Origin of the sequence: Flavobacterium algoritolerans (assembly GCF_030010385.1) — a bacterium.
In the GTDB taxonomy this organism is placed as follows: domain Bacteria; phylum Bacteroidota; class Bacteroidia; order Flavobacteriales; family Flavobacteriaceae; genus Flavobacterium; species Flavobacterium algoritolerans.
In genome coordinates, this window is sequence record NZ_JASCRZ010000001.1 from 346,029 (window position 1) to 403,699 (window position 57,671).

Consider the following 57,671-nt stretch of genomic DNA (forward strand, 5'->3'; position numbering starts at 1 on the left):
TTAACAGCAGTATGATTTTTGACTTTCGGCTTTCGACTAATAAGTAACGACGGTCTGATTAACTGTTCGTTTTTTGATTGATGATTGAAACTCCGGCTGATTACCGGAGTTTTATTTTTTAATCTGATTTCTTTTCACTTTTCACTTTTCACTTTTCACTTTTCACTTTTCACTTTTCACTTTTCACTAATATGGCGTAACCCTCCGTAAAAACTTCGGGTCAGGCTTTTGGCTATATCTCTCCGCTACGCTACGAGGATGTCGCCTCAAATGAAATTCACTGAACACATATAAAAATAAACCCCTAGTGAAGTAATCCCTTACGTAAATCGCAAGACAAATCACTACTTGAATCGATAAAAAACTTTCTCCAATTCGTGCAAAAAAACTACTTTTGCACAAACAACACAATCTGTAAAGATGCACTGCACTGCTTCTCTATAAAACAACTACACAATGAAGAATACACTTATTGCACCATCAGTACTTGCTGCCGATTTTGGGAACCTGCAACGCGACATCGAAATGATCAACAACAGTGAAGCCGATTGGTTTCATATTGACATCATGGATGGCGTTTTTGTTCCAAACATTTCTTATGGAATGCCAGTTCTGGAAGCCATCAACCGACATGCAAAAAAAACAATTGATGTTCACTTGATGATTATCGATCCAGACCGTTACATTAAAACTTTTGCTGAATTAGGCGCAAATATCCTAAGTGTACACTATGAAGCCTGCACACACCTTCACAGAACACTACAAGCCATCAAAGCCGAAGGAATGAAAGCTGGAGTAGCCATCAATCCACACACTAATATTGACGTATTAGAAGATGTAATCAATGATATTGATTTAGTTTGTATCATGAGTGTGAATCCAGGTTTTGGAGGACAATCGTTTATAGAAAACACCTATGCTAAAATTGAAAAGCTAAAAGCTTTAATCCTCAAAAAAGGAGCAACTACAATAATTGAAATTGACGGTGGTGTAACCAATAAAAACGCCAAACAATTAGTGGAAGCTGGAGCAGATGTTCTTGTAGCTGGAAGCTATGTTTTTAAAGCTAATGATCCTATTGCAACTATCGCTGATTTGAAAAAATTGACAACTATATAAAAGCAAAAAGTCCCTTAATTGGGACTTTCTCATTTAGCTCATGAGTAGTATTATATTAAATCATCATAAATTTTTTAATATCCTTTTCACTAATCATAGGATTAGCACCTTCTTGACCTGCTACTAATGCTCCTACCGCACAGGCATAATTTAATGCCTTTTGTGGCGATTTCCCTCTAAGTAATCGAATAAGAAGAGAAGCTAAAAAAGAATCTCCTGCACCTACTGTATCTACTACTTTTACAAAATAACCACTATTGTAATAAAATTTATCATTATAATATAAAACCGCACCAAATTCTCCTTTAGTTACACAAACCTGTTTTGTATTTGTTTTCTCAGCAATGAATTTAATATTTTGTTCAAATGAATTATATGGGGACCCCAATTCTCTACTTATTTCGCGCAATTCTTCATCATTCAACTTAATAAAATCAGCTTTTTGCATCATATTACTTAATACTTCTGTTGTATAGTATGGAGCTCTTAGATTGGCATCGAAAACTTTATATTTTGCCTTATCTAAAAGTGAAATCAAAGTTTCTCTAGAAACCTCATCTCTGGATGCTAAACTTCCAAACACAAAAACATCTGCTTCAGAAATCACTTTATCCATTATTTCAGTTTCTACAATTTTGTCCCAAGCAGAAGGATATAATATATCATAAGAGGCATTTCCCTTTTCGTTTATCATTACATGTACCGCGCCCGTTTTGTATTCTTTAGTTACTTGAATTAAATCAGTAGTGATTTCTTGACTGCTTAAAAAAGATAAAATATCTTCTCCGTTTTCATCCGCACCAACACGACTTATCATTGTAGTTTCTACCCCAAGGGAGTTCATGCGTAAAGCCACATTCAATGGAGCTCCTCCAATTTTTTTATGTGTTGGAAAAATATCCCATAAAACTTCCCCAAAACATACAGCACTTAAAGTGTATTTTGCATTCATAATAAAACTTATTAAAAAATTAAGAATAAGTACAAAACCAACCTATTCAATAAAACATTTAAAAGTTAAAGGCAAGAACATATCTTGCCTTTAACACAATTTAAACAAACACCAAAACAAATTTAATCCTTAATATCCAGGATTTTGTTTATATAAACCTCCTGTAAAATCAATTTCTCTTTGAGGTATCGGATAATACTCATCTCTACCTGCCGTAAACTTTGCATTAGAAAGAAAATCTCTTTTAGTTTTCTCAACATTAAGGTAGGCATTCAAAACGGGCTCAGCAATACCCCATCTTACTAAATCAAAGAATCTTGGTCCTTCCATACCAAACTCCAATCTCCTTTCAAACATTAACGCCTTCATTGCGTAGTCTTTTGATGGGAAAGCAACATAAGGTTGAACTTTATAAACATTTGAAGCTCCAGCCGCCAAAGTCATTGCAGTACTAGCTGCAGCTCTAGCTCTAATTTGATTAATCAAAGGTAACGCTTCTGCATATCTATTCAATTGAATTAATGCTTCTGCTTTGAATAATAAAACATCTGAGTATCTAATAAAATCAACGTTTTTAGAAGTACCTATGAATGGTCCGTTTTTCACATAGCAAGAACAGTCTGGAGATTGTTGCTCTTTCATATTTCCAAAGTATCCATAAACCCCTGGATCTCTAGCCCAACTCAATTTATAGACCATATCTCCTGAATTTTTTAGCGTGTTTTTATATTTAAATGGTCTTCCCGGAACACCAACAGTATGGTCAATTCTTGGGTCTAAAGTAACTCCAACTGCTAGTGGAGCATCACCATTGGTTATTGTATTAAAAATATCTGAATTATTGAAAGTGTCTAATAATGGTAAGCCATTAGCATCAGTTCTAAATGCATTCACCATATTTTGGCTTGCCACATGAAAGCCACAACATCCATACAAAGGTGTTCCATGAGGAGAGTTTAATCCTGTAACAAAACTTACTCTTCCTGTATTGGTTCCGTCATTTATAGAGAATTGTACAGCCCAAATAGATTCTGAACCATTATCATGGCCATCTAAAAAATTATTCCCAAAGTCAGGCTCTAAACTTCCTGTCACTTTATCAGCATAATCTATTACTTTTTGTAATTTTGTTGCATCTATACTAGTTACTTGATGCGCATCATTTTGCTTATATGCCTGATATAAACTTAATTTTGCAAGATAAGCAGCTGCAGCATTTTTATCAGCTCTACCAACCTGATCCTGACTTTGTTGTAAATTATCAAATGCAAATTGTAAATCAGCTGCAATTTTGTCCCATAAAGCATCACTTGACAAATCATTTGACGTTTTTAATATGTCTTCTTGAGTAAGCTCTTCTGTGATATAAGGAACTTTATTAAACAACAACTTTAGCATAAAATGAGAATGTGCTCTTAAAAAACGTAATTCTGCTTGTCTTACTTTTTTCAATGGATAATCTGCATCTGGAATTGCATTGATAACTGACAAGGCAAAATTAGCTCTAGAAATCGCTTTATAGTGATTTGTCCAAGTTCTAGGTAACATCCAGTCACCATAATCTGCAATAGTTGTATTGTATTGTTCATAACGGTCAATTGCATCAACATCCCCACGACCTCCACCTCCTTTATAGGCATCATCAGATCGTACACTTCCGTAAACCCATTGGTTTGTTATTGGACCAACCATTTCGTCATTTCCAATTGCAGCATAGGCCGCGTTTACAAGTGCTTCTGCATTTGCAGCTGTTGCCACATTTCCAGAAGACAATACTCCTGTTGGTTCATAATCTAAAAAATCGGAGCTACATGATGTCAAAAATAAAATTGACAAGCAAATGGTAACTATATTATTATATTTCTTCATGATAATTAATTAAAAATTAAAGTTTACACCTAATGAGAATGTAGTTGGTACTGGTATTCTATTAACATCTGTTCGTTCTGGATCGGAACCAATATATCCTTTTGGAGTAAACCAAAATAAATTTTCTCCTTGAGCATAGATTCTACAACTTGTGATGAATCCCGATTTTTGAACTAACTCATCTGAGAATGAATACCCAATTTGTATGTTTCTAACTTTGAAATAAGAATTATTTCTTAAGATATAATCTGACATCTGTGTGTCATTGTTTGCTAATGAAAGAGATGGCACCTCAGTATTTGTATTTGTTGGTGTCCAAGCATTCAATGTTCCAGGGCCAGCATTATCTCTTCCTTGAACAAAATTATTCCAAAAAATATACGGATCAACCCCAACTCTGCCGGCTACACCAGAACCAAAAATGGAGAAATCAATATTTTTATAAGCCAAACTAATATTAATACCGTATTCTAATTTTGGAAGAGTTGTACCAATAAAAGTTCTATCATCTGAATTAATCACATTATCCCCATTGATATCAACAAATTTAATACCTCCCAATCGAGAACCTACTTGAGTAGCATGTGCATCTATTTCAGCTTGATTTTGGAATAAACCCTCTGTTTTATATCCAAAAACTTCGAATTGTGAATGCCCAATTATTGAATTAGCTGCAGTTCCTGGATAAGCTGCTCTTACCTCTGCTGGCAAATCAGTAATTTCATTCTTGGTAGCACCAAAATTTGTGGTAATATTAAAAGACAATCCATTATCTAATTTATCTGCATATCCTACTGTAAGTTCCCAACCTTTATTTGCAGTTGAAGCACCATTTACAAAACGTTGCTGTCCTTCTCCAACAGCAGATGCAACTGGTGGTCTAATCAAAATTCCCTCTGTCTTTCTTGAGAAATAATCAAAGGATCCTGATAATTTATCTCCGAAAAAACCAAAATCCAAACCTACATTAACCTCTTTAGTAGTTTCCCATTTTAACCCTGAATTCGCAGCTTGTATGGATACAAAACCAGAAGGCAAGTTTCCGGTATTAGCTCCATTCAAATCATAAGCAGTACCTACGTTATAATAAATGTTGAAAAAATCTGGATTATAAACATTTTGATTTGGTCCGTATCTCGCTTCATATAAACCAAAACGAGCATTATCACCAATAGATTGATTTCCTACTTCTCCATAACCAGCACGTAGTTTCAAGTTTGAAACTGCTTTTACATTTTGAAAGAATTCTTCTTTATTTATCCTCCATCCTGCAGTAATCGCTGGAAAAATACCATATCTATTATCTTCACCAAATCTTGATGAACCATCTCTACGAATAGTGAATGAAGCTAAATATCGGTCAGAAAACGAATAATTAAATTTACCAAACTGAGAAAGTAGTCTACTACCAGTTGAAATTCCATTGTTTGTTCTAGCTCCAGTAGCTGCAGATAGTGTAAAATAAGATTCTGATTCAACCGCAAATCCCTCTGCACGTGCAAACAACGTATTCAAATCCGTTTTGGTTGATTCAGTTCCTATTAGGATTCCAAATTTATGCTCACCTACATTAAGGTTATAATTTAAAGTATTTGAAATTGTTAAACTAGTGTATTTATTGGTGTCAAAAGCTAAACTATTATTGTTTCGGTTGACAAATCCATTTCTCACGATCGGTTCAATGTCTTTTCTACTGAAATCATTAAAATCCATCCCAATACTATTTCTAAAGGTTAGCCCTTTTAAAATGTCAATTTCAGTAAAAACATTACCGTACAAAGCCATTTTTTTGCTATTATCCCATCTGTTCAAATATTGCATTAATAGTGGGTTATTTCTATCTGAATAACCGGAACCCAATGGGCCAGCATATTCGCCAGATGCAGTGTAAACTGGAATCGTTGGGGCAAGAGTTATAGCTAAACCTGGTGTTGGAGCGCCTCCAACGTCATTAGCGGCATTTCTTTCGCTTGATTGTGTAAATTGAGAATTCACACCAAATCTTACCTTATCGTTAAACAACTTGAAATTGGCATTAAGTCTTGCAGAATATCTCTCATAATTAGTGAATTTTAGCATCCCAGAATTATCTAAATATCCCATATTCAATACCGCATTTGCTTTATCAGATCCACCAGATACAGATAAATCATTATTGATAAGAAGTCCAGTTTTATAAACAGTATTCTGCCAATCAGTATCTCCTGAAAGAACATTAGTATCTCCACCTACATATGGTTTTACACTTACACTATTCAATATTGGATTACTGAAATCATTATTCCAATCAAAATCATAGATTTCTCCATATCCACCAGATGGGCTTGCGCCATCGTTAACAGATGCTTGCCATAACACTTTTCCTCTATCTAGAGCATTAAGCATTTTGTATCGTTGTTTTTTCTCGGAAAGTACAGAAACGTTTGTACTATATGATACTTTAGTCACACCCCCTTTTGCAGCATTTTTAGTGGTAACAATGATTACCCCATTGGCAGCTCTAGAACCATAAATAGAGGAAGCCGATGCATCTTTTAAGACTTGAATAGATGCAATAGCACTAGGACTCAAACTAGCAAAAACCTCAGGTCTAGTTGTAGGAACCCCATCGATAACATACAATGGATCTGTATTACCAAGTGTACTTACCCCTCTAATTAATATTCTACTATTTGCCCCACTTGGATCTCCTGATTTCTCTATATTCAAACCAGCAATCCTTCCTTGCAAAGCTTGCATAGCATTTCCAGAACTCATGGTTTGCCCAGTAATAGGTTTCAGTTCAACTACCGTAACGGCACCGGTTAAATCGGCTTTTTTCTCTTTACCGTAACCCGTTACAACAACCTCTTGTAGTTTTAAGGATTCTGCTTTCAAAGCAATATTTAAAATAGTTTGTCCATTAAGTTTAACAGACTGAGATTCATATCCAGTAAAACTAAATATTAAAGTTGCATTTTTGTCTACATTGTTTATCGAAAACTGACCGTCGAGATCCGTAGTTGTTCCGACTTTAGTTCCAGAAACCAGTACTGATGCACCAGGAAGAGACATTCCGTCTTCGGAGGAAGTTACCACTCCTTTAATTCCTATATTTTGGGCCGATACAGAAAAAAACGACCCCATCAGGATTAAGTAAAGAATAATTTTGTGTTTCATAATTTAGTTGGTTTAGTTAAAATTTAGTTGGTTAATAATTAAGTTTTCAATGGTATACTCCGTATTAGCTTTAGAAACTGAAAAATATTCCATTGGTTTATCTGGAAAAAATATTTCAGTCATAACAGTTTTTCCATTGTTATAAAAAATTTCTATTGATGTTTTATCAACAATTATTCTTACATCCATTTTATCAAAGTCACCCTTAAAAGGAGCCTTTGAAATGTTTTTTGCGAAAAGATTAGAAAAAGCCAATTTTCCAGATTTTGATCTATCAATAAAAAAGTAATTCTCCTTTTTATTGATGCCAAATTGAATTGTATTCTTAGCATCATTTGAAAATGAAAAGGTGTAAACATCCTTTTTAAGGTTCTTTAAAGAAAAGTGGATATCTAATTTTGATAAATCGACTACTGTCTTATCTACCAAAACTGTTTCCTTATCTATTTTAAGAGATTCTTTTTTAATAGTTTTAGCAATATAATTTTGTAATTCTTTTACTGGTTTAGAAGAAACTATATAATGACCGCTATCTTTAACAAGTACTAATTCTCTAGGTATAGTCATACTGCTTCTCCATGTTTCTGTTGGTACTTTTTGTGCATAATCCCAATTTGACATCCACCCAATAAATAATTTTCTACCATCAACCTCAGAAATATTAGCCCAAGTAACACCTGCATAATTATCTCTTCCATAGTCAATCCAAAGCCCCTTTTGTTGCTTTACATCTTTTGAAAAAGTTTCATCAATAGTGAATTTTTTTCCATCAAAATCACCTACAAAATATTGTGTAGCTGAACCTCCGTTAGGTCCTCCAGGATTAATGCTTGATAACATTACCCATTTATAATCATCAGTTCCGTCAACTAGCATAGGGAAAAAATCAGGACATTCCCAAACACCCCCATGAGCTCCAATCTCTTTCCCAAAATCTGAAAGCAGTGCCCATTCTTTTAAATTTTTAGAACCATAAAACATAGCTTTATCTCCTGCTGCCAGTATCATAATCCATTGTTGATGAATGGCATCCCAAGTCATTTTTGGGTCTCTAAAATCTTTAATATTTGGGTTTTTAATAATTGGATTGGCATCGTATTTCGTCCAGCTCAACCCTTCGTTTAATGAATAGGCTATTCCTTGTGACTGAAAATTAGTCTCACCTGCTTTTTCTTTTTTGATATCATGATAGGTAAACATAGCAACCATCGGAGGATTTTTTAAGCTCCCAAATCCTGAACTGTTTTTTACATCAACAACAACACTTCCTGAAAAAATATAACCTTTTTCATCCGGATAAAGTGCAATAGGTTTCTCTGTCCAGGTTATAAGATCGGTACTTATAGCATGTCCCCAATGCATAGGTCCCCATACATTTGAATCAGGATAATATTGATAAAAAAGATGGTAATACCCGTTGTAGTAAAACATCCCGTTAGGATCATTCATCCAACCCTTTTTAGGAGTGAAATGAAAATTAGGCCGATACAATTCTTCTTCAGTATATTTCTTGTCTGTTAAAGAACCCTCTTTACAACTAAATACCGTTGTAAAAATCATTATGCAACTTAACATTCCAACATATTTCATAATTTTTAACTTGTTCATAATTTTATTCTTTTATTAAATTTTTACTTAACTCCTCTAGAGAAATTCCTTTGGTTTCTGGCATCATAAATCGAACAAACAACAGTTGAAAAACCATCATCACTGCGAAAAATATAAATACTACTCCAGGCCCTACTGTAGAAAATAGATACGGAATTAATGATGGAATAATAGCTGCCAGAACCCAATGCGTAGTACTCCCGAAGGATTGCCCTGATGCTCTTAGATGATTTGGAAAAATTTCTGATATGAAAACCCAAATTACAGCACCTTGACCTATCGCATGTGCAGCAATAAACAAGAATAGGAAAACGGGAACAGCCATTCCTTCCCAGTGAAAAAAGAATGCCATTGCAACAAGTGAAAGTGATATAATATACCCCACAGAACCAATGTACATTAATATTTTACGCCCTAATTTGTCGATTAAGAAAACGCCCAATAGTGTAAAAAGTAAATTCACCACCCCTATTCCAATACTACTTAGTAAAGCGGTACTTTCACCTAGACCCGCCTCTTGAAATATTCTGCTGGAATAATATAAGAAAGCATTAATTCCTGATAATTGATTGAAAAAAGCCATTAAAAAGGCCAATACTAAAGGTGTTCTGTATTTCTTTAAAAATATAGTATCATTAGCTTTAGAAGCATCATTATTGTCTTTATCTAACTCTTCTTTTATTTTTTCATAGTCAGCTTCTTGCCCCATTAATTGCAAAACTTTTTTAGCTTCGTCATTCTTGAATTTAGATAATAACCATCTTGGACTTTCAGGAATCAAAATCATTAATAAAAGATAAATTACAGATGGAATTGCTTGTACTCCCATCATCCATCTCCAAGAATTTTCACCTACATCATTTAAAAGATAATTAGATAAAAAAGCCATAAGAATCCCTAAAACAATATTGAATTGATAAAAAGCAACCAACTTGCCTCTATCTTTTGCAGGAGCAATTTCTGATATATATGCAGGTGCTGCAATGGTCGATGCTCCAACACCCAAACCTCCAATAAATCTAAATGCGGCAAACACAAATGGATTATTTGCAAATGCAGATCCAATTGCAGAAAACAAAAATAAAATCCCTATCCACAATAAGGTATTTTTTCTTCCTATCTTATTAGTGGGAATCCCTCCAAATATTGCCCCAAGTACAGTTCCCCATAATGCCATTCCCATAACAACTGTCCCGTGAAATGCATCCGAAGAATTCCAAAGAACTTGAAGCTTTTTATCTGCTCCAGAAATAACAACAGTATCGAAACCAAATAGGAAGCCTGCTAATGACGCAATCAAAGCCCAAACAACAATTTTTTTCATTATCAAAAAATATTAAATTAGATTGCTAAGATATCCGCATAAATTTCGATTTTATTTTGAGGATGTTACAATTTCATTTAATACTGTTTCGAAATAACAAACAAACAACAAAATACTTATTATCAAATAGTTAGACATTGAAATAAACAAATAACTACTTCGCTGTAGTTCGATTATGTTACACGTGTTACAGTCATGTTACACGTATTTTTAAAAAAAATAGATATTCAGGAATAAAAAAAAGTCACTTGATAAATTTTATTCGATTAATAAAATTTTAAATTTATTTTTACAGGAAGTTTAAAAATAATCGATAAAAAAAATGAATTTATTAAGCAATTCTACATTATGAAGTATTCTTAAGCTTTTAAGAAAAATTACACAGATGAAATACAATGTGAACTCAAGATTCAGTAATGTTTTTATATCTGCGTATTGGAATTGCAACAAGAATAAGAAAACCTATATTAAAACAATTCCCAATGTATCTTAAGCTCTGTTTTATTAAGCAAAAGGCATTCGAGCCCAGATTCCCAATAGTTACATCCGGTGCGGAAAGCAGCAGAATTATTGCATTGAAATAAAGCCATAAAAAAACCATCAAAATTAGATTTTGATGGTTTTGATTTTAAGATTTCGCAGGTAAGAAAGTAAAAAATGAACAGAATTAATTTTAATTACTAAACCTGAACCTTTATAAAAACTAACGTTATAATAAAGATTAAAGTCATCCTTTTCTAAACTCGCTTTATTTAAAAATTTTTAAGTCTGAAAAAGTGACTTCACCATTATCAGCAAAAATAGCCCACGGATTCTGATTCATTTTATAGATACGGTTTGTAAAAGCGATTTCGTCATTAATATATATCACACATACAGAATTTTCAGAAATGATTGTAATATCAAACTCTTTATTTGCCGGGACATTTAGCGGAAGCTGTGTTAGATTTAAGGAGGACGCATTTTTTATAACCTTATCTAATCTTAATTGATTTTTGGCTAAATCGAATACAATGGCAAATACTTCATTTCGTGTTCCACAAGCTCCAAATTCAAAACCAAATTGAGTGGATGATGTCGCTTTTATATGTGTTTTAATTTTAAATGCTCCAGTTTCTCTGTCAAACACTGAAGATGCTTTTTCAGTGCCATTAACTTTCAACGTATAGGCCCAACCTTGTTTAACAGAACCAAAATCTATTACTGGATTCAGTAGTTTATTAATAATAAACTTGTTATTTACACCCTCAAGGATAGATACACCAAAAGTTCCATCAGCATGCTGAATAAGACGGTGCACTACAAGTGATCCTGCCCAATCAAATTTATTAGAATCAATATCTTTATTTTTCGTAGGACACCATCCTGTTATATATCGATTGGTACCGTCTGTAACTGTTTTTCCAGCATAAAAGGCAATACCATCTAACTTATTATTTATAGGAGTAATCCAAGTATTTGATGTTAATGGACGGTATTTATAGTGTACCATTCGATCATCAATACTTGAGTAAATCAAATACTGATAATCACCCATCGTGAACACATCAGGGCATTCAGTTAAAAAGGTAGTTGTATCCTCATAAAACGGCTTTTCCAAAGTCCAATCTCTCAAGTTGGAAGAACTGTATTGAGCGATTACTGCTCGCCATGGCACATTACTATTAGAAACTAAACCAACCTCAGAACGTGTTGCAATCAACATTTTATAAGTTCCCGAAATTTTATCTTTTATAACAATTGGATCTCTAAATTCATTACGATCGTATCCCCAAGAAGCCTGCAATAAAAAGGAAGGATCTTTGGTCCAATTTTTTAAATCCGTAGACGTTGCAAGCATAATTTTTTCTTTAGGATCAAGAACTCCGTTATGACCTGTATAGAAAGCGTAATAAATTCCATTCAATTTAAAAACGGATCCTGTACCCAATGCTCCATCCTGCTGATTCGCAGTTCCTGTAGGAATCATTTCGCTATTGTCTGCAAATGACGCAAAATCAGTTGTAGTTACTTTATACCAAGGATGAAACGTAGGCAAGGTGTTTCTGGCATCATACAAATAGAAAATATGGAATTTACCGTTTTCATAAAATGGCATAGGATCTCCTACCCAACCGGTAGTTGGTTTATAAAAAGTAGTATATTGATTTGCCGATTCAACAGTCGTCTGACAAGCTGACGCAGTTGTTTCGACACTCGGATTTTCAGCTCCTGGTTTATTATCGCTACTGCAATTATAAAATAATGCAACACAAAGTGGAAGACATAAAACCTTAAGATTTATTTTCATATTTTGTTGGTTTACGAGAACTATCAAATATCCAAAAGACACTCAATATCCCGAGATTAAATATTTTTTATAAAAATGATTAGTTAAAAAATCAAAAACCTCCGTATTATTTGATTAAATAATAATTAATCGTTCTCTGACTTTTTTACAGAGGTAATTTATAATCAATTAAAAAATTAAATTGAATTACTAATATATTCGTAAAAATTTAGCTTTTATCTCGAGAATGTTTCTTTTTCATTCAATGCTTCTAAAAATTATCAAAAAAAAACTAACCTTCTATATATAAGTAAATTATATAAAAAAATAAAAGCAACTACGCTGTTGTAGTTGCTTTTATGATACATGAATTATAATTATGTTACGCTATTTTTATTAGAAAGAAAATGATTCCATAGAAAAAATCTATTTTTTACTTTTATATTCTTTAGGTGTAACTCCAAATTTATTTTTAAAGGAAGTAGAAAAATAATTTGGTGATGAGAAACCAACTGCATAAGCAATTTCTGAAATATTTAAATCTGCCCTTTTCAGCAACTCTTTTGATTTATCCAATCGCATATTATTAATATGGTCGCTGACACTAATTCCTAACATAGCTTTAACTTTTCGATACAATTGTACTCGTGAAATAGTTAAACTTCGTGCAAGATCTTCAACGGTATAAGTAGAATTATCCAAGTTTTTTGCAATAAGATCATTCAAATTTCTCAGGAAATCCTGTTCAGAAACGCCAAAACCACCATCCTCAATATTTAAAATATTATTGGTATAATAAAACCGAAGTTTTTCTCTATTAAAAAGCAACCCTTTTATAGATTGAGATAAAATTTTTAAATTAAAAGGCTTTGTCAAAAATAAATCAGCACCACTCTCTAAAGATTTCAAATAAGAATCCGGATCATCTGAGGCGGTTAGAATCAAAACTGGAATATGTGACGTTCTAAGGTCTTTCTTTAAAATTTGACATATTTCAAAACCGTTTTTATCCGGCAAATTCAAATCACAAATAATAACATCTGGTATTATTTCCAAAGATTGTTCAATCGCATTAACTCCATTTGATGTATAAACATTATATTCTACAGACAGTTTATCTGAAACAAAATCAGATAAATCCTTATTATCTTCAATATATAAAACAGAATATTTATCCTCATTAGTTTTGGGTTCTGAACTTTGAATTACCTCTTCATCCAAATAATCTGTTTGATTAATTATTTCTAAAACCGGATTCTTTAGAATATTCTTTTCATCAAGATGTTCTTTCCCTAATGGTAATGTAATTATAAATTCTGTCCCATTTTTAGAAATAATTTCTATAGTTCCCTTATGCAAATCAATAAAACTTTTTGATAAATGCAACCCAACCCCTGAGCTATTTCTATAATTATTTGACCCTTGGTAAAAGGCATTAAAAACTTGTTTTAATTCGTTTTCCGGGATTCCTATTCCAGAATCTTTAAAAGATATTTTAACTACATTGTTAGTCTTATCTTCTCGTATTTTTATTGCTATTCTACCATTTTCAGGAGTGAATTTAAATGCATTTGACAATAAATTAAAATAGACTTTATCCATTAAATTACGATCTATATATACCTCAAGTTCAGGATTATTTGACACCAAGGAGAAATCAATATTAAGTTTCTTTGCTTCTCTTTCAAAATCTATAATAATACTTTTTGAAAAATCTAATAAATTAGTACTTGAAGCCCTTAGTATAAATTTTTTGTCTTCTACTTTTCTGTAATCCAATAATTGATTGATTAGCCGGAGCAACCTTCTGGAATTATTATACATCAAATTAATTTCTTTATTTACTGAACTGCCTTTGGTTTTGAGTTCAGCACCCAAAGATTCGACAGAACTTAAAATTAAAGTCAAAGGTGTTTTAAATTCATGAGACAATCCCATAAAAAAATTCAAACGAGCTTCGTTACTTTGTTTTAATTCTTCTGAATACTTTTTAATTTCATTTCTTTGGCTTTTAATTTTTTTATTTCTCTCTTCTAATTCTATCTTTTTACGGCTTATTGTTATTCGAGAATAAATACTGAAGAAAGCTAAACCTAGTGCCAATATAAATAAAGAAAACAAAAGCTTTAATAGATTACTCTGACTGGAGTATTTCTTTTCTTGATTTTTGATAACACTCTGTTGTTGCTCAATATCAGATTGTTGTACTGCTATCTTATCAAATTGATTGCTCATAATATCCGCATTTAAAGAGTCAATCAAAATGGTATTGAGCATGTTATTTTTAGGCACAATCTCTTTATTAACTATTTTTAATGCCAGCTTTATCGCTTCACTACCGCCTGTGGGATATAAAACCGTTGCCTCTAAAACTCTGTCTTTAACAAGCTGAATACCTCCGAACGGTCCATTAAGCCCATCGACCCCAATAAATTTAATTTTTTTATCTAAACCTTTATCCTTGGCGATTTTCCATCCGTTATACGCAATTAAATCATTAAAGGAATATACATAATCAATATTAGGTATGCTATCTAATACCTTTACAAAATTTGTTTTTGGATGTCCAAAGTCATCCGAGTCTACATCAAAAACTTTAATACCAGGATATTGTTTAACAATTTGTTTAAACCCCAAGCTTCTTTCTAAACCAGGCGATGAAGTTAAATCTCCATAAATTTGAATCACATTTGCATGACCATTAGACAATGAGACAATATGTTTCCCTGCAATTCGTCCTACTTCAATATTATCAGCACCTAAATATGCAGTATAATTAGATGTGTTTACTTTTCTATCAACTATAATGACTGGAATACCTTTGATATTTGCTTTTTCAATTACTGGTACAATCGAATCTGATTCAAAAGGTGAAATAATAATTACATCTACACCTTGCTCAATCATATTATCAATATCCTTAATCTGTTTTTTTGCTTTGCGATTTGCATTGTAAATAGTCAAATTAATTTCAGGATGAAGAGACGCTTCAACTTCCATAGCATGATCCATCGATTTTCTCCAAATGTCATTATTTATGCTTTGTGAAAATCCAATAAAAATTTTCTTTCTATCCCCATCTGATGAATTACAGGAATTCAGAAAACATACAAAACTTGCCAGTAGTATAAAACAGCCTCTTCTTGACATACGATTTATGGTTATAAAATTTTAGAGTAATTTCAGTTATTCTTGTAATTGATTTTCTAAAATCATGTCTATATAATATCCCTGATTACAGACTTCTTACCCTTACAAAAAATAATTTTTGATTATGACAATTCAAATAGTATAGTAATTGTTCTTTTTTCTAGAACTAATATCATTTCTTTTTGAGTATAAAATGATTTTTACAAATATATAAAAATAGGGTATTACTATTTCATTTTATAAACCAATTTCTTTTAGGAACTTACCACCTATTTTCATCAAAAAGAACTTATTATAAAATATAAAACCGAATTAAGCTGATAAAAATGATACTTGTATTATTCCTTATATTTTAACTATTCTTCTTTAAAATTAATCATTCTTGAAATGTGAGCATATAATTCAGGATGTTCCATTTTGAAAACATGAGGAGTTTCATAAAAATGCTCCAAAATAACTGATAAAAATTCAAATTGATTTTCATACGCATACAATCTAAAATAATCTGTTCGAGTTAACTCCTTATTCAAAGTTGGATCGCTGTAATATTTTATAACTTCATTGAATTCATCAAAAAAAATAATCGCACTTGGATCATTACTTCTTAAGCAATGAAAATGCAACACATGAGAGAACTCATGCAAACCCAGATTAACGTTGTCATTTGAGATTAAATGTCCTAACAAAAAATCTTCCCAAGAAAAAACTACAGCTTTCATTCTAGGATTAAATTCTCCTTTATGATACGCTTGATTCACGGTAGAAAAATAACTGGAAGGATAAATTATTATTTTATTGAATAGCGTAACTAGATACTTTCTCATCCCAAAAGTTAACATCACATATGTTCCCGCAATCAGCATTCTCATTTGTTCTGTAACAACAGTTTCCTTTCCTATAAATTCATATTTAGCAACAAACTCATTTATTCGATGCTCAAAATACACTTTCCTCTTAGAAGAAAGCCTATTATAAAACGGAAAATCATTTACTAAAATCTGACGTTGACTAGGTCCTAATTTTTTAGAGAAAGGATACCAGTGAATATAAAGTGGTTTATTGAACAGTAAAATATAAGCTGGCTCCACTACTCTAAAAATTAAAATCAGGAGAAATAATGTTCCAAAAAGTACCGAAATGAAAATTTGTAATGACATATTTTATAACCGCTTTAAAATAAAAAATGCTTCAAAATAATTTCAAGGAAACTTGATTTTTTGAAGCATTTCTATTTGTATTTGTGGCCGCGACAGGGTTCGAACCTGCAACCCTCAGAGTCGAAATCTGATATTCTATCCAGTTGAACTACGCAGCCATTTGATTTTAGATTGGTGATTAACGATTTTAGATTTATGATGTAAAATCGTTAATTAACAAACATAAAATTTATGTCAATAGTTTTTTAACTATTGTAGAAATTGTCTTTCCTTCAGCTGTTCCACCTAATTGAGCTGCTGCCAATCCCATCACTTTTCCCATTGAAGCAATTCCTGACGCACCAGTTTCTGCAATAATTTTAGCTATTACAGCTTCTACTTCAGCTTCGCTTAATTGTGCCGGTAAGAATTTTTCGATTACTGCAATTTGAGCCAATTCTGGTTCAGCTAAATCCAAACGGTTTTGCTCCGTAAAAATTCTGGCACTTTCCTTACGGGTTTTTACTAATCTTTGAAGCAATTTAACTTCATCATCTTCCGTTATTTCTTCCTTAGATCCTGTCGCTGTTTGCGCTAACAGAATTTCAGATTTAATTGCTCTTAAAGCTTCTAATGCAACTGTATCTTTGGCTCTCATGGCGGTTTTCATTTCGTCCATGATTTGTACTGATAAACTCATATTCTTTATTGTTAATTTGGTTAATCGATTATTTGTTTAATCGATTGTAAAATGCTAATTATGGAAACAATTCTTTTTTTGCCCCAGATGGAGTGGAAAGCCTTTTAGGAGAAAATGTATTTTTTCATGGACTTAAAAAGCGACTTTAGAAGCTCTTTTAAGTGCGTAGAAAAAAACATTTTTGACAAAAAGCTTGAAACGACAGCTGGATTAAGGCCCGACAAAATTAAAGAAATTTACTGTAATTAGCAATAGATTGCTTTGTTGCTCGAAACGACAAAAAAATAACCCGAAAATTAAATGAATTTTCGGGCTACCTCATTTTGGTTTGAGTTAGTTAATCTACGTTGTCATGTAAATACGAGTTGTTAGAACGCAACTGTAGATCGTTGTTGCTGTCTGTTCCCACAGAAATTCTCGAATTTGTATTATTGGCTTGATTGTTTGAAATATCTATCCCCAATCTTTTGTAAGCCGGTTCTTTTTCGTATTCATCAATTTTAGAAACATTGTTATGAAACTTATAATTGAATTCTTTTAATTTTTTTCTTCTTTCATCGGCTCTCATTCGCAATGATTCCTCGATGGTCATTTCCATTGGAGAAACAGCATCAAAGTCAACAGGTGTATTTACTGATGTATCTACTTGTTTCATTGTGATGTTTAATTCAGCAGGAACAACAACTTCCGGAGTTTTAGCAACTGGTTTCGCCATGAAATCGTGCTCTGGCTCCATATACTCTTCAAGAGAATATTTGATAATTCCGTTATCAGTCAATTCTGTTACGGGAACAAATTGAACCGCTTCGTTTACTTTGATATCACGAGTTTCATTTGTCAATTCAAACATTACTTTGCTTTCTTCAACTTGCGCTACCGGTTCTGCTTTGAAAAGTGGTAAATCAAATGAGAAAGTAGTTTGTTCTTGTCTTTCGATAACTTTTGGCTGTACTGCTTTTACTTCTGCTACTGGAGATGAAATTGTAAAATCAATGTCAGTAATAGGAGAAACAATTTCGAAAGTCACGTCTAAATTTTTAATAAATTCAGACATTACCATCAATTCTTCTTTATTGATAGCTGGCGCCGCTACAACTGGCTCAGGAGCAACAACAGTATCTTCCAACAAATCAAAAACTATTCTTTCGTTTGAGTTAGAAGCTGGAGATTCTGTATTTAAATCAAAAGCTGCAACCGTTTTATTACTTAGATTATGAACACTTCTTTGTTCATCCTCTAATGTGTGTATAATTTTTTTTGGCTCCGTATTTACAATTTCGTTTTGTTGTTCAATATCAAAACCTGTAGCAATAATGGTAACAGCAATAGCATCACCTAGTGATTCGTCTTCACCAACCCCCATGATAATATTTGCATTGTGACCTGCTTCAGCTTGAATATGATCATTGATTTCTCCAATTTCGTCAATTGTAATTTCATTAGTTCCAGAAACGATAAGCAACAATACGTTTTTGGCACCAGTAATTTTATTATCATTTAACAACGGAGAATCTAATGCTGCGACAATTGCCTCCTTAGCTCTATTCTCACCTGAAGAAACAGAAGATCCCATAATAGCCGTTCCGCTATTATACAATACTGTTTTAGCATCTCTTAAATCGATATTTTGAGTATAATGATGCGTAATTACTTCAGCAATACCTCTTGAGGCTGTTGCCAAAACTTCATCCGCTTTTGAAAATCCAGCTTTGAATCCAAGATTCCCATATACTTCTCTTAATTTATTGTTATTGATAACAATTAAAGAGTCGACTTGCTTTCGTAATTTTTCTATACCAATTAAGGCTTGTTCCTGACGCACTTTTCCTTCAAATAAGAACGGCAATGTCACAATTCCTACAGTAAGAATATCTCTTTCTTTAGCCAATTGTGCAATAACCGGTGCAGCTCCAGTTCCTGTACCACCACCCATTCCGGCAGTGATGAATACCATTTTAGTATTTCTATCCAACATTTTTTCAATCTCGGAAATACTTTCAATAGCAGATTGCTGTCCTACATCTGGGTTTGCTCCAGCTCCAAGTCCTTCCGTTAAATGTACTCCTAACTGAATTTTGTTAGGCACAGAACTACTTTGTAAGGCTTGAGAGTCCGTATTACATACGATGAAATCTACGCCTTTAATTCCTTGTTTAAACATGTGGTTTATGGCGTTACTTCCGCCTCCACCTACACCAATAACTTTTATTACATTTGATTGGTTCTTTGGTAAATCAAATGAAATACTTCCAAATTCTGAGTTGCTCATCATTTTATTTGGTTTTTGATATTTATTATTAATTATTGTGTTTTTCTGGGCACTGCCCTATTCTGCATTATCTAAGAAATCCTTAATCTTATCAACATAACGGTCAAAGAAATTTCTTTGAATCCTGTTTACGGTAGAATTATGTTTCTCATTTGAGTTTTGATCCTCTTCTTCTTCCTCTTTCTCAAGAACTTCATTCACTACCGGATTTTGAACAACTGCTTGTCGGTAGACCGGAGCTTTAGGTTGTTCAATGGCGTCCATTCTTATTGCACTTTGTGTTTTATTCTCTATGCTTTTCATTACTAATCCGACTGCTGTTGCATACAAAGGACTTGAAATCTCCTCATCTGAATTTCCAGCCAAATGTTCGTTTGGATATCCAATTCTAGTATCCATTCCTGTAATGTATTCCACTAACTGTTTGATGTGTTTCAATTGCGCACCACCACCAGTAAGCACAATTCCTGCAATTAATTTTTTGCGAGGATCTTCGTGTCCGTAAGCTTTCACTTCAGTGAATACCTGATCTATAATTTCCACAACACGAGCATGGATTATTTTAGATAGATTTTTCAACGAAATCTCTTTTGGTTCTCTACCTCTTAATCCTGGAATAGAAACAATCTCGTTGTCTTTATTTTCTCCTGGCCAAGCTGATCCAAATTTCACTTTCAATAATTCAGCCTGCTTTTCAATGATCGAACATCCTTCTTTGATATCATCTGTAATCACATTTCCTCCAAAAGGAATTACCGCTGTGTGACGAATAATACCATCTTTGAAAATAGCCAAGTCTGTTGTTCCACCACCAATATCAATCAATGCAACTCCAGCTTCTTTTTCTTCCTGACTCAAAACAGCATCAGCAGAAGCCAATGGTTCCAAGGTCAATCCTGACAATTCGATTCCAGAACTTTGAATACATCTGCCTACATTACGAATCGATGATGCTTGTCCTACTACAACATGAAAACTAGACTCTAATCTTCCACCATACATCCCGATAGGCTCTTTGATTTCAGATTGTCCGTCAATTTTAAATTCCTGTGGCAAAACATGTATAATTTCTTCGCCAGGTAACATTGCCAATTTATTTACTTGGTCAATCAAAAGCTGAATGTCATTCCCGCCAATTACTTCTTCGGGATTGCTTCTGCTGATGTAATCAGTATGCTGAATACTGCGGATGTGTTGTCCCGCGATTCCTACCACTACATCTTTTATTTTATAGCCTGAATTATTTTCGGCTTCTTGAATCGCTTGCTGTATTGATTGTATGGTTTGAGTGATGTTATTTACCACACCTCTGGCCACACCTAAACTTTTAGATTTTCCAACACCTAAAATTTCTAATTTCCCATACTCATTCTTCTTGCCTATCATGGCAACTATTTTAGTTGTCCCAATATCTAGACCTACTGCAATATTCTCTTTTTCCATTATCTATTTATTTAGTGCAAACTACTTGTTCCGTAAATCGGAGGTCAATTTTTTTATATTTATACAACGAACTATCTAAAACCGCTTTTTGAAAAAAAGCTTTATAATTCCTGAATTTACGCTCTACATTTATCATTCTACCAAAATCAATTTGATAATCAAAATTTCTATTGAGCATTTTTAAGCTTCCATTAGGCATAATTTGAATTCCGATGATGTTTTTTTTCAAAAACGCATCGTCATAGATTAAGCGAAATAAATCGGATAAATCTTCGTTATTTTTTTTATTTATTCCCCCTGAAACAAGTGGAACTCTAGCTGTAAAATTAGTTGACAATGGCATTCTATTACCTTCGTAATCAATATAAAAAGAACCGCTATTATCAAAAAATCTAGCAATAGGAGTTTTTTGTTTCACCACTGCTTTTAACACCCCATCAATACTCACAAATACATCTGATCTATCAATCATTTCTTGTGCGTTGAGAGTTGTTTCCAGTTTATTCAAATCTAAATTAACTTTTTGAATGCTTGATGCATCTTTTTTATTTTCTATTAACAATTTATTAACCGTTTCTTGCTTCACAAAAGGAGCGTTATCTCCTACAAAAATAACGGCAGATTTCGTCAATTTTCTATTAGCATTACGATTTGACGTAAACGAAAACAGAAAAATTACCAACACAAACATCAGTAATAATCGAATATTTGTCCAATTAAAGAGTCTCATTTATCGCTTTTTTAATTGATGGTACTAATTCTCCAATATCTCCAGCTCCAATTGTTACAATTATGGGAGCATCACTTGCTAAAATTGTTGTAATCAAATCGTCCTTAACTACTATTTTTTTATGACTATTAGCCATTTTATCCATCAGCCATTGTGAGTTTATTCCTTCCATTGGCAATTCACGGGCCGGATAAATATCCAATAAAATTATGTCATCAAAAGCAGATAAACTTTTGGCAAAATCATCAGCAAAATCTCTCGTTCTACTAAACAAATGGGGTTGAAAAATTGCCAAAACTTTTTGGTTTGGATACAATTCTCGAACTGCCTGATGCACTGCATTTATCTCCGTTGGATGATGTGCATAATCATCAATATAAACCTTCGCTTCTGTTTTAATCTGATACGAAAATCTTCTTTTTATTCCCTTAAATGACATAATGGCTTTTGCAATGGCATCGGTTGGGGTGCCGAATAATTTTGCCATTGCGATAGCCATTAATGCATTCATTAAATTATGTCTTCCCGGCAAACCAAAATGTAAATCTTTAATTACTTCTGTAGGCGTTTGTACATCAAAAACATAGCTGCCATTTCCTATTCTAACATTAAAAGCTTTAAAAACAGCATCTTCGTTTACAGCACAGGTTACACCTTCTATTGGTAATTCTTTTGTTATAAAAAGATTGCTTTTATCTTCTATTTTGGAAGCAAATTCAAGGAAAGATTCTTCAATTGCTTCACTGGTTCCGTAAATATCCAAATGATCCGCATCCATAGAAGTTATGCAGGCAATATTGGGATGTAAATGCAGGAATGAACGATCAAATTCATCGGCTTCAACAACAGTTACTGTTTTTCCACTTCCTATTAAATTCGAATTATAATTCTCAACAATTCCTCCAATAAAAGCAGTAACATCAGTACCACTTTCATTTAAAATATGCCCTAAAATTCCTGATGTTGTTGTTTTTCCGTGTGTTCCGGCAACTGCAAAACAAAAAGTATCTTTTGTAATTATTCCTAAAACCTCTGCTCTTTTCTTAACTTGAAAATCTCTTTCCAAGAAATAATTCCACTCTGAATGCGTCTTAGGAACTGCAGGAGTAATAATCACCAAAGTATTTTCTATGTAAAAATCTTTTGGAATCGCATCAATGCTGTCTTCAAAATGAATTGAAATCCCACTTTCTATTAATTCATTAGTAAGAGCCGATGGTGTTTTATCATAACCTGAGACATTCTTGCCCAGATTCTTGAAATAACGAGCCAAATTACTCATCCCAATGCCTCCGATTCCGATAAAATAGACGTTATGTATTTGATTTAAGTTCATTTTATTTTGAGTCTTTGGTGTATTATCTTTTTTATTTCTATCTAATTAGCTTTACAATTTCGTCAACAATTTGTTTTGTTGCTTCTGGCATAGCCAATAATTTTATATTTTCACTCAGCTGATTTTGCTTTCCCTGATCTTTCAACAAGACTTCAAAAACAAGACTGAACTGTGATTCAAGTTCTGATTCTTTCAGCATCAAAGCTCCTTTTTTATCGACTATGGCTTGTGCATTTTTAGTTTGATGGTCTTCGGCAACATTTGGGGACGGAATAAAAATTACCGGTTTACCCACAATACACAACTCCGAAACGGATGATGCACCTGCACGAGAAATAACAATATCTGCTGCTGCATAAACTAAATCCATTCTTTCAATAAAAGCGACTACCTGAACATTTGCTGAATTGTATTTTTTATAATCTTCTAAATACAACTTTCCGCATTGCCAGATGACCTGAACATTTTGAGAAAGCATATTTGGCAACTCTTTTTCGATTAATTGGTTTACTCTTCTGGCGCCAAGGCTTCCTCCAAGAACCAACAATGTTTTTTTATTTGAATCTAAATTAAAATATTGAATTGCTTCTTCTCTTTTACTTTCGATATCAATTAAATCCTGACGCACTGGATTTCCAGTCAAAATCATTTTCTCTTTTGGAAAAAATCGTTCCAGATTTTCATAAGCAACACAAATTTTGTTTGCCTTTTTACTCAACAGTTTATTGGTAATTCCCGGAAAGGAATTTTGTTCTTGAATCACTGTTGGAATTCCCGCGATTGCGGCTGCTTGCAATAACGGACCACTTGCAAAACCACCTGTTCCAATAACCACATCTGGCTTGAACTGTTTGATTATTGTTCGGGATTTTAATAAACTTGAAAGCAACTTAATTGGAAAAAGAGCATTGTCAAATGTCAATCTACGTTGTAAACCTGATATCCAAAGTCCTTTTATATTGTAACCTGCCTGAGGTACTTTTTGCATTTCCATTTTGTCTTTGGCACCTACAAAAAGAAATTCGGCCTCAGGAAAACGAGCTTTTAATTCATTTGCAATAGCAATTGCAGGATAGATATGTCCACCCGTTCCGCCACCACTTAATATGAATTTATACTGTTTCATTTTTATTAATTTCTAATTTTCTAAAACCACTTATTTATTTAAAACTGCGTGCATCGGATTGTTAGCTTTGTCTTCAATCGAATAATTCTCCGCTACTACCTCTTCCTCTTCTAATTCCCTGTCAATTAATTTTTGAAGCGCTTCTTCTCTCTTGGCAGCATCTTTCAATTCCTGCGCAATTTCTTCTTCTTTTTTCGTAACACTAATGATGATTCCAAGTGCAAAACAAGTCATCCAGATTGAACTTCCTCCACTACTGATTAAGGGCAATGTTTGTCCTGTAACCGGCAATAATTCAACCGCTACAGCCATATTTACCATCGCCTGAAATATCATGGGAAAACCCAATCCCACAACTACTAATTTTCCAAACAGTGAATTGGCTTTATGCGATGCTATTACAAATCGAAACAACAACAATAAATACAACATCAATACTCCTAAACCACCTAAAAGCCCATATTCTTCCACGATTATGGCAAAAATAAAATCGGAGGAAGATTGCGGCAAAAAGTTCTTTTGAACACTTTTTCCTGGACCTAATCCATATATTTTTCCGGAAGCTATTGCAATTTTAGCTTTCTCTATTTGATAATCATCTTCATCAGGTTTATCACTGGTAAAATTATCAATACGACTAATCCAAGTATCGACACGATTAGGAAAAGCATCCGGAAAAGCTTTAGCCACAAGAATAAAAAATGCAAGAAATACTATTCCTGACCCTACAACAATTCCAATATAACGCAACGGATATTTCCCAATGAAAACCAACATCAACACCATGGAGAAAATTAATGCCGTAGTAGAAAAATTGGCCGGAAGAATGAATGCCAACGTAATGAATACCGGCAACCAAAGCTCCCAAATTGAGGATTTAAAAGAAATAGGAACTTCTCGGGTTTTAGACAAATAACGCGCTACAAAAATAAACAACACCATTGCTGCCAATGTTGAAGTTTGAAATGTAACCCCTATGAACGGAACCTGAATCCATCGACTGGCATTGGCACCAGCAATTACTGTTCCCTTTATTAATGTGTAGGCCAATAATACCCAAACAATATACAACGCTCCTTTGGAAACAGCCTTAAAATAGTGGTAAGGCACTTTATGCACCATAAAAATAATGGTAAAACCAATACAGATATGCACAATATGTTTAACCAAATAACCTAATGTATTTCCGTTTCCTTGTCCGATATAAGCCAAATTACTACTAGCACTAAAAACAGGCATAAATGAAAACAAAGCCAATAAGGCCACGAATGACCAAATACCTTTATCTCCTTTTAAATTGTTGACTAGTTGTTTCATTTCTTAATTTGTTTAAAGTTTTTGTGTTTAACGTTTAAAGTTTCTCAACCTTAAACTTTAAACCTTAAACATTCCTATAAATTCTTAACTGCTTGTTTGAATTGTTTTCCTCTGTCTTCGTAGTTTTCGAATAAATCGAAACTGGCACATGCAGGAGACAATAAAACCGTATCGCCTTTTTCTGATAATCTTTGAGCCATTTTCACAGCATCATTCATAGTAGAGACTTCAATCATTATATCGACTACGTTACCAAAAACATCAATGATTTTTTTATTATCCACACCAAGACAGATAATCGCTTTTACTTTTTCACGAACTAACGACATCAATTCATTGTAATCATTTCCTTTATCAACACCTCCCACAATCCAAACTGTAGGTGTATTCATGCTGTCTAATGCAAAAAAAGTGGCGTTTACATTGGTTGCTTTTGAATCATTGATATATTGTACATTCTGAATTTTCAATACTTTTTCAAGACGGTGTTCCACTCCCTGAAAATTAGATAAACTTTCACGTATTGTAGATTTTCTAATCTGCATCAATTTTGCCACAGAGGTTGCTGCCATTGCGTTTTTCATGTTATGTTTTCCTTCTAAGGCAATATGTTCTGTGTCCATTGTAAACTCTTCGTGATTGATTGAAATTTCCATTTTGTTGTTTTTTATATAAGCTCCTTCGCTGAAAGTTTTTGTCAATGAAAAAGGAATTAATTTGGCTTTTGTTGTATGTGTCTTAAACCATTGTGTAATGGCTTCATCATCGGCATCATAAATGAGGTAATCGTCCTCGGTTTGATTCATCGTAATTCTAAACTTTGCATCAATGTAATTCTCATATTTGTAATCGTATCGATCTAAATGATCTGGACTAATATTCGTAATAATGGCAATATGTGGCTTAAAATTCAAGATTCCGTCCAATTGAAAACTGCTCAACTCCAACACATAAGAATCATATTTATTATCTGCTACTTGCCAGGCAAAACTCTTTCCAATATTCCCTCCCAATCCTACATTTAACCCTGCAGATTTCAGCAAATGATGCGTAAGCATTGTGGTAGTTGTCTTTCCATTACTACCGGTAATCCCTATTATGGTTGCATCTGTAAAAGGTGCAGCGAACTCAATTTCAGACAATACTGGAATTACTTTTTCAATAAGCTTCTTTACTATTGGAGATTTATCCGGAATTCCTGGACTTTTCATGACCACATCAGCATTCAAAATCAAATCTTCGGTATGCTTTTCCTCTTCCCAAGCTATTCCATTAATGATAAGAACCTCTTTGTAATTCCCTTTTATCTTTCCGAAATCAGATACAAAAACTTCATATCCTTTTTTCTTGCCCAGAATAGCAGTACCTACACCACTTTCTCCTCCACCTAAGATTACTAACCTCATGTTATCTTAATTTTAAAGTAACAATTGACAGTATGGCGAGCATTATGGCAACAATCCAAAAACGCGTTACTATTTTACTTTCATGATACCCTTTCTTCTGATAATGATGATGCAAAGGAGACATTAGAAATATTCTTCGGCCTTCGCCAAAGCGTTTCTTGGTATACTTAAAATAACTTACTTGTAAAACCACCGATAGATTTTCGACAAGGAAAATTCCGCACAATAAAGGAATCAACATTTCTTTTCGAACGGCAATTGCCAGAACTGCAATAATTCCACCAATAGTCAAACTTCCTGTATCGCCCATAAATACCGATGCCGGGTACGAGTTATACCAAAGAAATCCAATCAATGATCCCACAAATGCGGCTATAAAAACCGTCATTTCCCCTGAATTAGGGATATACATTATATTCAAGTAATTGGAGAAAATTATATTTCCTGAAACGAACGTAAATATTCCTAACGCCAGAACTGAAACTGCAGAAGTTCCTGCGGCGAGTCCATCAATTCCATCCGTTAAATTAGCACCGTTAGAAACTGCCGTTATAATGAAAATAACAACTGGAATAAAAATCAACCAAGCCCATTTTTCGTATCCTTCGCCAGTCCATGCTAATAATTCAGCATAATCAAATTCATTATTTTTAAAGAAAGGAATTGTAGTAGCCGTAGATTTTTCTTCTACTGGCGCAGGCAAAATCACCGTTTGTGCTGGCACTTTAAAAATATCCGATGTAGAAGTATCTGTACGAACCGTAACACCAGGACTAAAATAAAGAACCGTGCCTACTATTAAACCAAGCCCCACTTGTCCTACAACTTTGAATATTCCTTTTAAACCTTCTTTATCTTTCTTGAAAATTTTGATATAATCATCTATAAAACCAATTGTTCCCATCCAAAGTGTGGTTACAATCAACAAAACAATGTAAATGTTATGCAGTTTTGCAAAAAGCACAACTGGAACCAGAGTGGCAAATATGATAATTAACCCACCCATTGTTGGTGTTCCCGCTTTTTCATTTTGACCAGCCAGACCAAGTTCACGAACGGTTTCTCCCACTTGCTGCCTTTGCAGAAAACGGATGATTCTTTTACCATAAATTGTAGACAATAGCAAAGAAAGCATCAATGCTAACGCTGATCTAAAAGTGATGTACTGAAAAACACCTGTTCCAGGAACATCTAATATTTTGTCTAAATATTCAAATAAATAGTATAGCATATATCTTTGTTTATTTGGTTAATCGTTGATTTGTTTATTTGCTGATTTGATTACTATTAGATTAAACAGTTAACCAAATCAACGATTAAACTTTTATTTTCCTAGTTGATCTAATATTTCTTTAACTATTTTCATATCGTCAAAATCATGACGGATACCATTTATTTCCTGATACGTTTCATGTCCTTTCCCGGCAATTAAAATAATATCATTGGGCTGAGCCAATTGGCAAGCCGTTTTTATAGCTTGTTTCCTATCGGTTATGGTCAACATTTTTTTATAATTCTGAGGAGCAACGCCTAATTCCATTTCTGCAATAATTGCTTCCGGGTCTTCATTTCTTGGATTATCCGAAGTAAAAATTGCTTTATCACTTAAATCCGACGCAATGCCAGCCATAATTGGTCGCTTGGCTTTATCTCTATTTCCGCCACAACCTACAACCGTAATCAATTGTTCGTTTTTTGTACGAATGTCATTAATCGTTTTTAGCACATTTTCTAATGCATCCGGTGTATGCGCATAATCTACAATCGCTGTAATATTTGAAGCAGAAACAATAAATTGAAAACGCCCCGAAACACTTTCTAAATCAGATAATAATCGAAGTACTTCTAAACTTTCCATTCCTAGCTCTATCGCAGTCCCATAAATAGCCAATAAATTATAGGCATTAAATGTTCCTATCAGCTTCACCCAAACTTCATTTCCGTTTATTTTCAACAACAAACCTGACAATTGATTTTCCAGGATTTGTGCTTTATAATCGGCATACGATTTTAAGGCATAAGTCAATTTTTTTGCTGCAGTATTCTGTAACATCACTTGCCCATTTTTATCATCAATATTGGACAATGCAAAAGCTGTTTTAGGCAAATTATCAAAAAACGATTTTTTTACATCCCTGTATTCTGCAAACGTTGGATGGTAATCCAAATGATCGTGAGACAAATTGGTAAAAATACCGCCAACAAAATGCAACGCTTCGGTTCTTTTCTGATGAATTCCATGAGAACTCACTTCCATAAAACAGTATTCGACACCGTTTTCAACCATCTCCTTTAGGTAATGATTTATCGTAATTGAATCTGGAGTCGTGTGAGTCGCCTTATATTCAACATCATCAACCAAAATTTTTACTGTCGAAAGTAATCCAACTTTAAAACCTGCTTTTTTAAACAATTGGTACAACAAAGAAGCGATGGTCGTTTTACCGTTTGTTCCCGTAATTCCAACCAATTTCAAGTTTTGAGACGGATCTCCAAAATAATTTGCAGCCATAAATGCCAAGGCCGAATTCGTATCTTTTACCTGAACATAAGTAATTCCTTTGGCAATATTCTCCGGAAATGTATCGCATATAACCGCTACAGCACCCTGCTCAATTGCTTTTTCTATAAAATCGTGACCATCAGAAATGGAGCCACGAATAGCCACAAAAATATCATTAGACCCGATTTTTCTAGAATCGAAATCCATTTTATTAATAGTAATATCCGTCGAACCTTTTACAGCTTCGATAGCTACTTTATACAATATATCTTTTAATATACTCATGATAATTCCAATAGTATAGTTGTATTTTTTACAATATTCTGACCCGCAGCAAGTGATTGTTTTTTCACTTTACCAACTCCAACAGCCTTTACTTTTACTCCTAAATTCTCTAATAAAGCAACCGCATCCATTCCAGACATTCCTTTCACATTTGGAATTAATTGCAACTTCTTTTCTGATTTTACAAAGTAAGAATCATAATTATTCTCCTGTATTGCAATCTTTCTATTTAGGTTTTTAATCTCATTTGTTGAAGGCGCATCGGTGAAAATCTTTTGAGCAATTCTCTTGAAAACTGGTCCGGCAACATCAGCTCCATAATAATTATTCATCGATGTATTTGGTGCATGAACTACAACAATGCAAGAATATTTAGGATGTTCAGCAGGAAAAAATCCTACGAAAGATGAAATATAATGTTTGTCATTTCCACCATTTTTCCCATAATTGGCTTGCGCTGTACCTGTTTTTCCTGCCATAGAAAAATCTTTAGAATATAGCTTTGCTCCTGTTCCTCTTTTTACCACATTTGATAAAAGCGCTTTTAATTTTTTGATAGTTACATCAGAACAAATCTTCGGATTGATAATTTGTTTATCATATTTCTTGATGGTTTTATTCCATTCTTTAATTTCTGAAACGAATTGTGGTTTTACCATTTCTCCGTTATTTGCAACAGCATTATATAAAGTCAAAGTTTGCAAAGGTGTCATTGCAACACTATACCCAAAAGCCATCCATGGTAAAATATTAGGATTCCAATTTTTATCTGATGTTTGATGAACAATAGGTTTTCCTTCTCCTTGAAATGGTAATCCAAGAGGTTTGTTCAAACCCATTTTATTTATTCTATCGATAAATTGCTGTGGATTATTTTTATAATTTTCTACAACAGCTTGAACTAAAATAGTATTTGACGAAACTTCAAAGCCTTTTCCAAGCGATATTTTTCCATATCCGCCTTCATGAGAATCACGAACTTTATCACCTCTGTAAGTTATAACACCTCCACGACTATCGTAAACCTTAGATGTATCGACTTTATTATCATCCAAAAGCGCAATCATATCAACCAATTTGAAGGTAGAACCTGGTTCATGAGATTCTGCAACAGCATAATTTATAGTTTCATAATAATTACCTGATTTTTCGTCTCTTCCCAAATTAGAAATCGCTTTAACCTGACCTGTTTTGGTTTCCATAACCACCACACAACCATGTTCAGCACCATATTCTTCCAATTGTTTCAACAAGGCATGATGCGCAATATCTTGAATGTAAACATCAATCGTAGAAATTACATCGTATCCATCTTGCGGATCAACTTCGTTTACATCACGAATGGGTTTCCATTGCCCTTTTGCAATTTTTTGTTTTAAAATTTTACCGTCTTTTCCGTTTAGATATTTTCCAAAAGCACCTTCTATTCCTACTCTTTTTAATTGACCACTTTCGTCAATTCTATCGTAACCAATAGTTCTTTCAGCGATTTTACCAATTGGGTGTTCTCTTACGGTTTCTTGTTCAATTATAATTCCGCCCTTGTAAGCGCCCAAATTGAACAACGGAAAACTTTTTATTTTAGAATATTGGGTATAACTTAATTTACGCGCAACTAAATAATATCTGTTTTTATTAGCCCTGGCTTTTCTTAATTCATTTTCAAAAAAATTAGATGGTTTTCCTAAAACCGATGCCAATGAATCTGATAATGACTTAACATTTTTTTCAAATGCTTCAACTTTTGGAGCCACGGCATCAAATCGTATTTCATAATTCGGAATAGAAGTAGCTAAAAGGCTTCCGTCTGCAGAATATATATTTCCTTTATTTGCTGGAATCACAAAATTCTTAACGGTTCTTTCCTTGGCTAATTTTCTATAATAATCGCCTTCGACCCATTGAATATTTGTCAATTTTACAGCAATAGCAATAGCCATCAATAAGATAGCGAATGCAACCAGATAAATTCTGTACGATATGTATTTATCTTCTACTGCCATATTTTTTTGAAAAAGCTTTTTTCTTCTTCTTTTTTAACCTTTATTTTTATTGGAGGAACTGTTGACGGAAAAATTTCTTTTGCTATCATTTTTTCAGAAACAGTTGATTCCATTTTTAATTTCATTAATTCTGAGCGTCTGTCCACAAATTCTGAACGCAACTCTTTAACCTGATTTGTCAACTCTGCAATCCTAAATACTTTCTGCTCAAATCGCTGTGTATTAGCAATCATAACAATCGCCAATAGAATTACAAAAACAATAAACCGCCAGTTTTTTACCGCATCATCATTTATAAGAAACCGCGCTTTCAATAGGCTGTAAACTCCGTTTTTCATTTTTATGACTAATTATATCTTCTCAGCAATTCTTAATTTGGCACTTCTTGCTCTATTGTTCTCTTTTATTTCAGCATTATCCGGAACAATTAATTTTCCAACCGTTTTAAATGGCACTGAAAAATTACCAAAAAAGTCACGTTCAGGTTCTCCTTCAAACATTCCGTTTTTCATAAATCTTTTCACCAATCGATCTTCTAATGAATGATATGAAATCACGCTCAATCTTCCGCCTGGATTCAATATTTCTAAAGATTGTTCCAAAAACTCTTTCAAAACATCCATTTCCTGATTCACTTCAATTCGAATCGCCTGATAAATTTGAGCCAATATTTTATTCCTAACTCTTTCCGGTAAATATCTCGCCAAGACCTCTTTTAATTCATCAGTCGTCTTGATTGGCTGTTCTTCTCTAGCTTCTATAATTGTTCTGGACAAAGCAGGTGCATTTTTCAATTCTCCATAATCCAAGAACACCCTTCTCAAATTCGCATCATCATATTCATTGACAACACGATAGGCATTCAAATCATTTTTTTGACTCATTCTCATATCCAACCCCGCATCAAAACGAGTAGAAAAACCTCTTTCAGGAACATCAAACTGATGAGACGAAACTCCTAAATCTGCTAAGATTCCATCAACACTTTTCACCCCATAAAAACGCAAAAACCGTTTTATAAAACGGAAATTCTCATTAATCAGCGTAAATCTTTCATCAGGCAAAGCATTCGCCAAAGCATCTTCATCCTGATCGAAAGCAAACAGCTTTCCGTTTGGCCCGAGTCTTTTCAATATTTCTTTCGAATGTCCTCCACCACCAAAAGTGACATCAACATAAATGCCCTCTGGCTTAATATTTAAACCATCTACTGATGCATGAAGCAAAACCGGATTATGATATTCCATTGTCGTCGTCATTTATATTTCCCATTACTTCTTCTGCCAAATCTGCAAAATCAACATCCTCACCATTTATTGATTTTTCGTATAAATCTTTATCCCAAATCTCAACAATATTCACTGCTGATGAGAACACAACCTCTTTAGCAATACTCGCAAACACCACTAAATCCTTTGGCACTAATAACCTACCTAAAGCATCTATCTCAACCACTTTAACTCCGGCAGTAAACCTGCGGATAAAGTCATTGTTTTTCTTCACGAACCGATTCAGTTTATTGATTTTTTGCATCATCAAATCCCATTCGCTCATAGGATACAACTCCAAACAGGGTTGAAACACGGAACGCTTCAAAACAAAGCCGTTTTGAAGTGAAGCAGCCAATTGCTTTTTCAAAGGCGCTGGCAACAGCAACCTTCCTTTAGCATCGACTTTACATTCATATGTTCCAATAATTGTATCCAATCAAAAAGTTTTAAATGATGTTGAGCAAAAATATAAAAAATATTACCACAATTTACCACTATATCCCACTTTGTTAATAAGTTTAACCACTTTGAAACAAAAACCCTTAATTTTTGGACAGTCAGAACGTTAGCTCTCTTTTGTTTTATTTGTAAGAAAGGTAATGTTATTAAAAAAAGGAGGTGAAATACAATGAAATTTCAATTTAAAATGGTAATAACAAGTTTAAAATAATTAAAATTTGAAGCTCAAATACACAAAAAAGAGAAGCCTGTTTTTATAACAACACGCATAATTTTACAATTAAAAATTGTTGTAAAAATTCTTTTTTATTTATTAAATCCTATATTTGTCAAAATTGAAAATCCGCATTCAAAAAAAATGGAAAAACACTATAAAAAAGAAGGTAGATATAGCTATTACGAAGCTGGCGAAGGAACTCCAATTGTCATCTTACACGGGCTTATGGGTGGACTTAGCAACTTTGATGCTGTTGCAAGTTACTTTTCTACAAAAGGATATAAAATAATCATTCCAGATTTACCTATATACACTCAAAACATTTTAAAAACGAATGTAAAAAGTTTTGCGAAATATGTTAAAGATTTTATCACATTCAAGGGGCTGGACAGAGTAATTCTGTTAGGAAATTCATTAGGCGGCCATATTGCTTTATACCACACTAAAATGTATCCCGAAAAAGTAGCCGGACTTGTAATTACCGGAAGTTCTGGTCTTTATGAAAGCGCTATGGGTGATAGTTATCCTAAAAGAGGCGATTATGAATACATCAAGAAAAAAGCTGAAGATGTATTTTATGATCCAAAAGTAGCCACTAAAGAACTTATTGATGAAGTTTACGAATCCGTAAATGACAGAATAAAATTGATAAAAACATTGACAATTGCCAAAAGCGCCATTCGTCATAATATGGCAAAAGATTTGCCGAAAATGCATGTTCAAACCTGTATAATTTGGGGAAAAAACGACAAAGTTACGCCTCCGGATGTTGCAGAAGAATTCAATAAATTATTACCTAATTCTACCTTATACTGGATTGATAAATGTGGTCACGCCGCTATGATGGAGCATCCTGATGAATTTAATCGTTTATTAGAAGACTGGTTAACACACACGCATTTATCAGTACACTAATCCTAAAAAAGGAGAATTTTACACCTAGAAAAAATGAAAATTAATACTGCCGAATTTGTTATCAGCAACTCCGATGTATCCAAATGTCCAAAAGACTTTTTGCCGGAATACGCTTTTATTGGCCGATCAAATGTTGGGAAGTCCTCTTTGATAAACATGCTAACGAATCATAAAAAGCTAGCTAAAACATCAGGAAGACCAGGAAAAACACAATTAATTAATCATTTTTTGATTAACAACAATTGGTTTCTTGTAGATTTACCAGGTTACGGTTATGCTAAAGTTTCTAAAAAAACGAAATCAATTTTTCAGGAATTTATTACTGACTACTTCGAAACAAGAGAACAATTAGTTTGTGCATTTGTTCTGATTGACATTCGTCATGAAGCGCAAACCATAGATATTGAATTCATGTCCTACATGGGCGAAAGTGAAATTCCTTTTTGTATTGTTTTCACCAAAGCTGACAAAATCAGTAAAGTAAAAATTGACTCTCATATTGCGGCTTACAAAAAGAAAATGTTCGCTAACAATTGGGCCGAAATGCCTCATTACTTTGTTACTTCCGCAACAGAATCTACTGGAAAAGAAGAATTATTAAGTTATATTGACGAGGTAAACCAAGAGGTTTTCAAAAACAATAGTCAGTTTTAAAAACTATATTTAGAATATAAAAAATCCCAAAACTAAAGTTTAGTTTTGGGATTTTATTTTTTTTAGCAAGCCAGTTATTCTATTTTGTCAACTCCAATTTCTCGGCAAAATAATCACAGAAATCTTTCATGGTGTCTGCCATTTTCTCGTCATCAGTAGCACGTTTAAATGTTTCAGACATTGCCACTAAAGTCTGGTGGAAGAAAATTTTCATTTCATCAACAGGCATATCTTTAGTCCACAAATCAATTCGCATACTTTCTTTTGCCTTGCTGTCCCAAATAGACAACATAATCGCTTTAGCCTCCTCTTGTTCAACTCCACCGTCTTTGGCAGACCACATTAATTTTTCCGGAACACGGTTTTCATCTAATTCAATTAGAAACTTAATTTCTGATGTATTTTTATTCGACATTACTTTTTTGGTTTGTATTTTGATTTAACAAATATTTCTTTTGCATTGGTTTTTAATAAATCTACCAAAGGCACATCATTATTTTTCATATATGAGCGTACCATTTGCCATCCTATCCAGGCACCAACCTGCCCTGGTGATTCATTATCAATTTCTAAATAAAATTTAGAAAATGGCGCCGAATTTATAAACCGGGAAATTAATTTTTGGTCATTATTATAAAGCATTTCTTTTTCAATAAAATAACGCCACATGTAACTTTCATTTTCTTGACACCATGTTATCTGTTCTGGAGTATATCCCATTTTTTCAGCATCGGTATAATCCGGCAAAAGTAAGTCTTTTAAATACAATTGCTTCCCAGAATAAATCATTTGGCTTAACAAATCTTTATCTAAAACCGGTGGAATTTTACCTGCTGAAAAACTCGAAACTACATCTGGAGCGATTTGTCTTTCCTCAAAATTTTGTTTTAAATAATTTGGAAACTGATAAAACTTATGATTCTTTCCTAAATACAATTCAAGTGAAATCACCACCAAGCTATCCGCATAAATAGCCTTATTTTTATAATCCATTTCAGAGATTATAGTGATCACTTTTGGCGTTTTTGTCTTAGGAAAATAGTATTTGATATGTTTAAAAAGTGTTTCTAACTCTAATTTTACGGGCTCAAAATCACCATATTTTTTTTGAACTTCTGTATACAATTCTCTCCATAAGGGATCTTGCATTTTACTCAACCAAACACTATTATCATTTCCTGGAGGAAAAAAAAACGGAAACTGTTTTTTTACTTTTTCTAAATCCTGTGGTGGAGTTTCAAAAAATATTTTATCAAAGCGCTCCACTTTTACTTCCAAAGGAATTGCTGTAACAGCACTTTCTACTTTGTTTTTCTTGTCACAGGATAAAATAAAGAGACAAAAGACTACAAGAAACAGATATTTTTTCATATATATTAATTAAATTTGTTTCCAAAGAATCTAAGGAAACGAATGCGCAACAAATTGATTTTGCAAATATACATTCCTGATTTTTAAAACGTAAACTATTATGACTAAAAAAAGCACATTACAAGTTGAAAAAGTGAATACCCACATTGTAAATTGGTTAAAAACATATGCTGAAAATGCAAAAGTAAATGGTTTTGTAATTGGAGTTTCCGGAGGAGTAGACTCGGCAGTTACCTCAACATTATGTGCACAAACAGGATTAAAAGTTTTATGTGTTGAAATGCCCATTCATCAAGCGCAAAGTCATGTAACTCGTGGACGGGAGCATATTGAACAATTAAAAAAAAGATTTCCTAATGTATCCAGTATTGAAGCTGATTTGACCTCAGTTTTTGAAACTTTCAAGACAGCAGTTCCAGATGTTTCAGATACAGCTAGACTTCATTTATCTCTTGCCAATACTCGAGCACGATTAAGAATGACAACGCTGTATTACTTTGCAGGGATTCATTGTTTATTAGTCGCAGGAACTGGAAATAAAGTAGAAGATTTTGGAGTGGGTTTCTATACAAAATATGGTGATGGCGGAGTTGATTTGAGTCCTATTGCTGATTTAATGAAGTCTGAAGTCTTTCTTTTAGGAAGTTATTTGAAAGTTCCGGACTCAATTTTAAATGCATCACCTACTGATGGATTATTTGGCGATGAGAGAACTGATGAAGATCAATTAGGTGCCAGTTATGACGAATTGGAATGGGCAATGACCCAAGACGATGCTAAACAATCTTTAGATGCTTTTTCAGGAAGAGAAAAGATTGTTTTTGAAATTTATAAACGATTAAATACAATCAATCAACATAAAATGACAGCAATTCCTGTTTGTTTTATCCCAAAAGTATAAAGAAGTCACATTTTATATTGATTTACAATTAATTACAGAATTTATTTATTAATTTTACATTTCCAATTACAAATAATTCTAAAAATTTAAAAATCATGATCAAAGTATGTATAGCCGATAATTATCCCGTTGTGCATTTTGGAGTAAAATCTTACTTTAAAGATAATGCAGACATATCAATAGTTGCCAATGTTGGTAATTTCTTGATGGTACGGGATATACTTTTAACTAAAGAGATTGATGTCTTAGTTTTAGATTTGGAGCTGGAAGGTCTTTCCAGTATTTTTGAGGTCAAAGCAATCTTAAAAAATTTTCCAAAAACTAAAATTATCATCTTCAGTGGTCTTTCAGAACAAATTTATGCTCCAAATGCTATTAAAGCAGGTGTTTCAGGATTCATTCACAAAAAAGAAAAACTAGAAACTTTAGGAATTTCAATTATCAAAGTCCACCAAGGAAAGATAATTATAAATGAAACCGTAAAGAAAAATCTAGCACTAATTGCAAAACAAAGTAAGAGCGAACGCTTATATCGTAAGCTTTCTAATCGTGAAGTAGAAGTTTTACGCTATCTAAGTGATGGGAAGAAAAACCATGAGATAGCTGATATTCTGAAACTAAATGAAAAAACAATTAGTACGTACAAATTACGATTACTTACAAAACTAAATGTTACTAATTTAGTAGACTTGGTAAACAAAGCAAAAACTTTAGAGATAGTTTAGTACCACGACATAACTCTCCCTATTTTTTTTGAAAAAGAATGGATTAGTATATTACAATCCATAACCATTGACAAAGGCTCTGTATTATCTGAATTAGCTTCGGATGATAGAGAGCTTTTTAATGATATCTCACTACTACCCTACCTGTTTTATAAGAGAACTTTGTTTTAAGTTTAATATAATCCATTATATCAGCTATTACCTCACTATTATCTATTTCAGATTCTTTTGAAACTGAGTTTTTAGCATTTTCTATAAATTGACTAATCAAATACCATCTTAACGTAAATAAATTATCTGTTACATTTTGATTCAATTGCTCTAATTTAGTTTTTGGAAAAATATTTTGTCCTTCCCAATTATGCAATACATATTTCTCATTATTCATCACAATATCAGTAATTATTTGAGCAAATTCCGGTTTCAAATGCATTAGATATCTCTCTAAATTAAAATTATCATTTTGCAAATAAACACTTATTACATCATTATATATTTCTTTAAACAAACCAGTAGCAAATTCTATTTCATCCTCCTGTAGACTTAAATATATTTCTTCATAAACCTTTCTTTCTTTCTTTACAACTACTTCACCAACTTCGCCTTCAGTATTAGTTCCAATCAATACACCTTCAAATTTTTCAGAAATATTTCCGTACGATAAAAGTATGTTTATAATTTCACATTCTACAATACCCAAAGTATCTACTTTCTCTGTACTAATAGGATTTTCATTTTTCACAACTTCAAAAGCTTTTTGCTCCTGTTTTTGTTGTTGTTTTTTTCCAACTTCAACCACATCTTTTTGAACTAATTGTGCTAGGGTACTTACAAGGACTTGCTCTGAAATATCCATGATTCGAGAACATTCCTGAATATAAATTTCGCGTTGAATTCTATCCGGAATTTTCGAAATACTGACTACCATATCTCGAATCAAATCTGCTTTTTTTATGGGATCATTCTTGGCTTCATTCATCAACAATGAGGCTTTGAACTGAATGAAATCTTTAGCATTATTTTCGAGATATAATACTAAATCATCGTAAGACGTTTTCTTAGCAAAACTATCCGGGTCTTCTCCGTCAGGAAATGTACATACTTTTACATTCATTCCTTCTTCAAGAATCAAATCGATTCCTCTAATGGAAGCGCGCAAACCGGCCGCATCTCCATCAAAAAGAACGGTAATATTCTTTGTCAATCTGTTGACTAATCGAATTTGATCTGGCGTCAAAGCTGTCCCTGAGGAAGCAACAACATTTTCAATTCCAGATTGATTAAACTGAATTACATCCGTATATCCTTCAACTAAATAACAGTTGTTCAATTTTGCAATGGATTGTTTGGCTTGAAAAATACCATACAACACTTTACTTTTATGGTAAATTTCACTTTCGGGTGAATTCAGGTATTTTGCAGCCTTTTTATCATTGGTAAGAATCCTTCCTCCAAAACCGAGTACTCTTCCTGACATACTTTGTATTGGAAACATCACACGGCTTTTGAACCTATCGAAAGGCCTGTCATCTCTAGGAATTGTGAGTCCTGTACTTTCCAGAAATTCTAATTTGTATCCTTTGCCTAATGCTTCCTTGGTAAAAGCATCCCAAGCTTCCGGGGAATAACCTAATCCAAATTTCTTAATGGTTTCATTGGTAAAACCGCGTTCTTTGAAATAAGAATAACCAATTGCTTTCCCTTCTTCAGAATTTAAAAGTGTGTTGTGGAAATAGGTTTTTGCAAATTCCGAAACCAAATACATACTTTCTCTAACATCAGTATTGGCTTTCTCTTCATCCGTTTGCTCGGTTTCTTCAATTTCAATATTGTATTTTTTGGCTAAATATCTAATAGCTTCCGGATACGTAAATTTTTCGTGTTCCATTAAGAAAGCCACAGAGTTCCCACCTTTTCCAGAACTAAAATCTTTCCAAATCCCTTTAGCAGGAGAAACCATGAACGATGGTGAACGCTCTTCAGAAAACGGGCTTAGCCCTTTGAAGTTACTTCCTGCACGTTTCAAGTGAACAAAATCACCAATCACCTCCTCAACACGAGCAGTTTCGAAAACAGTATCTATAGTGGCTTTTGAAATCAATTTATTTATTTTGAAAGTTCAAAGTTACAAAGTTTAATCAAACTAATTATTCATTAAAATAATAAAAACATAATAATAAAAAACAATATCTCAAACTAGCTATTTTAAAATTACGTGTTTAATATGTTTCAAAATTAACCACAAATTAAACTCCTTTTTCTTAAATTTTTAATTAATATTTGATCCATTTTTATTTGCAATAAAATAAGCGTTATTTTGTACTTCTGAGCGTAATTAAGCATTCAATTTATTGTATAATAAGTAGTTATTGTATGAAAATTAGCCCTATTAATTCTAAATAAAAACCTATCCATTTTGTTCAACAATAAAAATCTACATCAAGAATTAAGTACTATTCTATCCTATACAGCGGAACTGTGTAAAGTTCCATATGCAGCTGTGATGATGAGTAAGACTGACACCCCGTTTTTTATTGCTAAAAACGGGTTAGATTATTCATTTACTACCCCTGAAGAGTTACTAATTTTTAATGACCAAATAATTAAAAAAAATACAGTTTGTATCTTTCCAGACATAAATAAAGATTCCATTCATAAGAAAGTTAAAAACACTCTATTAAATGATTTGTCTTTTTTAGCCGGATTTCCCTTATCAATTAATAAGGATTGTATAGGAATGCTCTGCATCATGGATTCAACTCCAAAAGAACTATCCGGGACAGAATTAAAAACATTGGAATTTTCTGTATTGCAAATTCAATCTTTACTTGAGTTACACATTCAAAACAAGAATTTGGAAGATCAACTTAAAGAAAAAGAAACTCAATTTCAATCTTTTCTTGACAATTCAAAAGAGATTGTTTTTGAAACAAATCTAGAAGGGATATTAACCTATGTTTCAAAAAACTGGATAACTTATTTAGGGCATCAACCTCACGAAATTATAGGTAAAAAAAACCTTTTGTTTTTACACCCCGATGATGTAGAAATGATTGTTGCTTTTTTTAATACAATTGATTTAGGACGGGTCACAAACGAAATCACTTATAGGATGTTACACAAAGACGGACACTACGTATGGCATGCAACTAGTGTAAAGTTATCAACAAAAAATGGCGAAAAAATTTATAGAGGAAATTGTAGAGATATAACCGAATATGTTGAAGCACAACAAAAAATAGTAGCACAAAAAGAATTTTACGAAAAAATATTAGACAGGCTTCCTACAGATGTTGCCGTTTTTGACAGTAATCATAGGTATACTTATTTAAATCCAGCAGCCATTAAAAATAATGAATTAAGAAAATTCATTTTAGGAAAAAATGATTATGAATACGCAAAACATACCGGCAGGGATGATACTTTTGCAAAAATGAGGCGTATCAAGTTTTTACATGCCTTAGAATCTAAGAGTATAATTGAATGGGAAGATACTATTGAAAGCCTAGACGACCAAAAAACCTATCATGCCCGAAAACTAACTCCTGTTTTTAAGGACAACGGAACCCTTGAAATGATGGTAGGATTTGGCGTTGATATTACTAAAAGTAAGAGAATTCAGGAAGAGATTCTCGAAAGCAGACAACTTACCAAAAGTATAATTCAGAACGTAGCTGTTGGTATTTTGGTACAAGGCCCCCAATCTGAAATATTAGAAAATAACAAAGCCGCATGTGAAATTCTCGGTCTTACAGAAGATCAATTGCTTGGAAGAGCTTCGTATGATGATAATTGGAAAGTTATTCATCTTGATGGGTCCACTTTTATAGTAGATGAATACCCCGTTTCTCAGGCAATAAAGAATTTAAAATCAATAAACAATATCGTCATGGGTGTTCATCGCCCGATGTACAATGATTTAGTTTGGTTGTTAGTTGATGCCATACCTGTATTTAGCGATTGTGATGAATTACTCTACGTAATTTGCTCCTTCAAAGATATTACAGCCCTAAAAAATGCGGAAGATGCATTAAAAATAAGTAATGAACGGTTTATTTATTCTGGTGAGGCCACCTCTGAGGCACTTTGGGATTGGAATATAATTACAGATAAAATTTATGTTGGGGGGAGTTATTGCGATCTTTTTGGACATAAGTTTGAAAACAGTATTATAAAAAGACAAGAGTACGAAAATTTTGTTCATTCAGAAGACAAAGTTTCCTATCTCAAATCGCTTACAGAAGCCTTAATTAGTGATACTCACAAATGGTCATTTGAATACCGTTATCTAAAATTCGATGGTACTTATGCATATGTAAATGACAAAGTCATAATCATTCGAAATAAAGACGGAATGGCTATTCGCATTATTGGCGCCATGCAAGATATTACAAAAGAAAAAAAGCTAAAAGATGAATTACAACAAAGCGAAGAACAATTTAAAGGAGCTTTTCAGCATTCTGCAGTAGGAATGGGTATTCTAGATATTGATGGCTATTGGATCGAGGTGAATGATCGCTTGTGTGAAATGTTAGGATATTCTAAAAAAGAGTTTAAAACATTTACCTGTCAAGAAATTACTTATTTTGAAGATATACCTGAAGATATAGCAAATAAAGAAAAATTAGTTTTAGGAAAGACTTCTAATTTCAATATAGAAAAAAGATACATTCATAAAAACAAATCATTAGTTTGGGTGCATTTTTCCGTTTCATTGGTAAGAAATAATATGGGTGAAATTCAGCATTATATTCCCCAAATTATTAATATTACCGAAAGAAAAAAAATCGAGGAGGTAAATAAATTATTAACCGATGAAAACAATAAAAATAAAAGTATTCAGCTTAATGAGGCTAAAAGTATGTATCGCTTATTAGCTGACAATACTGTCGATTTAGTTTGTTTACACAATTCAAATACTTCTTTTCAATACATTTCTCCCTCGATAAAAAAGCTTTTGGGCTATACCCCTGAAGAGTTAATAGGTAAATCGCCTTTAGATTATGTACATCCAGAAAATTTAAAAGAACTGCTGGAGAAATTTTATAATTTCATTGAAAAGAAAAATGATGAATCTGTCCAATGTAGATTTCTAACAAAACAAGGAGATTATAAATGGCTTGAAATAAAAGCTAGCATTATAACTGATAACGGTGTTACAATTGGTTTTCAATCAAGCAGTCGGGATATAACACAACAAAAAGAAGCTGAAGAAATAATCATTAATACTTTAACTCGCGAACGAGAATTGAATGAATTACGCACCAATTTAGTTTCAACTATTTCGCATGAATTTAGAACTCCTATGACTACTATAAGAACCAGTGCTGAATTAATTTCTATGTATTTAGAGAATCAGAACTTAGAAAATGGAAGTCGATTACAAAAGCGTATTACCATTATTACTGAAGAAATTGACAGAATAGTCGAATTAATGAATGCAGTTCTGACAATTTCAAAAGAAGATTCTGGAAAAACAGATTTTAAGCCCGTCAAATTCGATTTAAAAGAACTGTGTATTGCTATAATTGAAAACAGCCATAGCAATCAAAATAATAACCTAAAAATACAAACTTACTTTAAAAAAGATTCTTTTACGGTTTTTGCAGATAAAAAACTAATGGAATACTCGCTCTTCAACATACTAAATAATGCCATAAAATATTCCGAAGGATTGGGAGACATTATTTTTAACCTCTTTACCAGAGAAAATACGATTGTACTTGAAATTATCGATTTTGGAATAGGAATCCCAGAGAAAGATCAATCAAAACTTTTTAATACTTTTTTTAGAGCAAGTAATACCAGTGGATTCCCAGGTACCGGCTTAGGACTATACATTGTTAAAACATTTACCGAAAAAAATTCAGGAACCATTCAATTAGATAGTAAACTAGGGAAAGGGACAAAAGTTACGCTACAATTCCCTTTACAAAATGGCTAAAACTATGGCTAAAATATTAATTATAGATGACGAACTCAAATTAAGAGAAACTATCTGCGAATTACTGACCTTTGTAGGATATGATGTTCATAAAGCAACAAATGGAATTGATGGATTAACGAAAGTCAAAAAAATAAAACCTGACCTTATCTTATGCGACATAACAATGCCTGAACTTGACGGGTACGGTTTTATGGAACATCATCAAAATTCAGAATATTCAATTATTCCGGTATTATTACTTAGTGCAAATGTTGAATTTAAAAATATAAAAAAAGGAATTGCATTAGGCGCCAAAGGTTATATCAAAAAACCTTTTGCCTTTAAAGAATTAAAAGAAATTATAGAATCTAATTTATTAACAAATAAATAGTAACAATACACGAATTTACCTGTACACTAACTAGAATAAAACCCTTGTATAAAGGGTATTCCATCGTTAACATTCGTTTTAGCTATGTTAGTTTTAAACATAACAACAAAACGTTTTGCATAAAAAAGATTGCTCTCTGAAATTACTATTTCATTAAAACCTAACTTCCCGTGATTTATTAAAAGTCTATACTTGTATCTTCTTATCAAACTAAAGACGATAAATAAAAACGAAACATAAACTACGAACAATAATTGAAATACAATTTTGTCTCTTACAGGATGTATCGCTGTTAAATAAAACAAAGCAGAGAAAATTGATATAATAATTTTGGTAGTTAAATCCCTTTTTTTAACAATTCTAATATTTGAAATTTGATTCAAAGATAAATTGATTCTTTCCTTATCGTTTTTAAGAATCACTTTCGATTCAAAAGCAATAAAAAAAGAATTTTCTTCTAGGATATTTTCTGCTTTGTTTACAGCTACAAAATTTACATTCATCTTTTTAGTCATACTTATTAAAAAAATAGCTTTCCGCAACTAAATTGTAGCTATCATTTATTTGCATCAAATAAATTTTCAAGTTAGGTGCTTGATAAGAAGCAACTCATATGATGGTGTGAATATATGATACTAAATCAGATAAAATTATTTTTAACTTATAGCTTAAAAAAAAATACTTATAATTTATATTTCTAAAAAAAATATTTATTGCAGTCACATCAAATCTAAAATTATTGAAATGCTTTAGGGTATACTAAAGCATTCTGGATGAAATCTAAAGTATTTCATCAAAAAATTATTGAATTGTAACAACGCATACGAAATGAGGGTCCAATTCTCAAAAAAGAGACGGTAATTATTTATACGAATAGCAAACAATAGAAATCCAAGCAATATCTTTGTTTTAAAAAAATTAGTGTTATAAAAAGTGAAGTAATCTTTAAAAAGGCTTTTCATTATCACTATTTAAATCTTAAAAAATAAGCACTCATTAAATCTTAAAAAATATTTTTAAACGAAATGCGTACAATATATCATGTACACATACTTCGTTTTTAATTACTGATAATTTAAAATTATTAGACTACTAAAAAAAAACACTCTCGCAAAATACTCAATAAATAAAACAGGATACTAAAACAACTTTCACTTTACTTTTGTAAATATCATTATTTCATCAGCCTAACTAAGTGTTTACAGCAGCTTACCTAATCATAAGATTTTTATCGTTTTTTTCGATCTCGATTGATTTTATATAATCTGTAGGCGTAACATTCAAATACGATTTAAAACTTGTTGAAAAATATGAAAATGAGTTGAATCCGGTTTCGTCAACTAGATATTGTATATTTTTCTCTCCCAAATGAATTAGAGTAACGGCATATTCTAATTTAAACTCTCTAATATACTGACTAATATTTTTATTAGTCAGTTTGCGAATTCTTTTATCTAAGGTTGATTTACTTATAAAAAGCTGACGGGACAATTCATACAAATCAACTTTTCTTTTTAAATAATTTACAAGAATCTCATTTACTGAAGTCAAAAAATCTTTCTCAGACAATTTTATTGTAACTTTTGAAAATGGATCAGGGGCATACTTTTTTTCTATATTTTTTTTAAGTTCAACTATATTTTTGATCTTAAAGATTAATTCCTTGACATTAAAAGGCTTCATTATAAAATCATTGACTCCATTTTCTAACTGCTTAAATTTTATATCGTCATCCGTATTTGCAGTAATCATAATTAACGGTACGGTTTTAAATTTATTATTTTTTCTTATTTTTAAAAACAGTTCTTCACCACCCATACCCGGCATCATTAGATCGCTTATAATTACATCCGGGATATTTTTTTGCAAATGCTTCAATGCTTCAATTCCATTTTTCAGCCAATAAACGTCAAAATCACTCAAAACTAATAATTCCAAAATAGAAGCTCCTAAAGCTACATCATCTTCGACTAAAATAATTTTTAATTTCTGCTTTTTCATTTTACTAAATTACCCTTTTCTATTTTAATCAAACGCCTTTTTATTTTAAACTATCAGTAATTAAACCCCTTTTAAGTTTTATTAAAAATACTTTTACAAAGCACTCTAAATTTTAATTACTTTTCTAAAAAATGAAAAGTATAATAAATTCAAAAACTCTTATGTTGCGGTTGGGATTTGCATCATCCATCATGTTTTTTTATAAGAATTTTATTAGTAAATTTTCTAAAATGCATCAATATAAGCATTTTCCAATTTTTTATTTTAGGGAGAATAAAATCCAAAAATAAAATTAACCTGTACTTATGAACAAAAATAAAATTCTCTTAGTCGACGATGAATTAAATCTAAGAGAAACTATTAGCGAACTCCTTAACTATGAGAATTACGACGTCAGAACAGCCTGCAATGGCCAAGATGCATTAGATCTCTTAGAATATTGGGTCCCCGACTTAATTATATGCGACATAATGATGCCCGTGATGGATGGTAGTAAATTTCATGAAATAATCAAGGAAATTCATTCTTTGAACTCAATCCCTTTTATTTTTTTAACTGCCAAAAAAGAAAATAACCTGATGAGAAAATGTCTATTAGATGGTGTGGATGATTTTATTTCCAAACCATTTAAAGTGAAAGAATTAATATCTATTGTACAATCAAAAATAGAACGATTTGAAAAAATAAAGAATAATCACAACAATTTATATTTAGGTAAAAAAAAACTTTTTTGCATGAAATCAACACTCCTCTTAATGGAATTTTAGGATCGATTGAGCTTCTAATGAAAAATGAAGAAAATCTTGACAGAAAAGAAGTTTTATCATTTTATGAATCGATCAAAATATCAGGAGAACGATTAAATAGAACAATGCAAAATATAATTCTTTATCAAAATCTTAAAAATAATTCGATTAAATTTAACGACCATTCAAGTTGTGAAATATTAAATACATTTTTAAATACAAAAGAAAAAATTTTTAAGATTTATGAAGGACAGGAAAAAAGAATCAGTTTTGAAATTGATAAAGCAACCATTAAATTTAACAAAAAGCATTTAGAATTCATCTTTTTTGAATTAATAGACAATGCATTAAAGTTTTCTTCTGATAATAAAATTATTATTGTTTCTGGTGAACAGTTTAATAATGAATATTATGAGTTGGTAATTAGAGATTTTGGGATTGGCTTAAGTCAACAAGAATTAAAAAAAATTGGTGCCTCTCAACAATTCAATCGGGAAAAAAGAGAACAACAAGGTTTAGGACTAGGACTTTTCTTAAGCAAAATTATTATAAAAAAATCAGCGGGCGTTTTTACCATTATTTCAAAAGAAAATGAAGGAACAACAATAAAAATATTTCTGCCTTTATATAAAATTACTGATCTTGACTAAAATTATACCAAGAATAATAGACCCACTTTTTTCAAAGTGCGTCTATTATTATAAAACTAACTCAACAAATTTTAATTTAAATCGAAACGCAATCCTAAAGAAACATTGTTTTGCTTTATCACATTATCTTTAAACAAAGGATTCAAGTCATATTTTAAATACAAACTCGTTTCTTTATATCCAATGTATGTACTCAAACCATAGATAAAATTACTGGTATTAAAATCTCCTTTTGTCTTTTCCGTAGCTTTCAAATCATTATCATCATACTTGATAATTTGTTTTGATTTCAAATTGATTCCCGCATAACCACCTATCCCAAAACGAACACTTTGATGCGTTTTGTAAAATGGCTTATCCTCTTTCATTTTTTTTTCTGAAAAATCAAACTCTATATGAACTGGAGCTACTAAATACACATTTCTAAAACGCGAATCTTTTATGTCAATAGGATTCACCACAAGATTAGTTTGATCGCCGTTGATTACAAAATTACGATTATCTGTTGGACGCAAATTATTATACATCAAAGACAAGCCGTATTTAGCATGAAGTAGATTATTATTTTTAGCGATTCTGCTATTGTAAGTAACACCTAATTCATAAAAATGAGAACCCAAAAATCTATAATCAGAATCTTCCAGTTTACTATCAGTGACTAAATTATTCAATCCGGTAGCAAAGACAAACTGTGATGTTGTTCTTCTTTCCCCCTGAACGGTATCTTTAAAACCATGCTCATGTTTTTTTCCATGAAAAGAAAAACTATAAGTTCGAGAAGAATCCTGTTCTTTAATTTTTCCGTCAACTTTTTCCTGAACCAAGTTTTTTAATGCCTCTTGCTCTACAGCTACTCTAGACTCGATGTTGATTGCTCTGGCTTCAGCCAATAATTTCTTTTTACTCTCCGCTTCTTCTCTAGTTATTGCACCATTAATTAACTGATTATTAATTGCTTCAACTTCTATTTTCAGCGCAGCTTTTTCTTCTTTGGTAATGGTTTCAATTTTTAAAGCAATGGTTTTTGCTCGTTTTTCAAATGTTTCCTGTCCAAGCATTTTGCTGGCAAAAAAGCATAACAGTGTTACTAAGTAAATTGTAAAATTTCTCATGATGATTTGATTTTAAAGGTGATTGATGATTTTTATTCTAAGTTGCGATTCGACAAAGCAACTTTTACCGATTGGTAATTCTTGCTTACTTTATTGATTACTTTTTCTCGAAAGGAAAGTTCTAATTCTCCATCCACCTGCGAAAGTAAATTACCGGCATTTACATATACAGCCAGTTTTTGATTCAATTGATTTTCCTTTTTCGAAGGATTTCCGGCAACTGCTAACAGTTCGTCAACTGTAACATCGCTGATTTGTGATTTGATTGATTTTTGTTCTGCTTTTTGTTCTGTTTTTTGATTAGTGATTGAAACTTCTGCTACTTGATTTTGATTTGAATTATTGTTAACGATTATCGATTTTTCTTTTAAAATTGGAGTTTTGTTAGTTCCCGAAGTTGATTTTTGGACAACATTAGCAACTAAACCTTTTTCATCTTCTGTTTTTAGTTTTATACTATTATCAGGAACGACAGTAGTTTTTGTAGTAACTGAATTTTGAATAACAACTTCATTTTTCTGATTTTCAATTGTATTTCCTTTTTGACTGAAATAAACCGTTCCTATCAATACAAACCCAACAAAACTTGCCGCCATAAACATCCAAGGGAATTTAGCTTTTGGTTTTTGCTTCGCCTGTTCGCTATTGCTCGAGTCAGCTACCGAAAGCATTGCATCCAGTTTGCTCCAAGCCATTTCTGAAGGTTTGATCTCCCGAGAATTTAATTGCTCTTTGAACTGTGTTTCTAACTTATTTAGTTCCATAACTATAATTTTTTAAGGTATTAATCTGTCCTTGCAGCATTTTTCTGGCATGTGACAATTGCGACTTTGATGTTCCTTCATTAATCCCTAACATATTTGCAATTTCTTGATGCTTATACCCTTCAATAGCATATAAATTGAAAACCATTTTATATCCATCCGGCAAACTGTCTATTAAAAACTGAATATCGTCTATTGAAAATTGGCTTTCAATGTTGTTGAAACTTTCTTCAAAATAGGTTTCATCTTCACTATACTTTAGTTTTTTTTCAACTCGGATAAAAGAAATACATTCATTGACCATGATTCTTCTAATCCAACCTTCGAAACTTCCTTTGTGCTGAAAATTCTTCAGATTCGTAAACACTTTCATAAAAGCAGTAATCATGATATCTTCAGCCTGATGAATGTCTTTTATGTATTGGCGGCAAACGCTTAACATTTTTGGAGAAAACTGGGTATAAATTTTCTGTTGTGCATGCCGATTATTCTCGACAGCTAACTCGATTAATTCATTTTCCTCCTGATGTAAGTTGATTACTTTCAAAATCTTTATAAAGTGTTTCTATAAGTATAGACGATTGACAATGCAAAAAGGTTGCATCTGAGATAGAAAATTTTTTGATTCTAAAAATTAAAACCAAAAAAAGTGAGTAAAATCAATAGTTAACGAAATAAAAATATTTTAAAAAAAATTATTTTTTTCTTTCAATCACGTAATTTACCATCAAAATCAGCGCATCTTTAAACTCAGAATCCGAATAATTATCTAAAAGCAAAAGGGCTTCTTGCTGGAATTCGACCATTTTTTGTTCTGCATAAAGCAATCCATTATTGTTTTTTACAAAAGCAATAACTTCTTTGACGCGTTTTTTATCTTTATTGTGGTTTTTAATGGAATTGATAAGCCAAGTTTTCTCTTTGGAAGTACACGTATTCAGGACGTGAATAAGAGGCAGCGTCATTTTTTGTTCTTTGATGTCAATTCCGGTTGGTTTACCAATGGCATCTTCGGTGTAATCAAATAAATCATCTTTTATCTGAAAAGCCATCCCGATAAGTTCTCCAAATTTACGCATGTTTTCTACCTGAACTTCATCTTCAATAACGGATCTTGCACCAAGAGCGCAACAGGCAGCAATAAGTGTCGCTGTCTTTTTTCGGATGATTTCATAGTAAATATCTTCTGTGATATCGAGTCTTCGGGCTTTTTCAATTTGAAGTAATTCGCCTTCACTCATTTCGCGAACAGCGACAGAAATAATTCGGAGTAAGTCAAAATCTCCATTATCAATAGAAAGCAACAATCCTTTGGACAATAAATAATCACCCACAAGTACCGCAATTTTATTTTTCCAAAGCGCATTTAGGGAGAAAAAACCTCTTCTGCGATTACTGTCATCCACTACATCATCATGAACTAATGTCGCAGTATGAATCAGTTCGATAACACAAGCTCCACGATACGTTCGCTCATTTACAATTCCTGCCGAAACCATTTTAGCAGTCAGAAAAACAAACATAGGACGCATTTGTTTTCCTTTTCTGTTGACGATGTAATACGTGATTCTATTTAACAAAGCCACTTTTGAGGTCATCGATTCATAGAACTTTTTTTCAAAAAGTTCCATTTCATTGAAAATGGGCTGTTTTATTTGTGAAGTAATATTCATTAGAATTCAAAGATACAATTTTAGCCTAGAATCTTACAAATGCTTGCATTCTTTTGAATATTTTTCGAAAAGAAAACTCTTAAGCTTCTTTATTTGCCAATTGTCCACAAGCTGCATCAATATCTTTTCCACGACTTCTTCGCACTTTTACCACAATTCCGCTAGCTTCAAGCGCTTTTATGTACGCATTAATTGATTCTTCAGAAGCTTGTTGAAATTCCCCATCATCGATAGGATTGTATTCGATAAGATTTACTTTGCAAGGAACGTATTTACAAAACTTCACCAAGGCATCTATGGAAGCTTTATTGTCATTGATATCTTTCCAAACGACATATTCGTAGGAGATTTTGCTTTTAGTTTTTCGGTACCAATATTCTAATGATTCACGTAAATCCACTAAAGGAAAATTAGCACTAAACGGCATAATTCTGGAACGAATTTCGTCGATTGCAGAGTGTAGCGAAACGGCTAATTTGAATTTTACTTCGTCATCAGCTAGTTTTTTTATCATTTTAGGAACTCCCGAAGTCGAAACCATAATACGTTTCGGTGACATCCCTAATCCTTCCGGTGACGTAATCATTTCGATTGCTTTCAAAACATTGTTGTAATTCATAAGTGGTTCTCCCATTCCCATGAAAACAATATTCGACAACGGATGATTGTAATACAAACGGCTTTCTTTATCAATGGCAATTACCTGATCATATATTTCAGCCGGTTCCAGATTTCGCATTCTTTTTAATCGCGCTGTAGCGCAAAAGTTGCAATCTAAACTACAACCTACTTGACTCGAAACACACGCTGTAGTTCTTGTATTTGTAGGTATCAAAACCGATTCCACCACCAAACCATCATGCAAACGAACGGCATTTTTCACGGTTCCATCTTCACTGCGCTGCATGGTATCCACTTTGATGTGGTTAATAACAAAATGCGTCTCCAACATCGTACGTGTTCCCTTAGAAACATTGGTCATATCCTCAAAACTATGTGCACCTTTGCTCCACAACCATTCGTAAACTTGATTTCCACGAAAGGCTTTGTCTCCATTTGCTACAAAAAAATCTCGCAATTGTTCTTTTGATAAGGATCGTATGTCTTTTTTCTCGATTTCCATGGTGCAAATTTAATGACAATTTGTTGATTTGTTGATTTGATAATTTGATAACTTTGCTTCCAATTGAAAAAAATTCAAAAAATGCATTTCATTTCCCAAGATTTAGAAGATTATATCGAGCAACATTCTCAAAAAGAGCCTGCTTTACTGGCGGCGTTGAATAAAGAAACGTACCAAAAAATTCTGTTGCCACGAATGTTGAGCGGTCATTTTCAAGGTCGGGTTTTGAGTATGTTGTCTAAATTGATTCGGCCGGTGAATATTCTGGAAATTGGCACTTACACAGGTTATTCGGCGTTGTGTTTGTGCGAAGGCATGCAGGTAACCGGACAATTGCACACGATAGACATCAAAGAAGAATTAGTTGATTTTCAACGAAAACATTTTGACAAATCGCCTTGTGGGAAACAAATTGTACAACATTTAGGCGAGGCAGTTGACATTATTCCAGCGCTTGACTTGAAATTTGATTTGGTTTTTATCGATGCTGATAAAGAAAATTACCTCAACTATTTTGAATTGATTCTTCCAAAAATGAATACAGGCGGAATTATCTTATCAGACAATGTATTATGGAGTGGGAAAGTTCTGGAACCGTTGCACCCAAATGATTTGAGTACAAAAGTATTACTGGAATACAATCAGTTATTAGCAACTGATCCCAGAGTAGAAACGGTTTTATTGCCTATTCGTGATGGATTGACAGTAAGCAGAGTTCTTTAGTTTCGATATTTCTATTGAAAACAAATGCCCTAGCCCTAATAGAAGCGGCATCCTTTTTCTTGTTATTCTGACTTAAGGAAGAATAACAAAAAAAGATACAGCGTAGAGCAGGAAATAGCTCCAGCTTATTTCGTTTCTCGTAATAACTATTGTGGAAAATACTTTTGTTGTGCCATTTTGTATCCTTTGAACATCAAAAATCCAAAAGTAAAACCGAATAAGTAGCCCGTAAGAATATCTAACGGATAATGCAATCCCAAGTAGATTCTACTGTATGCAAAGATGAGTGGCCACAAGAACAGGAAGCCGAAAAATTTGATTTTGTCTTTAAAGTTAAAGAACAAAAATGTAGCAACTGCCATTGAATTTGCAGCGTGACCTGAGAAAAAACTAAATGAATTTCTGACTTGAACGATGCGTATAAAGGAATTAATTTCAGGATTATTACAAGGACGCAATCGTTGAAATCCGTTCTTGAATACGTTTGTTGCTTGATCTGTAAATGTGACTAAAGCCGCCACAAAAAGCAATAAATATAAGGTTTGCTTAGCGCCAAGTTTTTTATAAAGGACATACAAAAGGAGTAAAAAAAGAGGAATCCAGTTGCTTTGTTTCGTAATAAATAACCAAAGTCCATCATAGGTTTCTGACCCTAATCCATTCAAAAAAACAAACAATTTTGTATCTAAAGACAGTAATTTATCCAACATTACATCTGACGTTTTATAGGTCCTGTAACATCTTCTATAGCTTCTTTAGTTGTTTCGATTTCAGTGGTAGTTTCGCCCAGTAAATTGTCTTTGGCTTTATTAATTTCTGAGGTGATATTTCCTGTTATATCGCTAATTTGAGACGTATCTCCCAATAAATCATCCTTAGCTTTATTGATATGAGATGTAATATTTCCTCTTAAATCGGTTAATGTTTGTGTATCAAATCCATTAGCCTCAGCTCCTTTTTGAATTTCACTTTTTATGTCATTTGTAGCATGCTTTAATTGTGCCATTGCTTTACCCATGGTGCGGGCTATTTCCGGTACTTTATCTGACCCAAAAAGCATCAGTACTATAAACATGATAAAAATTAATTCGCCTCCTCCTATGCCAAACATATTTTTTATTTTTTATTGCTACAAATATACCTAATTTTGAATCTTTGACTTTTAATTTTTTCATAAAAAAAAGACTCTTTTCAGAGTCTTTTTTAATTTTATGTCTTTATTTAATCAAATTTAGACTTCACTTCTTCTTTAGGCCAAGCGTTATTGGTTACATCAATATCAGCTGTTTCTAATTTTGGATCTATCTGAATCTTTTTAATTGCTTTTTCAGTTGCATACACTTTCTTAGCGGTATCGTTGTTTTTTCTCCAAATTTGAGCTGGATATTTGAATGTCTCTTTTGTATCATCTTCGTAAGTCAATTCAACAATAATTGGCATTAACATTCCTCCTGGCTTATTAAACTCTACTTCGTAGAAATACTTAGGAGATTTTAATTTTAACTTTTCATCTGCAGAGAAGTTTTGGTTTACATACTCAGATAGTAAATTTACATCTGCAATAGCCAATGCTTTTTTGTCTTTAGCTGATAATTCTTCACTTGTTCCAGGAACTAAATAAACGAAAGGTCCTTTTTCCTGTCCAAAACGACCTCTTCTTACTACAGCGTCTTTCAATTCTTTTGTTGCTGTCTCAGACACGAAATATTGTTTTACTTCTTTCACTCCGATATCTACAAAATCAGTAGAGTAAAACCATCCTCTGAAAAACCAATCTAAATCTACTGCTGATGCATCTTCCATAGTTCTAAAAAAGTCTTCTGGCGTAGGATGTTTGAATTTCCATCTGTTTGCATATACTTTGAAAGCATGGTCAAACAATTCTCTACCCATAATCGTTTCTCTAAGGATGTTTAAACCTGTTGCCGGCTTACCATAAGCATTAGCACCAAATTGAACTATCGTTTCAGAGTTTGACATAATTGGCTCCAAGAATTTTTGATCTCCACTCATGTAAGGTACAATTTTACTTGCCGGTCCACGACTTGAAGGGAAATTTGTACCCATTTCTTGTTCAGCCATGTATTGCATAAAAGTATTAAGACCTTCATCCATCCAAGACCATTGACGCTCATCAGAATTTACAATCATAGGAAAGAAATTGTGTCCTACTTCATGTATTACTACACCAATCATTCCGTTTTTAATACGTTCACTAGTCACTCCTTTTTCGTCAGGACGACCATAATTCCAACAAATCATTGGGTATTCCATCCCTTGATCTTCTGCTGAAACAGAAACAGCTTTTGGATAAGGATAGTCAAATGTATGAGATGAATAACTTTTTAAAGTATGGGCAACAGTTCTAGTTGAAGTTTCTCCCCAAAGTGGATTACTTTCTTTAGGATAAACTGAAATTGCCATAACTGTTTTGTTAGTCAATTGAACTGCCATTGCATCAAGAATAAACTTTCTTGACGTAGCAATACCAAAATCCCTTACGTTTTTAGCACTAAATTTCCATGTTTTTTTCTTTTCTGAAAAACCTTTTTCACTTGCTTCTGCTTCCGCTTGAGTAACAATTACAACTGGTTTGTCAAATGATTTTTGAGCCAGTTCGTATCTTTTTACTTGCTCTGCAGTAAAGACTTCGCTTCTGTTCATCAATTCCCCTGTAGCTTCCATAACGTGATCTGCAGGCACGGTGATGTTTACATCAAAATTTCCAAAAGGCAGCGTAAATTCTCCCGTTCCCCAAAATTGCATATTCTGCCATCCTTCAACATCATTATAGACTGCCATTCTAGGATAGAATTGAGCAATTACATATAATTTGTTTCCTTCTTTTTCGAATAATTCATATCCAGAACGACCACCGTCTTGTCTGTAATTATTAATATTATACCACCAATTGATAGAAAAAGTAAATTTTTCACCAGGTTTCATTGGCGTTGCTAAATTAATACGCATCATCGTTTGATTGATCGAATAGGACAAAGCATTTCCTTTTACATCTTTCACGAACTCAATGTTAAAACCACGCTCTTGCTCTTGTTTTAAGAACTTATTTGCGAAGTTTCCAGCTGGAAAAACCTGTTCCATTCTTTGGCTTTCCGCCAATGGAGTCTGCGAAGTTTTCGCAGCTTGGTTTTGGTCTAACTGAACCCATAAATACTCTAAAGTATCCGGAGAATTGTTATAATAAGTAACCGTTTCAGAACCAGTTAATTTAGATTTTTTGTCATCAAGCTCTACATTTATCTTGTAGTCAGCCTGTTGCTGATAATAAGCCGGACCCGGAGCTCCAGAAGCCGTACGAAACATGTTAGGTGTTGCTAACAGGTCATACATTTGACTAAACTTATTGGTATCGTATTTTCCTGTTTGTTTTGGTGCAACAGGTGCCGTTTTTTCTTGGGCAAATAAAATTGCGGGAAGAAGTAATAATAATGTAAATTTTTTCATAGGTGGAAATCTGGTTATCAGTGCGTGAAAATAATAATTTAAAACAAATTTCTCTAAATTTATTCATATTTTAACATTCCCTTGGATGTGGACTCTGTAAATAGTAGTGTATTTTTTACACCAGCCACATTAAAATGCATAATATTCTGTTGCTCTGAATTTCCTTCTATGATAACTGTGTTATAAATTTCGAGTGAATTAATTTTAGGGACTTCCTTAATACTTAAATAACAAATAAGTACATCTCCTTCCATTTCTTTACTTAAAAGATTCATGGACTTCGCTTGTCCATTTATTTTTACGGAGAATTTTTCGCTTAAATACTTTTTCAACAAAATCAAATCTTCATCCGTTTCTTTTTCGGAGCCCAAATTGATTTTTTTACTATACTTTTTCCCAACGGCGCTATTCAAATCATCAACAAAAATACGAGCGGTAATTTGAAGCATTTTCTTTTGGGGAGCGTAATTTACTTGGTATAATGCTACATAAAATTTATGTACACTAAAAGAAGTCAACGTTAAAAATAATAGGCCAAAAAAAGTAATTAAGATTGTTTTTTTCATTTTTCAAAAGTAGTAATTCTTTTAAACTCTTCGTTCTTGGTGATTAAAAAATCAATTAGTAAAAATTCGTCTTCTTGTTTCAAAAGGCTTTTTGATTTTGGATCATTCTCGCAATAATCCAGAAAAAGTCCAATTTCCTCTTTTTTCAACTTCAATGTATTTGTAAAGAAATAATTGTCAATTCCTTTAGAAACCACATCCGAGAAATCCACATTAGAATTCAAATCGGCTTTTTTTGCCGAATCATTCTTGAATACTTTAGAAACCATTTTAAATATTCTAACAAAATCCATTCCGTTTTCTATACTTCCATC

Annotated in this window: 47 protein-coding genes and 1 tRNA gene (1 of these 48 only partly in view); 10 read left to right on the forward strand and 38 right to left on the reverse strand. The window is 32.7% G+C overall.

Annotated features, from left to right (window positions below; translation table 11 throughout):
* The first annotated feature begins 456 nt into the window (after positions 1-456).
* The gene (gene rpe / locus QLS65_RS01475) at positions 457-1,119 is read left to right on the forward strand and encodes a ribulose-phosphate 3-epimerase (protein WP_282714770.1); all 663 of its coding nucleotides are present in this window, start codon (positions 457-459) and stop codon (positions 1,117-1,119) included.
* A gap of 55 nt (positions 1,120-1,174) precedes the next feature.
* Here rpe and QLS65_RS01480 read toward each other — a convergent pair whose 3' ends face one another.
* The 23 genes from QLS65_RS01480 to mraZ all read right to left on the reverse strand — a co-directional run bounded on the left by QLS65_RS01480 (position 1,175) and on the right by mraZ (position 33,411).
* Positions 1,175-2,071 (reverse strand): carbohydrate kinase family protein, encoded by an 897-nt coding sequence (locus tag QLS65_RS01480; RefSeq protein WP_282710687.1) that lies wholly within the window; start codon positions 2,069-2,071, stop codon positions 1,175-1,177.
* Positions 2,072-2,200: 129 nt separating this feature from the next.
* Positions 2,201-3,940: a RagB/SusD family nutrient uptake outer membrane protein gene (locus tag QLS65_RS01485; protein WP_282714772.1), complete on the reverse strand. Its 1,740-nt coding sequence runs from the start codon at positions 3,938-3,940 to the stop codon at positions 2,201-2,203.
* Positions 3,941-3,949: 9 nt separating this feature from the next.
* Positions 3,950-7,099, reverse strand: coding sequence for a SusC/RagA family TonB-linked outer membrane protein (locus QLS65_RS01490; protein WP_282714773.1), 3,150 nt, complete (start codon positions 7,097-7,099; stop codon positions 3,950-3,952).
* Positions 7,100-7,111: 12 nt separating this feature from the next.
* Positions 7,112-8,707, reverse strand: coding sequence for a glycoside hydrolase family 32 protein (locus QLS65_RS01495; RefSeq protein WP_282714776.1), 1,596 nt, complete (start codon positions 8,705-8,707; stop codon positions 7,112-7,114).
* A 4-nt stretch (positions 8,708-8,711) separates the two neighbouring features.
* Positions 8,712-10,031, reverse strand: coding sequence for a sugar porter family MFS transporter (locus tag QLS65_RS01500; RefSeq protein WP_282714778.1), 1,320 nt, complete (start codon positions 10,029-10,031; stop codon positions 8,712-8,714).
* A gap of 748 nt (positions 10,032-10,779) precedes the next feature.
* Positions 10,780-12,321, reverse strand: a complete 1,542-nt coding sequence (locus QLS65_RS01505) for a glycoside hydrolase family 32 protein (protein ID WP_282714780.1) — start codon at positions 12,319-12,321, stop codon at positions 10,780-10,782.
* A gap of 405 nt (positions 12,322-12,726) precedes the next feature.
* On the reverse strand, positions 12,727-15,450 hold the full coding sequence (locus tag QLS65_RS01510; protein ID WP_282714782.1) for a hybrid sensor histidine kinase/response regulator transcription factor: 2,724 nt from the start codon (positions 15,448-15,450) through the stop codon (positions 12,727-12,729).
* Between the two features lie 356 nt (positions 15,451-15,806).
* The gene (locus tag QLS65_RS01515) at positions 15,807-16,607 is read right to left on the reverse strand and encodes a zinc-dependent peptidase (RefSeq protein ID WP_282710694.1); all 801 of its coding nucleotides are present in this window, start codon (positions 16,605-16,607) and stop codon (positions 15,807-15,809) included.
* An 84-nt stretch (positions 16,608-16,691) separates the two neighbouring features.
* Positions 16,692-16,765, reverse strand: a tRNA-Arg gene (locus QLS65_RS01520).
* Between the two features lie 71 nt (positions 16,766-16,836).
* Positions 16,837-17,286, reverse strand: a complete 450-nt coding sequence (locus tag QLS65_RS01525; RefSeq protein WP_099714450.1) for a GatB/YqeY domain-containing protein — start codon at positions 17,284-17,286, stop codon at positions 16,837-16,839.
* 337 nt (positions 17,287-17,623) lie between these two features.
* The gene (gene ftsZ / locus QLS65_RS01530; protein WP_282710706.1) at positions 17,624-19,558 is read right to left on the reverse strand and encodes a cell division protein FtsZ; all 1,935 of its coding nucleotides are present in this window, start codon (positions 19,556-19,558) and stop codon (positions 17,624-17,626) included.
* Between the two features lie 54 nt (positions 19,559-19,612).
* A complete protein-coding gene (gene ftsA / locus QLS65_RS01535) occupies positions 19,613-20,998 on the reverse strand; it encodes a cell division protein FtsA (protein WP_282714785.1) in 1,386 nt (461 codons plus the stop codon).
* A gap of 7 nt (positions 20,999-21,005) precedes the next feature.
* Positions 21,006-21,728 (reverse strand): cell division protein FtsQ/DivIB, encoded by a 723-nt coding sequence (locus QLS65_RS01540; RefSeq protein WP_282714787.1) that lies wholly within the window; start codon positions 21,726-21,728, stop codon positions 21,006-21,008.
* Positions 21,715-23,064 (reverse strand): UDP-N-acetylmuramate--L-alanine ligase, encoded by a 1,350-nt coding sequence (gene murC, locus QLS65_RS01545; protein WP_282714789.1) that lies wholly within the window; start codon positions 23,062-23,064, stop codon positions 21,715-21,717. Before murC ends, QLS65_RS01540 begins: the two co-directional genes overlap by 14 nt.
* A gap of 37 nt (positions 23,065-23,101) precedes the next feature.
* A complete protein-coding gene (gene murG, locus QLS65_RS01550; protein WP_282710708.1) occupies positions 23,102-24,190 on the reverse strand; it encodes an undecaprenyldiphospho-muramoylpentapeptide beta-N-acetylglucosaminyltransferase in 1,089 nt (362 codons plus the stop codon).
* A gap of 30 nt (positions 24,191-24,220) precedes the next feature.
* A complete protein-coding gene (locus QLS65_RS01555; protein ID WP_099714444.1) occupies positions 24,221-25,507 on the reverse strand; it encodes an FtsW/RodA/SpoVE family cell cycle protein in 1,287 nt (428 codons plus the stop codon).
* Between the two features lie 74 nt (positions 25,508-25,581).
* Positions 25,582-26,913, reverse strand: coding sequence for a UDP-N-acetylmuramoyl-L-alanine--D-glutamate ligase (gene murD, locus QLS65_RS01560; RefSeq protein WP_282714792.1), 1,332 nt, complete (start codon positions 26,911-26,913; stop codon positions 25,582-25,584).
* A 1-nt stretch (position 26,914) separates the two neighbouring features.
* Positions 26,915-28,144, reverse strand: a complete 1,230-nt coding sequence (gene mraY, locus QLS65_RS01565; protein WP_099714442.1) for a phospho-N-acetylmuramoyl-pentapeptide-transferase — start codon at positions 28,142-28,144, stop codon at positions 26,915-26,917.
* Positions 28,145-28,237: 93 nt separating this feature from the next.
* On the reverse strand, positions 28,238-29,701 hold the full coding sequence (locus QLS65_RS01570) for a UDP-N-acetylmuramoyl-L-alanyl-D-glutamate--2,6-diaminopimelate ligase (protein ID WP_282714795.1): 1,464 nt from the start codon (positions 29,699-29,701) through the stop codon (positions 28,238-28,240).
* On the reverse strand, positions 29,698-31,704 hold the full coding sequence (locus tag QLS65_RS01575) for a penicillin-binding protein (RefSeq protein ID WP_282714797.1): 2,007 nt from the start codon (positions 31,702-31,704) through the stop codon (positions 29,698-29,700). The genes QLS65_RS01570 and QLS65_RS01575 overlap by 4 nt, the downstream gene beginning before the upstream one ends.
* Positions 31,695-32,042 (reverse strand): FtsL-like putative cell division protein, encoded by a 348-nt coding sequence (locus QLS65_RS01580; protein ID WP_099714439.1) that lies wholly within the window; start codon positions 32,040-32,042, stop codon positions 31,695-31,697. The genes QLS65_RS01575 and QLS65_RS01580 overlap by 10 nt, the downstream gene beginning before the upstream one ends.
* A gap of 12 nt (positions 32,043-32,054) precedes the next feature.
* Complete coding sequence (gene rsmH / locus QLS65_RS01585) at positions 32,055-32,963, reverse strand: 16S rRNA (cytosine(1402)-N(4))-methyltransferase RsmH (protein WP_282714800.1); 909 nt, start codon at positions 32,961-32,963, stop codon at positions 32,055-32,057.
* A complete protein-coding gene (gene mraZ / locus QLS65_RS01590) occupies positions 32,938-33,411 on the reverse strand; it encodes a division/cell wall cluster transcriptional repressor MraZ (protein WP_114754268.1) in 474 nt (157 codons plus the stop codon). The genes rsmH and mraZ overlap by 26 nt, the downstream gene beginning before the upstream one ends.
* Positions 33,412-33,792: 381 nt before the next feature.
* Between mraZ and QLS65_RS01595 the strand changes: the two genes are divergently transcribed.
* Positions 33,793-34,566 (forward strand): alpha/beta fold hydrolase, encoded by a 774-nt coding sequence (locus QLS65_RS01595; RefSeq protein WP_099714437.1) that lies wholly within the window; start codon positions 33,793-33,795, stop codon positions 34,564-34,566.
* A 33-nt stretch (positions 34,567-34,599) separates the two neighbouring features.
* The gene (gene yihA, locus QLS65_RS01600) at positions 34,600-35,220 is read left to right on the forward strand and encodes a ribosome biogenesis GTP-binding protein YihA/YsxC (RefSeq protein ID WP_113634788.1); all 621 of its coding nucleotides are present in this window, start codon (positions 34,600-34,602) and stop codon (positions 35,218-35,220) included.
* A gap of 79 nt (positions 35,221-35,299) precedes the next feature.
* Here yihA and gldC read toward each other — a convergent pair whose 3' ends face one another.
* Positions 35,300-35,635: a gliding motility protein GldC gene (gldC, locus tag QLS65_RS01605; protein WP_091165314.1), complete on the reverse strand. Its 336-nt coding sequence runs from the start codon at positions 35,633-35,635 to the stop codon at positions 35,300-35,302.
* Positions 35,635-36,591, reverse strand: a complete 957-nt coding sequence (gldB, locus tag QLS65_RS01610; RefSeq protein WP_282714803.1) for a gliding motility lipoprotein GldB — start codon at positions 36,589-36,591, stop codon at positions 35,635-35,637. The genes gldC and gldB overlap by 1 nt, the downstream gene beginning before the upstream one ends.
* A 100-nt stretch (positions 36,592-36,691) precedes the next feature.
* Here gldB and nadE point away from each other — a divergent pair, with 100 nt between their 5' ends.
* Both nadE and QLS65_RS01620 read left to right on the forward strand, forming a co-directional pair.
* Positions 36,692-37,492 (forward strand): NAD(+) synthase, encoded by an 801-nt coding sequence (gene nadE, locus QLS65_RS01615; RefSeq protein WP_282710716.1) that lies wholly within the window; start codon positions 36,692-36,694, stop codon positions 37,490-37,492.
* Positions 37,493-37,587: 95 nt separating this feature from the next.
* Positions 37,588-38,217 carry a response regulator transcription factor gene (locus QLS65_RS01620; protein WP_282710717.1) on the forward strand — a complete coding sequence of 210 codons (630 nt, stop codon included), beginning with the start codon at positions 37,588-37,590 and terminating at the stop codon, positions 38,215-38,217.
* A gap of 118 nt (positions 38,218-38,335) precedes the next feature.
* Here the strand turns inward: QLS65_RS01620 and dnaG are convergent, their stop codons facing one another.
* Positions 38,336-40,318, reverse strand: a complete 1,983-nt coding sequence (gene dnaG, locus QLS65_RS01625) for a DNA primase (protein WP_282714806.1) — start codon at positions 40,316-40,318, stop codon at positions 38,336-38,338.
* Between the two features lie 315 nt (positions 40,319-40,633).
* Between dnaG and QLS65_RS01630 the strand changes: the two genes are divergently transcribed.
* Both QLS65_RS01630 and QLS65_RS01635 read left to right on the forward strand, forming a co-directional pair.
* Positions 40,634-44,161 (forward strand): sensor histidine kinase, encoded by a 3,528-nt coding sequence (locus QLS65_RS01630; RefSeq protein WP_282714807.1) that lies wholly within the window; start codon positions 40,634-40,636, stop codon positions 44,159-44,161.
* A gap of 4 nt (positions 44,162-44,165) precedes the next feature.
* Positions 44,166-44,534: a response regulator gene (locus tag QLS65_RS01635; RefSeq protein WP_282710720.1), complete on the forward strand. Its 369-nt coding sequence runs from the start codon at positions 44,166-44,168 to the stop codon at positions 44,532-44,534.
* A gap of 26 nt (positions 44,535-44,560) precedes the next feature.
* On the opposite strand, the gene QLS65_RS01640 is transcribed toward QLS65_RS01635, so the two are convergent.
* Positions 44,561-45,037 carry a hypothetical protein gene (locus QLS65_RS01640; protein WP_282714810.1) on the reverse strand — a complete coding sequence of 159 codons (477 nt, stop codon included), beginning with the start codon at positions 45,035-45,037 and terminating at the stop codon, positions 44,561-44,563.
* A gap of 706 nt (positions 45,038-45,743) precedes the next feature.
* A complete protein-coding gene (locus QLS65_RS01645; RefSeq protein WP_282714812.1) occupies positions 45,744-46,535 on the reverse strand; it encodes a response regulator transcription factor in 792 nt (263 codons plus the stop codon).
* A 305-nt stretch (positions 46,536-46,840) separates the two neighbouring features.
* On the opposite strand from QLS65_RS01645, the gene QLS65_RS01650 reads away from it, so the two are divergent.
* Together QLS65_RS01650 and QLS65_RS01655 are read left to right on the forward strand one after the other, a co-directional pair.
* Positions 46,841-47,302, forward strand: coding sequence for a response regulator (locus QLS65_RS01650; protein ID WP_282714813.1), 462 nt, complete (start codon positions 46,841-46,843; stop codon positions 47,300-47,302).
* Entirely contained in the window at positions 47,266-47,931 is a 666-nt protein-coding gene (locus QLS65_RS01655; protein WP_282714815.1) for a sensor histidine kinase, read from the forward strand. The genes QLS65_RS01650 and QLS65_RS01655 overlap by 37 nt, the downstream gene beginning before the upstream one ends.
* 71 nt (positions 47,932-48,002) lie before the next feature.
* Here QLS65_RS01655 and QLS65_RS01660 read toward each other — a convergent pair whose 3' ends face one another.
* From QLS65_RS01660 to rlmN, 5 genes are all read right to left on the reverse strand, one after another.
* Positions 48,003-49,043 carry a hypothetical protein gene (locus QLS65_RS01660; protein WP_282714817.1) on the reverse strand — a complete coding sequence of 347 codons (1,041 nt, stop codon included), beginning with the start codon at positions 49,041-49,043 and terminating at the stop codon, positions 48,003-48,005.
* Positions 49,044-49,075: 32 nt separating this feature from the next.
* The gene (locus QLS65_RS01665; protein WP_282714819.1) at positions 49,076-49,807 is read right to left on the reverse strand and encodes a hypothetical protein; all 732 of its coding nucleotides are present in this window, start codon (positions 49,805-49,807) and stop codon (positions 49,076-49,078) included.
* Entirely contained in the window at positions 49,794-50,354 is a 561-nt protein-coding gene (locus QLS65_RS01670) for an RNA polymerase sigma factor (RefSeq protein ID WP_282714821.1), read from the reverse strand. The genes QLS65_RS01665 and QLS65_RS01670 overlap by 14 nt, the downstream gene beginning before the upstream one ends.
* 148 nt (positions 50,355-50,502) lie before the next feature.
* Positions 50,503-51,480: a polyprenyl synthetase family protein gene (locus tag QLS65_RS01675; protein WP_099714428.1), complete on the reverse strand. Its 978-nt coding sequence runs from the start codon at positions 51,478-51,480 to the stop codon at positions 50,503-50,505.
* Positions 51,481-51,559: 79 nt separating this feature from the next.
* Entirely contained in the window at positions 51,560-52,603 is a 1,044-nt protein-coding gene (rlmN, locus tag QLS65_RS01680; protein WP_282710727.1) for a dual-specificity RNA methyltransferase RlmN, read from the reverse strand.
* Positions 52,604-52,684: 81 nt separating this feature from the next.
* Between rlmN and QLS65_RS01685 the strand changes: the two genes are divergently transcribed.
* Complete coding sequence (locus QLS65_RS01685; protein ID WP_282714824.1) at positions 52,685-53,326, forward strand: O-methyltransferase; 642 nt, start codon at positions 52,685-52,687, stop codon at positions 53,324-53,326.
* A gap of 146 nt (positions 53,327-53,472) precedes the next feature.
* On the opposite strand, the gene QLS65_RS01690 is transcribed toward QLS65_RS01685, so the two are convergent.
* The 5 genes from QLS65_RS01690 to bamP form a co-directional block, all read right to left on the reverse strand.
* Positions 53,473-54,036 carry a phosphatase PAP2 family protein gene (locus QLS65_RS01690; RefSeq protein WP_099714426.1) on the reverse strand — a complete coding sequence of 188 codons (564 nt, stop codon included), beginning with the start codon at positions 54,034-54,036 and terminating at the stop codon, positions 53,473-53,475.
* Positions 54,036-54,437, reverse strand: coding sequence for a Sec-independent protein translocase subunit TatA/TatB (locus QLS65_RS01695; RefSeq protein ID WP_282714825.1), 402 nt, complete (start codon positions 54,435-54,437; stop codon positions 54,036-54,038). The genes QLS65_RS01690 and QLS65_RS01695 overlap by 1 nt, the downstream gene beginning before the upstream one ends.
* 110 nt (positions 54,438-54,547) lie before the next feature.
* Entirely contained in the window at positions 54,548-56,791 is a 2,244-nt protein-coding gene (locus QLS65_RS01700) for a M1 family metallopeptidase (RefSeq protein WP_282714826.1), read from the reverse strand.
* A gap of 59 nt (positions 56,792-56,850) precedes the next feature.
* Positions 56,851-57,357, reverse strand: coding sequence for a DUF6702 family protein (locus QLS65_RS01705; protein ID WP_282714827.1), 507 nt, complete (start codon positions 57,355-57,357; stop codon positions 56,851-56,853).
* On the reverse strand, positions 57,354-57,671 hold the end of the coding sequence (bamP, locus tag QLS65_RS01710; RefSeq protein ID WP_282714829.1) for a BamP family beta-barrel-assembly machinery protein. Its footprint extends 438 nt past the window's final position; the window shows 318 of its 756 coding nt (coding positions 439-756); its start codon lies beyond the right edge, outside the window; its stop codon occupies positions 57,354-57,356. Before bamP ends, QLS65_RS01705 begins: the two co-directional genes overlap by 4 nt.

What these genes read in the sequence shown, in the direction of transcription:
- QLS65_RS01500 (WP_282714778.1), bottom strand. Translation starts at nt 10,031, where the DNA reads ATGAAAAAAATTGTTGTTTGGGCTTTGATTGCGTCATTAGCAGGCTTC.
- QLS65_RS01485 (WP_282714772.1), bottom strand. Translation starts at nt 3,940, where the DNA reads ATGAAGAAATATAATAATATAGTTACCATTTGCTTGTCAATTTTATTT.
- murD (WP_282714792.1), bottom strand. Translation starts at nt 26,913, where the DNA reads ATGAGGTTAGTAATCTTAGGTGGAGGAGAAAGTGGTGTAGGTACTGCT.
- QLS65_RS01505 (WP_282714780.1), bottom strand. Translation starts at nt 12,321, where the DNA reads ATGAAAATAAATCTTAAGGTTTTATGTCTTCCACTTTGTGTTGCATTA.
- QLS65_RS01705 (WP_282714827.1), bottom strand. Translation starts at nt 57,357, where the DNA reads ATGAAAAAAACAATCTTAATTACTTTTTTTGGCCTATTATTTTTAACG.
- QLS65_RS01510 (WP_282714782.1), bottom strand. Translation starts at nt 15,450, where the DNA reads ATGTCAAGAAGAGGCTGTTTTATACTACTGGCAAGTTTTGTATGTTTT.
- QLS65_RS01645 (WP_282714812.1), bottom strand. Translation starts at nt 46,535, where the DNA reads ATGAAAAAGCAGAAATTAAAAATTATTTTAGTCGAAGATGATGTAGCT.
- ftsA (WP_282714785.1), bottom strand. Translation starts at nt 20,998, where the DNA reads ATGGAAAAAGAGAATATTGCAGTAGGTCTAGATATTGGGACAACTAAA.
- QLS65_RS01490 (WP_282714773.1), bottom strand. Translation starts at nt 7,099, where the DNA reads ATGAAACACAAAATTATTCTTTACTTAATCCTGATGGGGTCGTTTTTT.
- QLS65_RS01495 (WP_282714776.1), bottom strand. Translation starts at nt 8,707, where the DNA reads ATGAACAAGTTAAAAATTATGAAATATGTTGGAATGTTAAGTTGCATA.
- gldC (WP_091165314.1), bottom strand. Translation starts at nt 35,635, where the DNA reads ATGTCGAATAAAAATACATCAGAAATTAAGTTTCTAATTGAATTAGAT.
- QLS65_RS01650 (WP_282714813.1), top strand. Translation starts at nt 46,841, where the DNA reads ATGAACAAAAATAAAATTCTCTTAGTCGACGATGAATTAAATCTAAGA.
- murG (WP_282710708.1), bottom strand. Translation starts at nt 24,190, where the DNA reads ATGAAACAGTATAAATTCATATTAAGTGGTGGCGGAACGGGTGGACAT.
- QLS65_RS01540 (WP_282714787.1), bottom strand. Translation starts at nt 21,728, where the DNA reads ATGAGACTCTTTAATTGGACAAATATTCGATTATTACTGATGTTTGTG.
- QLS65_RS01640 (WP_282714810.1), bottom strand. Translation starts at nt 45,037, where the DNA reads ATGAATGTAAATTTTGTAGCTGTAAACAAAGCAGAAAATATCCTAGAA.
- QLS65_RS01580 (WP_099714439.1), bottom strand. Translation starts at nt 32,042, where the DNA reads ATGAAAAACGGAGTTTACAGCCTATTGAAAGCGCGGTTTCTTATAAAT.
- QLS65_RS01575 (WP_282714797.1), bottom strand. Translation starts at nt 31,704, where the DNA reads ATGGCAGTAGAAGATAAATACATATCGTACAGAATTTATCTGGTTGCA.
- gldB (WP_282714803.1), bottom strand. Translation starts at nt 36,591, where the DNA reads ATGAAAAAATATCTGTTTCTTGTAGTCTTTTGTCTCTTTATTTTATCC.
- QLS65_RS01525 (WP_099714450.1), bottom strand. Translation starts at nt 17,286, where the DNA reads ATGAGTTTATCAGTACAAATCATGGACGAAATGAAAACCGCCATGAGA.
- QLS65_RS01685 (WP_282714824.1), top strand. Translation starts at nt 52,685, where the DNA reads ATGCATTTCATTTCCCAAGATTTAGAAGATTATATCGAGCAACATTCT.
- ftsZ (WP_282710706.1), bottom strand. Translation starts at nt 19,558, where the DNA reads ATGATGAGCAACTCAGAATTTGGAAGTATTTCATTTGATTTACCAAAG.
- mraY (WP_099714442.1), bottom strand. Translation starts at nt 28,144, where the DNA reads ATGCTATACTATTTATTTGAATATTTAGACAAAATATTAGATGTTCCT.
- QLS65_RS01480 (WP_282710687.1), bottom strand. Translation starts at nt 2,071, where the DNA reads ATGAATGCAAAATACACTTTAAGTGCTGTATGTTTTGGGGAAGTTTTA.
- QLS65_RS01690 (WP_099714426.1), bottom strand. Translation starts at nt 54,036, where the DNA reads ATGTTGGATAAATTACTGTCTTTAGATACAAAATTGTTTGTTTTTTTG.
- QLS65_RS01675 (WP_099714428.1), bottom strand. Translation starts at nt 51,480, where the DNA reads ATGAATATTACTTCACAAATAAAACAGCCCATTTTCAATGAAATGGAA.
- QLS65_RS01665 (WP_282714819.1), bottom strand. Translation starts at nt 49,807, where the DNA reads ATGGAACTAAATAAGTTAGAAACACAGTTCAAAGAGCAATTAAATTCT.
- rlmN (WP_282710727.1), bottom strand. Translation starts at nt 52,603, where the DNA reads ATGGAAATCGAGAAAAAAGACATACGATCCTTATCAAAAGAACAATTG.
- rpe (WP_282714770.1), top strand. Translation starts at nt 457, where the DNA reads ATGAAGAATACACTTATTGCACCATCAGTACTTGCTGCCGATTTTGGG.
- murC (WP_282714789.1), bottom strand. Translation starts at nt 23,064, where the DNA reads ATGAACTTAAATCAAATACATAACGTCTATTTTATCGGAATCGGAGGC.
- QLS65_RS01695 (WP_282714825.1), bottom strand. Translation starts at nt 54,437, where the DNA reads ATGTTTGGCATAGGAGGAGGCGAATTAATTTTTATCATGTTTATAGTA.
- QLS65_RS01555 (WP_099714444.1), bottom strand. Translation starts at nt 25,507, where the DNA reads ATGAAACAACTAGTCAACAATTTAAAAGGAGATAAAGGTATTTGGTCA.
- yihA (WP_113634788.1), top strand. Translation starts at nt 34,600, where the DNA reads ATGAAAATTAATACTGCCGAATTTGTTATCAGCAACTCCGATGTATCC.
- QLS65_RS01595 (WP_099714437.1), top strand. Translation starts at nt 33,793, where the DNA reads ATGGAAAAACACTATAAAAAAGAAGGTAGATATAGCTATTACGAAGCT.
- QLS65_RS01700 (WP_282714826.1), bottom strand. Translation starts at nt 56,791, where the DNA reads ATGAAAAAATTTACATTATTATTACTTCTTCCCGCAATTTTATTTGCC.
- rsmH (WP_282714800.1), bottom strand. Translation starts at nt 32,963, where the DNA reads ATGACGACGACAATGGAATATCATAATCCGGTTTTGCTTCATGCATCA.
- QLS65_RS01570 (WP_282714795.1), bottom strand. Translation starts at nt 29,701, where the DNA reads ATGAGTATATTAAAAGATATATTGTATAAAGTAGCTATCGAAGCTGTA.
- QLS65_RS01660 (WP_282714817.1), bottom strand. Translation starts at nt 49,043, where the DNA reads ATGAGAAATTTTACAATTTACTTAGTAACACTGTTATGCTTTTTTGCC.
- QLS65_RS01635 (WP_282710720.1), top strand. Translation starts at nt 44,166, where the DNA reads ATGGCTAAAATATTAATTATAGATGACGAACTCAAATTAAGAGAAACT.
- QLS65_RS01620 (WP_282710717.1), top strand. Translation starts at nt 37,588, where the DNA reads ATGATCAAAGTATGTATAGCCGATAATTATCCCGTTGTGCATTTTGGA.
- nadE (WP_282710716.1), top strand. Translation starts at nt 36,692, where the DNA reads ATGACTAAAAAAAGCACATTACAAGTTGAAAAAGTGAATACCCACATT.
- QLS65_RS01515 (WP_282710694.1), bottom strand. Translation starts at nt 16,607, where the DNA reads ATGTCATTACAAATTTTCATTTCGGTACTTTTTGGAACATTATTTCTC.